Here is a 54,200-nt window from a genome sequence, read left to right on the forward strand (position 1 = left end):
AAAGGGAGCTAAAAAAAACTCCCACAAAAACTTGACTCAATCTTCAGGAAATATCAAATTGACAGTGGAATTTACCTATGCTAGACTGATTTTAAAGGATTGTTACCGCTTTATTGTGGGCTATACCTATTTTTTGTTGTAGATGAAGAAAATAAAAGAATAGGGACTATCTTATGAATGTATTAAAAGTGATTAATAATAATATTGTATTGTCGAGGAATCAGGATAATCAAGAGCTTGTCGTGATGGGTAAAGGGCTAGGCTTTAAGAAAAAGGTTGGCGACGTTATTGATGAATCCAAGATTGAGAATATGTATCTCAGTTCAAAAGAGTGGAGTGTCAATAAATTAACCCAAATGCTTTCGTCCATTCCGATGGAACATATTCAGGTAGCTAATGAAATTATTAGCTTTGCAAAGGTTTCACTAGGAAAAAAACTAAGTGAAAATGTCTTCTTAACATTAACCGATCATATCAGTTATGCGATAGAGCGCTATCAGAATGGAATGGAAATCAAGAATGCCCTTCTTTGGGAGATTAAACGATTTTATAATCATGAGTTCTTGATTGGAAAAGAAGCGTTATCTATTGTTAAAAACAGACTTGGTGTGGATTTGCCAGAGAATGAAGCCGGGTTTATTGCTTTGCATATCGTAAATGCGGAGCTTGATATGGGAGAAGTAAGCCGAGTATCTGAAATAGCAAAAGTTATCCAAAATATCCTTAATATTGTGAAGTACCATTTCAAAATTGACTTAGACGAATATTCCCTAAATTATGAACGGTTTATCACCCACTTGAAGTTTTTCTTTCAACGAATGTTTAGTGGTGTTAAATTGGATGATGCAGGAACATCGAGTTTTATTTTCATGCTGAAGGAAAAGTATACGAATGAATACGCGTGTGCTTTGAAAATTAGGGAGTATATTAAGAAAGAATTTGGAAGAGATTTAGAAGAAGATGAGTTAATCTATCTGACGATTCATATAAAAAGAATAACCAGTGATTAGGATTGTTACTGATAATGCAGGCTATACCTAAATGAAACCTCTACTTGTAGGGAGGGTTCATTTAGGTATTTTTTTATTCTTTTTAATCTACGGCAAATATTTTTAAGGTTTATATAAGAATGGAGGAAAAACGAGATGAACTATCAAGAGTTGGCCAAATTAATCATTGATAAAGTTGGCGGCGAGGGAAATGTGAAAAGTTTGACGCATTGTGCTACACGATTACGTTTTAATTTAAAGGACGATCAAAAAACAAATGAAAAAAGCTTAAAAACAACTCCGGGAGTAATGGGAGTGGTGAATAAAGGTGGACAATATCAAGTCATTATTGGAAGTGATGTTGGGAATGTTTATAAAGAAATTATTAACCAGACCAATATTTCTAATGACGGGGATAAAGGAACAGAAGAAGATAAGCGTTCTGTTTTCGCAAAGGTAATTGATACAATTACAGGAATTTTCACTCCTATTCTTCCTGCCATTACAGCAGCAGGGATGTTAAAAGCTGTTCTATCTCTATTGGTAGTATTTAATCTTTTAACAACGGAAAGTCAAAGTTATCAAATAATAAATTTTATGGCGGATGCTGCCTTCTACTTCTTACCCATTTTGCTAGCGGCTTCTTCAGCGCAAAAATTTAAGGCTAATATGTATTTAGCCATGATGGTTGGAGGAATTTTACTACATCCTAATTTTATTGCGATGGTTACATTAGCAAAGGAGACTGGAGAAGCAATTAAACTGATCGGAATACCGATTTCGGCAGTATCTTATTCTTCTTCTGTTATCCCGATTATTCTTTCTGTATGGTTTATGTCCTACATTGAACCTATTGCCGACAAAGTGTCACCTAAAGCAATTAAGTTCTTTAGTAAACCATTGATTACAATTTTTATAGTAGGAACTGTTAGTTTAGCAGTATTAGGACCGATTGGCTATTTAATTAGTGATGCTATATCAAATGGTATAACTGCATTAGAATCTGTGAGTCCATGGATCGTTCCATTATTAGTAGGAACATTTAGTCCATTGCTTGTAGCTACAGGTACGCATTATGGTCTTGTTCCAATTGGAATAAATAATCGTATGACAACAGGCTATGATACAGTGATATATCCAGGAATGCTTGCTTCCAATGTCAGTCAAGGTGCTGCCGCAATTGGAGTTGGTATCAAATCAAAGGATAGTACGATTAAACAATTGGCGTTTTCTTCTGGATTAACTGGTCTGTTTGGTATTACTGAACCTGCTCTTTACGGAATCAACTTACGATTTAAGACACCTCTATATGCAGCAATGATTGGTGGTGCAACTGGTGGTCTATTTATGGGTATTTTTAGAGTGCGTAACTTCTCTGGTGGTTCGCCAGGTCTTTTAACATTACCTAGTTATATTGGGGATAACACGTTAAGCTTCTTCTATTATGCATGTATTGGAGCAGTTATTAGTATTGTGGTAACATTTATAGCAACATTAATTTTATATAAAGATCCGGTTGCGGAAGAAGCATCTGAATCAAATGAATTGGAAACAACACCAAATGCAACATTAAATATTAGTGGAGCAACAATTGTAGCGCCATTACAAGGAACATTACACAGCTTAAAGCAAGTAGATGATGGAATGTTTTCCGAAGAAATTTTGGGACAAGGTATAGCAATTGAACCATCAGAAGGTACGGTTCTTTCTCCTGTTAATGGGACAGTAAGCGCATTGTTTGATTCAAAACATGCAATTGGTATTACAAGTGAAGATGGTATCGAATTATTAATTCATGTAGGGATTGATACGGTGCAGCTGAATGGTGAAGGCTATGAGTATTTTGTTCAAAAAGGACAAAACATTCAAATAGGTGACAAATTGATTCAGTTTGATTTAGAAGGTATTAAAGCTAAAGGATATAAGACAATTACCCCTGTAGTCATTACAAACTCAGCAGAAGTAGGCGATATTCTAACTGCAAATGATGGCCCAATTAAATTAGGGGAAGAAATCATAAAAGTAATGAAGTAGTAGGAGGAGACAAAATGGGATTTAGAAAAGATTTTTTATGGGGCGGTGCTACAGCTGCCAATCAATGTGAAGGTGGATTTGCTGAAGGTGGAAGAGGGCTAGCGAATGTGGACGTAATTCCGACAGGTCCAGATCGCAGAAGTATAATAACTGGTAAAAAGAAAATGTTTGCTTTTGAGGAAGGCTATTTTTATCCTGCCAAAGAGGCAATTGATATGTATCATCATTATAAGGAAGATATTGCTTTATTTGGTGAAATGGGCTTTAAGACATATCGGTTATCGATTGCTTGGAGCCGTATATTTCCAAAAGGTGATGAATCGGAGCCGAATGAAGAAGGTCTCAGATTTTATGAAGATCTATTTAAAGAATGTCATAAATATGGAATAGAACCGTTAGTGACCATCACTCACTTTGATTGTCCTATGCATCTAATTGAGGAGTATGGCGGCTGGCGAAATCGTAAGTTGATACATTTTTATAAACGTTTATGTAGTGTATTGTTTACTCGTTATAAAGGATTGGTTAAATATTGGCTGACTTTCAATGAAATTAATATGATTCTCCATGCACCATTTCTTGGAGCAGGGCTTTGTTTTGAAGAAGGTGAAAACGAAGAGCAAGTTAAATATCAGGCTGCTCATCATGAACTTGTAGCTAGCGCCGAAGCTACAAAAATTGCACATGAAATAGATCCTGAGAATAAAGTCGGTTGTATGCTAGCAGCAGCTTCTTACTATCCCTATAGTTGCCGACCAGAAGATGTATGGGAAGCAAAGCAAAAGGATAGAGGAAATTACTTTTTCATTGATGTCCAATCCAAAGGTGCTTATCCTGCCTATGCGTTAAAAGAACTAGCTAGGAAGGGAATTGAGGTGGAAATGACTTCTGAGGATTTGGAAGTTTTGAAAAAACACACTGTTGATTTTATTTCTTTCTCTTATTATGCATCACGTGTAGCAGCAGCTGAAGATTCTGATGTGGAAAAGACGGCAGGTAACTTGTTCCCGACGATAAAGAATCCATATCTTCAAGCGAGTCAATGGGGATGGCAAATAGATCCTTTAGGTCTGCGTATTACAATGAATGATCTATATGATCGTTATCAAAAACCACTGTTCATTGTAGAGAATGGGCTTGGCGCAGTTGACGTGCCAGATGAATCAGGATATGTGGAAGATGATTATCGGATTGATTATTTAGCTTCCCATATTCAGGCAATGAAGGATGCTGTGGACGAAGATGGCGTCGATCTTCTTGGATATACAAGCTGGGGATGTATTGACCTAGTTTCTGCTGGAACAGGCGAAATGAAGAAACGCTATGGCTTTATATATGTGGACCGTGACAATGAAGGGAATGGCACCCTAAAAAGATCGAAGAAAAAGTCTTTTCATTGGTATAAGAAAGTAATTGCATCGAATGGGGAAGATTTGTCGAATTAATAATATAAGATAGGTAAGGAAATTTAATTACCATTTGTATCCTATTGGTAAATTATTTTAAGTTTTTGTATAGTAATATCTCTATGTAGAAGGGTGTACCAAACTGGTACACCCTTCTTATCGATTCTACTATTTAACTTTAAATAAGGATTAAAAATAATAGATTAATAATTTATACATATAGGAAATAGGTACAGAAGAAGGATCAATCTAAGAGGAATTTTTATTAGACATTCCTGTTATAGATTCCATATTATGATAAATAAATTAAAAAGCTTATGCCTATTTGTTGCCATTACGGAATTCACCTCAACTAGAATTGTTTTGTATCCTTATTAAAATATCCAAACATCATCAAAAAATACTTAATATTTTTTTCCCACTTGTCAAGAATTCATAACATGTAGAAAAGAAAGCGAATAGGTGATTACTAAATGGGGAGATATTCCGAAAAGATACGAGATTAATTGCTGTTAATTTTATAAATAGTAATAGAGAATAACATTTCAAGCTTCAATATAAATAAATGAATTTGGTTGAGTATTGTAGTTGGAATTTTAAAAAAATTAAAAAAATAACATTTACAAGCAGTAAATAGAGGGTTATTATAACCCATATAAAGTTATGGTTTGTATAAAAAACAACAAGAATTAAAGACCTTCTAAATTAACATCTTGGATAAAACAGATAACAGAATATATTAGGTAATCGTTACGAATTGGTCAGAACCTGTATCTTTCCAGTTAATATGAAAAGGAATGTAACCAATAGTGAGGCTCATCAATAGAGTAATAGTTTTTAGACTATCTGTTTAAAACCATCAAATCAATAGCTAAATTTAAAACCGTATGGAGGAACTTATCATGTCTGTAGCTAACCGTTTAACCAATATTCCTTTTTCAAGTATTAGAGAAATTTTTGATGAAGCAAATGCGATGCAAAAAAGTGGGATAAATATTACACATATGGAAATAGGAAGACCAGATTTTGATACCCCAATACATATTAAAGAAGCTGCAAATGCCGCATTGCAAGAGGGATTTGTTCATTATACAGCAAATAACGGTATTCAAGAATTAAGAGAAGCAATTGCAGTCAAGCTAAAAAGGGAAAATAAGATACATGTTGATCCTAATAAAGAAATAGTTGTTTCAGTTGGGTGTAAAGAAGCCATTGTCAGCATGATTCTTGCATTTATTAATCCTGGTGATGAAGTGTTGATCCCTGATCCTGCCTGGCTTGAATATCAATATATCGTCGAGCTTGCTGGAGGGGTATCCGTGTCGATTCCTTTACGGGAAGAGGAGGACTTTATACTTAATCCAGAGGATGTAAGAGCTAGGATAACAAGTAAAACGAAAATGATTCTTTTAAATTCTCCTCATAATCCAACAGGGGCAGTATTGCCAGAGGCTTATTTAAAAGAATTGGCTGACATTGCGATTAATCATAATCTATTAGTCTTATCCGATGAAATCTATGAAAAATTAATTTATGAAGATGCAGAACATATAAGCATTGCTACATTTCCAGGTATGTTTGAGCGGACAATTACGATAAACGGCTTTTCCAAGGCATATGCGATGGATGGCTGGAGATTAGGCTATGCAGCTGGTCCTGAAAAGCTGATGAAACCAATTATGAAAGTGCATCAATATAATACTTCTAGCGCTACTTCGTTTGCACAATATGGCGCGGTTGCTGCCTATTTGGGGACTCAGGAACCTGTTTTTAAAATGGTTCAAGAGTTTGATAAACGACGTCAATTATTAGTTAAAAGGTTACAGGAATTAGATTATGTTAGTTGTGTTGTTCCTAAAGGAGCCTTTTATGTTTTCCCTTCTTTCAAGGGGATTGGCATGACGTCAAAGGAATTGGCGACCTTTCTTTTAAGAGAAGCACAGATTGCTTGTGTTCCTGGATCTGCGTTTGGAAACTATGGAGAGGGTTATCTCCGCATGGCCTATTCAACGGAGTATAAGCAAATCGATGAGGCAATGGATCGACTAGGAGAAGCGCTGGAAAAATTAACAGTAAAAGGCAGTTATGTAGATCATTAGATTTCGAAATGTGAAATTCAAATCATAAATTCAATCGCAATAACTACTAGGAGATACTATATGTTTATCTGGAGGTCAAAAACTTGAAGCTTTTAATCATGTTAAGAGATGCTTTCTATGAAGCAAATCCTAAATTTATAGAAGATGCAAAGCAATTAGGTGAAGTGAAAATATTATATACCGATCATGGAATTGGGAAAGAGGAATTGAAAAAGGAAGTTAAAGATATAGATATTATTATTGTTGCAGTAGTGAAGATTGATAGCGAAGTAATAGAAGCGGCCCCGAATTTAAAATACATTATAAAATATGGAGCAGGCTATGACAATATTGATGTCGATTATGCCTATGAAAAAGGAATATTAGTAACAAATGCTCCTGGTGTAAATGCCCAATCAGCCGCTGATCTTGCGTTCGGTTTGATGTTATCAGCTGCAAGAAATATTCCTAAAAAAGATCAAGAGATAAAATCAGGACACTGGGAATTGTCAATGGGCAATGAAATTTATCAGAAGAAGCTAGGTATCATAGGCTTTGGGTCCATTGCGAAGGCAATCGCAAAACGTGCAATCGGGTTTGATATGGAAACAATAGTATACACGAATTATCCAGATCAAACGGTAGCTGACCCATTAAATATGACATTTGTAGATAAAGAAGAATTGTTTAAAACGGCTGACTATCTTATTATTGCCACTTCTTTAAACGATAAAAATAGGCATTTGATTAATAGTGAAACATTAAGTTTAATGAAAGCAACTGCTTACATCATCAATATATCTCGTGGTCCATTAGTGAACGAAATAGATTTAGTCAAGGCGCTAGAGGAGAAAAAAATTAAAGGTGCAGCATTAGACGTATTTGAGGTAGAGCCACCTATTAATGATTTACCGGGAAGAAAGGAGATTGTTGCGACCCCGCATATTGGAGGAGCCACCTTTGAATCTATAAAAAGAGTAGGTGACTTATCTATTTCGAATATAAAGAAATTTGTTCGTAAGGAAGAGCTTGAATTTGTTGTGGTTCCGAAGCAAAAAACGTAACTTTCTTTTATATGATTTTAAATCAGCCCCTCCATCTTAAGACGGAGGGCTATTTGTTATTTTTTTATAGAGTTTTATAAGCAAAGACGTAATGCAATTATGTTTGTGGTAGCTGCAAATCTTTCTCTAATGTTGTTAGAGAACAAAGCAATAACTATTATGATATATACATATTCTTCTGTCTATCCCTAGAGGATTTGATATATTCGGCTAATCTTTCTATTGGTAAATTAGTACTTCTATTTTTAGCATAAACAATATGTATATATCTTGGTGGTGAATATTTTCCTAGATTGGTAATTTTGAAAGGAAGCATGTCATAAGAATCTGTTTTGTTGAAATTTCTTAATTGAACAAAATCTAAGATGAAGGATAAAGGGAGAAAACTATAACCTAGACCACTTGAAATCATGCTGATAAGTGCATAGGTATCATTTACTTCTTGAATATTTTCAGGAATTTCACCTAACATATTTAGTAGGATTTCATTTGCATCGTGTCTGAGTGGTAAAGATTTATTAAAAAGAATAAAAGGTTTATTTACTAATTTTTTTTTATCTAATGGATTTGAATCACTTTTGGGACCAATTAAGACAATATCATCCTTATAAATAGGAATAAATTCAAGCTCTTCTTGTGGCTTACAATAACAAACAATTCCAAAATGTAATTCGCCAAATAAGACTAGATCCAATACTAAATCTGTTAATTCTGAAGTGATATTGCATTTTAGGTTTGGGTCAAATTCATTAATACTAGATAATATATCAGGCAAAAGGGAAGTAGCAAGTGGTCTCGTTATACCTATTTTTAGATTTTTATTTAAATTCGTAGAATGAAAAAAATCACCGTCTTGATCGAGTATATTTCCTGAATCAAACTCCCGAACCATCTTGAGAGCTTTCACTAAAAAGGAGGTTCCAGGTATGGTAAGCTCCACTCCTTTTTTACTTCTCTCAACTAGTTGGACCCCTACCTCAGTTTCTAATTTTTTTAATTTTGAAGTTAAAGCAGGCTGGGTGATATGAAGCATATGAGATGCTTTTGTAATGCTTTTTTCTCTAACAATAGTTATAAAAGAATCTAGCGAATTTAAATCCAATCCATTTCACCTCTCATTAATATTAAATTGTATTTTTGTATATTTATGCATACTTATCATATAACTTATCAGAAAATTTAGTATTTTTCAATATTGTTATCCATAGTTTTTTTCTATTACCACTATTACCATAAAATTTATTATAGTAATTACAAGAAACAGAATATTCTAAAAACGGAGGGAATGTAATGAAAGAAAATCTAATGAAAAAAACAATTCAGGAGTTAGCCCCTTTAATTAGGAATAAGGAGGTATCGCCAGTTGAGTTAGTCAATCAATGCATCAAGAGAATTGAGATAACAGAGCCTAATATTAATGCTTTTATTACCGTTTTAGAGGATAGTGCAAAAGAAAAAGCCAAAATTGCAGAAAAGGAAATATTAAAAGGAAATTATAAAGGAGTACTGCATGGTATACCATATTCAGCCAAAGATTTGTATACAACCAAAGGAGTTAAAACAACAGCTGGCTCTAAAATCCTTTCAAATTATGTACCAGATTTTGATGCGACCTCTGTATCAAAATTGAATAACGCAGGAGCTATCTTGGTAGGTAAAAATAATTTACATGAGTTTGCTTACGGAGGAACGAATGAAAATGAACATTTTGGGCCAACTGGTAACCCGTGGAATCCGGCCATGATTCCTGGTGGATCTAGTGGTGGGTCAGGAGCAACTGTAGCAGCATCAAGCTCTATTTTCTCATTAGGTACAGATACAGGTGGTTCCATTAGGATACCAGCAGCGTTATGTGGAGTAGTTGGAATCAAAGCAACGTATGGGAGAGTAAGTAGGAATGGAGTATTACCGTTAAGTTCGTCTCTCGATCATGCAGGTCCTTTGGCAAAAACAACATGGGATACTGCTGCAGTTCTTTCTGTAATGGCTGGTTATGATTCAAAGGATGCTAGTTCATCAAAAAAAGAAGTTCCAAATTACTTTGAAGCATTTACAGAAGATAACCTTTCCTTAGAAGGTGTAACAATTGGAATTTGCGAAGAATATTATTTTGAAAATTTAGATCCAGAAGTAGATAAGAATGTTCGTGAATCCATAGCATTATTTAAAAAAATGGGGGCAACCATTGTAGAAGTAGAACTTCCGTTTTTATCTGAGTCAGTTCAACTTCAAAGTATCCTTACTACAGCTGAAGCATATAGTTATCATTCTAGTTTCTTAAAGGAACGATATGAAGAATATGGTACAAATATACGTACTAGATTAGAAATGGGACAATACACTCCAGCGTGGGCTTACATACAGGCACAAAGATTAAGACAAAAAACGAAAGAGAATTGGAATGAAGTATATAAAACTATTGATTTACTACTCGCACCAACTACTGCTATTCCAGCATTTCCAATTAATTGTGAAACGATTACTTTTGGAAACAAAGAAATAAATCCAAGAGATTTAGGAGTACTTGCTAGAACTTCTCCAAGTAACTTTAATGGTTTCCCATCAATCTCTGTTCCGTGTGGTTTTACAGAATCAGGATTACCAATCGGATTACAATTACAAGGTCGACCATTTGAAGAGTTATTGGTGTTCAGAGCAGCCAATTCATTTGAGAAAGCATATGAAGTTGCTAAATCTGATAGAGGAGTAGTCGTTTAAAAATTGGAAGGAGCGATTTTATAATGGAAAAGGTGTTAGAAATGGAGCAGTTAGTTACTAATTTTGCTACCAAGGAGGGTCTAGTACCTGCCGTTAGAGGAGTCAACCTCTCTGTTGAGAGAGGGAAGACTCTGGTAATACTTGGTGAATCTGGTTCCGGTAAAAGTGTAACATTGCGTTCCATCTTACGCTTAACTCCTCCTGGAGCAGTTATAGAAGGTTCCATTAAATATCAGGGGGAGGATTTGTTAAAAAAGACTAGAAAAGACATTCAATCTATAAGAGGAAATAGAATAGCAATGATCTTTCAAGATTCTCTGTCAGCGTTTGATCCGCTTTACAAAGTAGGAAAGCAAATAGAAGAAACTATTCTATCTCACCAAAAAATAAAGCGAAGTGAAGCGAAAGCACAAGTTATAGAGCTTTTCCGAAAAGTAGGAATTCCTTCTCCAGAACAACGAGTAAAAGCATATCCACATGAAATGAGTGGAGGTATGAGACAACGTGCTGTTATTTCGATGGCTCTATCTTGTCAGCCAGAAATATTACTAGCAGATGAGCCAACTACTGCTTTGGATGTAACGATTCAAGCACAAATCCTTAACCTTTTTAAACAAATACAAGCTGAATATGGGATGTCAATTGTATTAGTAACACATGATATCGGTGTAGCTGCAGAGATGGCTGATGATATAGCAGTTATGTATGCTGGCAAAATCGTAGAGTATGGAAAAGCGAAACAAGTGATTTCTAGACCCAACCATCCGTACACGAAAGGATTAATTGCAGCAACTCCTAGGCAAGGTCAGAAAGGTACACTAACAGCTATTCATGGAAAGCCACCATTAATAACAAATATGCCTAAGGGATGTGCTTTTGCTGATAGATGCCCTAATGTAATGGATTCCTGTAGAACATTAAATCCAAACTTGAAAAAATTGCCGAATGATAGTGAAGTCGCTTGTTTATTATATGAAAATACTGGGTTACCGAAAGAAATCGTACATGTTTAACTGATTCAAACAATAAAGGGGAAATCATATGAGGCCTAATAATACTAAATCATACTTTAGATGTATCTTACTGGTAATGATTGCAGTAGTAATTTTAACAGCATGTAATGGGAATAAATCAACAAGTTCTAATGAAACTCAAAGCTTAGTAATTGCAATGTCTGCTTCTAATATACCAAGCCCTGATACTACACCTACGGAAGGGTATGAAGGTTATCGTTTTGTTGGTCACCAACTATATGATGGTTTAGTAGGTTGGGATTTAACACAAGGTGAACAACCAGCAGACATAACTGCAGGATTAGCAGAGTCATGGGAAACATCTGAAGAGGATCCTACTATTTGGACTTTTCATTTACGTGAGAATGTAACATTCCATGATGGAAGCCCGTTTAATGCTGATTCTGTTGTGTTTGCCTTTGATAGAATAAGTAATCCAGATTCAGAGTTTTATAATGCAAGTGTTGCTGGTGGAGTTTTATCTTATTTAAAGTATGTAGAAAGTTACGAAAAAATTGATGATTATACTTTTCAAATTAAAACAACGGAACCCTACAGTTTTTTACCCTATGATTTAACGTTTATTTTAATTCCTAGCACGGAAGCAGTAAAAGAATATGGGGAAGATTATGTAAGTCACCCATCTGGGACTGGTCCATTTAAATTCGTAAGCATGAGTCAAGGGGAAGAGTTGGTGATGGAAAAAAATGAATCCTATTGGGGTGAGATACCGAAAGTAGATCAAGTTATCTTAAAGCCGATGCCAGATGCTTCTTCTAGATTAGCAGGATTACAATCAGGCCAAGTAAACTGGGCAGAAATACCTCCAACAGAATCTATAGACCAATTAAAGTCATCGGGATTCCAAGTATTATTAAATGACTATCCACACATTTGGCCATATTTGTTAAATCTGAAAGAAGAACCATGGAATGATGTAAGGGTGAGACAAGCAGCAAATTATGCTATTGACCGCGATGCTTTAGCGAACTCTTTATTAAATGGTGTTGCTAAACCTGCTACCCAAGTTTTATACGAGGGGCATCCTTGGTATAACGAAGAAGCTACACAATATACTTATGATCCAGAAAAAGCAAAAGAACTGCTAAAAGAAGCAGGATATCCTAATGGTTTTGATACAACTTTTGTTGTACCAACTAGTGGTTCTGGTAATATGTGGCCATTAGAAATGAATGAATTTGTTCAAAAAAATCTTAAAGAAGTAGGAATTAATGTGGAAATTGAAGCGATTGAGTGGCAGACATTAATTACAGAGTATCGTGCTGGATTTCCAGATGATAGAGAAGTAGGGGCTTATAATATTTCCTTAGCACCAATTGCTCCTTGGGTATTTGACCGCTATTTTGCAACAAGTTCATTTATACCAAATGGATCAAATATTATGGAATATTCGAATGAAGAATTAGATGAAGTTATTCAGAAAGCTCGTGAAACCTTTGATACAGTTGAAAGGGATCAATACTTAAAAGAAGCTGGAAAGATAGTCGCTGATGATGCACCTTGGATATTTGTTGTACATGATCTAAATTTAAGAGTGTTATCAGAAAATGTAAAAGGATTTGTGCAACCACAATCATGGTTTGCAGATTTAAAAACTATTTCTATTGAATAACTGAAGATACATTTATAAAGATAATAAAAAGAAGGTGAATAGATGGCTGGTTTTATTCTGAAAAGATGCTTGCTCATGATTCCTACTTTATTAGGTGTTACTGTTATTGTATTTCTAATGCTACAAATAGTTCCAGGAGATCCTGTAAACTCGTTGCTTTCACCTGATGCAACTGAAGAGGACCGTCAGAGAATTGAACAAGAACTAGGGTTAGATAAGTCTTTGGTCGTTCAGTATTTTAGTTGGATAGGTAATACCCTACAAGGAGATTTCGGGAGGTCTATTATTAAACAGTTAGCGGTTAATGATTTATTATTTGATGCATTGGGAAATACCTTTATATTAGCCTTTGGAGCAGCAGTTTTTGCTTTCAGTTTGAGTTTGATAATTGGAGTTTATAGTGCTTATCATCCTAAATCATGGATAGCTTCTCTCGGTAATATTATTGGTCTTACAGGTGTAAGTATTCCAAACTTTTGGGCAGCACTTATTTTAATAGGAATTTTTTCTGTTATGTTGGGTTGGCTCCCTTCAGCAGGAATGAAAGGTATTGGAGGGGGAGGCATAAGTGATACAATTACTCATTTAATACTACCTGCCATAGCAGTAGGAATGACTACTTTAGGAGTAATGACAAGAATGATTAGAAGTTCAGTAGTAGATCTCTTGCAAAAGGATTTTATCATTACTTTACAAGCAAAAGGAGCAGGTTCTTTTATTATCTTAATGCATGTATTGAAAAATTGTACGCCAACGATTTTAACTGTAGCAGGATTACAAGTAGGGTATTTGATAGGTGGGTCTGTATTGGTTGAAACAGTATTTTCCTGGCCAGGAGTAGGACAGTTAATCTATCAAGGGATAAGTCAAAGGGATTTTCCTATTATTCAGGCAGGAGTACTAGTAATAAGTATTTTATTTGTATTAATCAATCTTATCGTTGATATTTTACATGCTGTTGTTGATCCAAGAATACGCCAAGCATAAGGAGGGAGAAAAATGATAACAGAAAATACTGAACGTATTAATACTGCTACAACAATTTTAACGAGAAAAGAAAAAGAGGATTCTACAACAAAAAAAGTAATAAGGGTTTTTTGTAAGAATCGTATTGCTTTTGTTTCATTTATAGTTTTACTGATTATAATTTTTTCCTGCCTTTTAGCTCCATTAATAGCACAATATGATCCTCTTGAAGGAGAGATTACGGATAGATTGCTAGTGATAGGTTCAGAAGGTCATATTTTAGGAACAGATGAACAAGGAAGAGATATGTTAACGAGAATCCTATATGGAGGAAGGCTTAGTTTGCTAGCTGGTATTGTTCCTGTACTAATTGCTGGTTTCATTGGTAGTTTTCTCGGTATTGTAGCAGGATACTTTGGGGGCGTTTTAAATACCATCATTATGCGAACACTCGATATATTTTATGCTTTTCCGGCTATATTGCTAGCAATTGGTATTTCTGCTGCACTAGGACAAGGAATAAATAATATAATTATTGCTATTTCTATCGTTTTTATTCCCCCAGTAGCTAGAATAGCAGAATCAGCAGTAAAGGGGGTGAGGGAAGAAGAATTTATAGAAGCTGCAAAATCAAGTGGAGCAAGAAATTTCTCCATAATCCGTTATCACATCATTATGAATGTATTCAGTAGATTATTTGTGTATTGTACAACACAGATTAGTATAAGTCTTGTTCTTGCGTCCGGTCTAAGTTTCTTAGGTTTGGGTGTATCTCCACCAAATCCTGAATGGGGAATTATGTTAAATAATTTGAAACAACAAATATTTATAAATCCCCTACTAACTATCATCCCAGGGTTATTTATTTTTATTACGGCCCTAGCAATTAATTTAGTGTCAGATGGATTGAGGGATGCATTAGAAATCAAAGAATAATAGAGGTGAGAATATTGGGAGCAATACTTGAAGCAGTGGAACTTAAGAAAACATTTCCAATTAAGGGGTGGTTAGGTAAGACTAAGGGAGCTATATCAGCAGTACATGATGTATCGTTTTCCTTAAAAGAACAATCAACAATTGGAATAGTAGGAGAATCGGGTTGTGGAAAATCAACATTGGCTAGATTAATAATGCGGCTTATAGAACCAGATCAAGGCAAAGTCCTTTTTAGAGGAAAAGATATCCTGACTTTATCTGGAGCGGAGTTACAAAGTGTTCGAAAAAAAATACAAATGGTGTTTCAAAATCCTTATTCCTCGATAAATCCGAAGTTAACAATAATAGATAATGTTGCATTTAGTTTATGGGAAAATGGAGTCTCTAAGCAGGAAGCGAGAAAAAAAGCAAATTATTATCTAGAGGCAGTTGGATTACCGAGATCATACGCAACGCGATATCCGAGTAGTTTAAGTGGTGGGCAAAGGCAACGTGTAGCTATTGCAAGAGCTCTGGTTTTAGAGCCAGAAATTATTATTGCAGATGAGGCGGTTTCGGCTTTAGATAAGTCTGTACAAGCACAAGTCCTGAATTTATTGCAAGAATTAAAGACTGAATTTTCTTTATCTTTAGTGTTTATTTCACATGATTTAAATGTAGTGGAATATATAAGTGATGAAGTAATGGTCATGTATTTAGGGAAAGTAGTAGAAAAAGGTATTGCTAATCAAATATATGAAACACCAAGTCATCCTTATACAAGAGCATTATTAAATTCTGTTCCATCTATGGAAGTAGGAGTGTCTACATTAAATAATTCACCTATTACAGGAGAGTTACCAAGTCCGATGAATCCACCATCGGGTTGCAGATTTAGAACAAGATGTCCTCATGCGATTAAACAATGTTCAAACATGTACCCACCAGAAATAGAAATAAGAACAGGACAAAAAGTATCATGTATTTTATATGAAAGCAGCTCGAGAGAAAAAGTACTACTTTAAGTAGAAATAAAGATAATAAGGAGGATTAATTATGAAGCAATATCTAAATCCAAATGAAACTGTGCTAATTTTAGTAGATATTCAAAATGATTTTTGTCATGAAGAAGGTGCCTGTTCTAAAATGGGGCGTGATGTAACGGGAGCTCAAGAAATTATTCCACAGGTAGAATTATTAATGGAGAATGCGAGAGAAATAAATATCCCCATTGTTTTTATTCAAATGACACAAGATGAACATACGATATCAGATGCATGGACTAATCGTCCAAGACCAGCAGGATATACGGACCCATTAGATATTTGCAAAAAGGGATCCTGGGGAACAGAATTTTATAAAGTGTCTCCAAGAGAAGAGGATATCATTGTAGAAAAACATCGGTATAGTGGATTCATAGGGACAGATTTAGATATGATTTTACGAAATTTAAATTGCAAATCTATTATCTTAACTGGGGTTGCTACTAATGTTTGTGTAGAATCAACAGCAAGAGACGGATTTATGCTCGATTACCATGTAACAGTAGTTAAGGATGCTAGTGCTGGGTATATTCCGGCATTACATGAAGCTACATTTGCTAATATTCAAAATAATTTTGGAATGGCATTGGAGACAACTGAAATAATTAATTACTGGTCTAAGTTAAAATCAATGGTTTAATAGTCTATTTAAAATAGGGAGCGTGTTATAAATGAATCTAGAATTATTAAAGAATATCAGTGTTGAAATAAATGGTAGAACGTTTGATCCAGCCTTAGAAAAACAATTAGAAGTTTACGCAATAGGATTACAACCTGTACTTGATGGTCTTAGAGAAGTTTCAAAAGAATTTCCATTAGCCTTAGAGCCAGCACCTGTGTATTCTCCAGAGTAAGAAGAAAATGCTTTCCATTAGTATGTAATGGAAAGCATAGTTTTTTAATAGAATCCATTTAGAAAGAGGGAATTAGAAAATGGAAACCGTTCAATTAATGACTATTGCAAGTATTGGTGAGCAGTTAAAAAGTAAAGAATTATCACCTGTAGAATTATTAAAAAATATGCTTAAAAGAATTAATAAATATGAAAGTAAACTAAATACTTTTATTACCTTAATGACAGACATTGCAGAGAAACAAGCAGAAAATGCGGAAAAAGATATTATAAATGGGGACTACAAAGGTCCATTACATGGAATTCCTATTTCCCTAAAAGATATCATTGCTTATGCAAATATACCAATGACAAATGGCTCAAGAGTTAATCCTGAATATATTCCAGCTACTCATGCAACAGTAACAAAAAAATTACTAGAATCAGGTGGTGTTATCATAGGGAAAGCTCATTTACATGAATTTGCCTATAAGGGCCCACATCCGCACTATGGATGGACGAAAAACCCTTGGGATTTAAATAGAGTACCTGGCGGATCAAGTTCTGGCTCTGGATCAGGGGTTCAAGCTGGATTCGGGCTTGCCTCTATAGGGACAGATACAGGTGGGTCTATTCGCATGCCTGCTAGTTTATGTGGTGTTGTTGGTCTAAAACCAACTTATGGTAGAGTTAGCCGACATGGTGTAACTCCCCTATCTTGGACATTAGATCATATTGGTCCCTTAACTAGAACATGTGAAGATGCCGCAATTCTTCTAGAAGCTATTTCAGGATATGATGTAAAAGATGAATCATCCTATAAACATTCAAAATGGAATATCAATGGATTTAATAAAAATGAAAGCTTAAAGGGGAAAAAGCTAGGAGTTCCAGTTTCGTATATCTTTGATTCTCTCCATGAGGATACAGCAACTTTTTTCAAAAAGGCCTTAAAAACTTTTGAATATTATGGTGCTGAAATTATACCTTTAGAAATACCTAACTTGAATAGATTAAGAGAGGCACATAGTACAATTTTAACCTCTGAAGCGTACTCCTTTCATATGCATAATCTTGAGGGGAAAGCAGATGGTTATGGTCCTGATTTAAGACCAGCTTTTGAAATAGGGCAATTCTATACAGCTGAATCGTATATTCAAGCACAAAGGTATAGAAAAAAGATATCGCAAGAATTTAAGGAGATATTTAATAAAGTAGATGTTATTTTGACACCAACGTTTCCTGATGTAGCTCCTGAAATAGAATTATATGAAAAAGAGGTTTCATTCTGGCGTGGAAAATTTACTTTTATTGCGAATATTTTAGGTTTACCTGCTTTGTCATTGCCATGTGGTTTTTCAAAAGAAAATCTGCCAATTGGCCTTCAAATTATAGGTTCTCCTTATTCTGAAGGTGAAGTTTTATCAATAGGTTCAGTATTTGAGCAACAAGAAGAATATTATAAAGTCCTGCCTAATGAAGTACTTTGGGAAGGGTGATTCTAGCAAGCAAATGAAAGGAAGAGCAGTTTGGATGAGGAAACGAATGTAGAAACTAGAAAGACTAAGCATGGCGTTTTGATTGCCATGCTATTAGGTTCATTCAGTGTAATATTAAATAACAGTATATTAAATATTTCTATTCCGTCTTTTATGCATATGTTTGATATTAATGCAACGGAGGCACAAAATGTAATTGTTGGTTTTATGATACCCATGATGGTAACAATGACATTATCCGGGTATATTGCTGATTTATTTACTCGAAAGCTAGTATATATACTTGGTATGTTATTGTTTTTATGTGGATCCTTATTAGGAACTATCGCTTGGGACTTTCCATCATTAGTTATGTTTCGAGTGGTTCAGGGAATTGGTGGCGGTCTTGTAATGCCCTTGAGCATTTCCATATTATTTAGTTATTTTCCGAAAGAGGAAAGAGGATTTGCTACAGGAATATGGGGTGTTGCAGCGATGATGGCACCTGCTATAGGACCAACAATCGGGGGATTAATTTTAGAGTATAGCTCTTGGAAAATGCTATTTGCAATGAATATTCCTACAAGCATTATTTGCATCTTTGCAACTAGTTACTTTATTAAAGAAAAGTGGCAGAAAAAGAAGCTTAAGTTTGATATGATGGGATTTTTATGTATTACCTTAGGTATTGTATGCTTAACGTTAGGGATTAATAGAATTCCTTATGGCTTTACAGAAAATAATTGGTTGACTATATGTCTAATTTTAGTAGGATGTATTGGATTTGTATTATTTATCTATACTGAATTACATACAAAGTTTCCCTTAATCGACTTGAGAATATTTAGAAATTCCATTTTTACTAATAGTACCATCATTGTAGCAGTTTGTACGGCTAGTCTTTTTAGTGGTGTATTATTATTACCTTTACTTTTACAAGAAGTTCTCCATTTTAGCGCTCTGGCAACAGGTTTTATCTTATTTCCACAAGGAATTGTGATGGGCATAGCAATGACGATAGGTGGGAAAATATTAGATCGAAGTGGTGTAAGATTTATTTTGCCACTAGGTATATTACTGTTATCAAGTGTAACCTTCATTTTAGGTCTAACTGCTGGTAATATTAGTGAGATGTTATTAATTACCTTATTAATAATTAGGGGATTTGGTATAGGGTTTATAAACACACCAGCTACTACAGCAGGATTAAATGCATTACCTGAATTCCAAGTATCTCGGGCAATGTCAATGAATAACGTAATAAGACAACTTATTGGAGCGATAACAATTGTGTTGTTTTCTATGTTTTTTGAAACTAGGCGGATTATATATATGGAGCATATGTCGGAACAAGAAGCTGGTATATTATCAATACAACAATCCTTTTTAATTATGAGTATAATAATATTACTGCTCATACCATTCTCTTTAAAAATGAGCTATAAGAACAAAAAAATAAATAATATGTCGCTACGTAAATTAGGATAAGATGGGACAAGGGGTCTGACCCCCTGTCCCAAAAAATATGAAAAAAATAAGTGCATAAGTAGTGAAATATTTCAAGATTCGTAATACAATATGTAAAGCAACAAATGCTTCCTTCTTTGAAAGAAGCATTTTTTTTGGTTCATATTCGAAAGGATATAGAAAATTTATTGTAGGAAGGCGATAGAAAATTGAACACAATATCCAATACTAAAAGGCTACAAATTGCTTTTCTGTTGGGATCATTATCCCTATTAGGTCCATTTACAATCGATACATATTTACCTGCGTTTCCAACGATTGTTGAGGAATTTCACACGAGTGCCTCTCTTGTGCAAGTTAGTTTAACGACTTGCTTATTAGGATTAGGTTTAGGCCAGTTAATTATTGGGCCAATGAGTGATGTACAGGGCCGTCGAAAACCATTGCTTATTTTTCTCGGTTTATATTTATTATCTTCATTAGTCTGTGCGGTAGCGCCAAATATCTATATGTTGATTGTTTCACGATTCATACAAGGATTTGCAGCGGCAGGTGGTCTTGTTATTTCAAGAGCTGTTGTTCGAGATCTTTATAGTGGAAGAGAACTAACAAAGTTTTTTGCTACATTGATGTTGATTGGAAACCTTGGACCAATTGTGGCGCCAATTATCGGCGGGGCTATTCTTTCCTTTGCAAATTGGAAAGTGGTTTTTCTTGTTTTAACATGTGTTGGCGCCATTTTGACGGTAGTCGTTTCCTTTAAACTAGAAGAAACGTTACCAACTGAAAAACGTGTACCAAGTAATATGAAACAAGTAGTCATGAATTTCGGTTCCTTATTAAAAGACCGTGAATTTGCCGGTTATGCATTTACACAAGGCTTTACCACAGCAGGAATCTTTGCCTATGTATCTGGTATTTCTTTTGTTTACCAAAATATTTATGGCGTTTCCCCTCAAGTCTTTAGTTTATTGTTTGGAATAAACGGGGTTGGCTTAATTATTGGAACACAAATTGTTGGTCGATTATCTAGATTTTCGGAGAAAACCTTCTTGAAAAGTGGTTTAGTTCTTTCTATGTCCGCTTCTATTCTGTTAGTAATTGCGATTTTATTACATGCACCATTACTAGCTGTTGCAATCCCAATTTTCCTATTCGTCACTTCTATCAGTATAATTGGTACATCATCCTTCTCTTTAGCAATGGAAACAAAGGGACATATGGCAGGAAGTGCATCTGCATTATTAGGCTTATTACCGTTTTTACTAGGTTCATTAACTGCACCATTAGTAGGAATTGGAGGAGAATATACTGCTCTACCGATGGGAGTTATCATCTTCGCATCAAGCTTATTAGCTTTCTTATCCTACTTTATATTAGTGCGAAAAGCTCCTTTAAAAGTGAATACACCAAAGCATGCTACGCATAATTAATGAAATATATCTTTTCTTTAAAACAGGTACTTTCGAATGAGAAAGTACCTGTTTTTTTGGAGAAAGAAGAACTTTGTTTGATTCTTTTCGATAAATGACAAAATAGTTTGATAAAATGAACAAGAAAAGAAAATAGAGTTAACACTAGCTCCAAATGCAAGGAAAGCTAATTTCTTTATTATTCCACAGGAAAATATAAACCAGCTAATAATGAGGAGGTATGGCGGATGTCAAAACCTAAAGTGCTGCAAATATTACCCATGTATCATGAAGCAGCTGAGAAAATCTTAAACAATAAGGCAGAGGTTATAAGAACAGATGATTATAGTATGGAAAATTTATGTGAATTAGTTAAAGATGTGGATGCAGTAGTTTTAAGAGCGCCTGCACGAATAGAAAAAGAAGTAATTGAAGCTAATCCTCATTTAAAAGTGATTTCTGGAGCAGGAGTTGGGCTTGATAATATTGATGTTGCATATGCCACAAAGGTAGGGATTCCAGTATTGCATGCACCTTCCGTAAATAAAGTTTCCACTGCAGAGCATACCGTAATGTTTATCATGGCATTAAGTAAGTCCCTTCTAAACTTTCATAAAGAAATGGAAAAAGGAAACTTTGATTCGAGGAATCGAATAAGTACCCAAGAATTAAAGGGGAAGAAAGTAGGGCTAATAGGTTTCGGGAGCATTGCACAAGAGGTAGCAAAGCGATTAGTGTATGGGTTAGATATGAAGGTAGAAGCTTGGGTAAGAGAGGTTAGGCCTACTAAACAGAAAAAAGCGAATGATCTAGAAGTGGAAATTACCGACGATATCAAAAAAGTATTTGCTGAGTCTGACTTTATATCTATACATATTCCATTAAATGAAGAAACGAAATATTTCATTGATAATGCGTTATTTTCCTTGATGAAACCAACAGCATATATCATTAACACAGCAAGAGGTGCTGTCATTAATCAAGAGGATTTATACACGGTTTTATCAGCCAATAAAATCGCAGGAGCTGCCCTTGATGTCTATGAAGTGGAGCCAATATCAAAAGACAACAAATTATTAAGCTTATCCAATGTCCTACTCACCCCACATGTAGGTGGAACAACAAGGGAAAGTAATTATATTATGGCGACTACTGTTGCACAAAATGTTATTAATTTCTTAAATGGAGAGGAGCCAGAGTTTATTGCTAATCCAGGTGTTTTGAAGAAGAATGAGGGTCTGATTAGGAAGTAATAGTAATAAGTAAATTAGGATTAATGGTTAAACCAATAATGTAATATCTGAAGAAAGCTCACCGACATAAAGGTGAGCTTTTAATGTCCTAATATTTAATCAATTATTGTATTACTTCTCTTTTTTTGTAATTATATTAATATATTATAAATGCTTATTTAGGTATATTTTTTCACATTAGTTCGAGTTAATTACTATTCTGGAAAAATTTTATATCTATCTCTTTTTTCATATCCAGAGTATAGTTAGTTTCAGAGAGTGATGGACGACGATAATCGACATAAATACAGAGAGTCAAAATCGTTCTCATTCTGCAACAAAGGCAAACCAGTTGAAAAATTGGGACGCAAAGTTACAGACCTAAACGTGAGAATCACCATGGTGGCTGAGCTGCTGAAGGATGGAGAATGATACTCGTGTTATGAGTTGAAATTCAAGATTCTTCCGATTCAAAAAATTTGTGTTGGAGGGATTTTTTTAATGGATAAAAATAACGTGCTTATTTCAAATAAATTAAACAAACAGTCTAAAGGAGGAAATTCAATGATTAAAAAATTATTTGCAACTGTTTCTACTTTAGCAATTATAGGTTCCGCATTGGTTGGTGGACAATCAGCATTTGCTGCTACAACAGCAATCGAAGGTGGTTCATTATCATTTGGTACTCAACCAAGTGTTGATAACTTTGGCTCTGTAACTCTTAATGGACAAGTTCAAAATAGTACTGCTGCTGTTAGTGCATTTACTGTAATTGACGCAACAGGAACCGGAGATGGATGGAACGTTGTGGTGAAAGCTGATCAATTTACGGATTCAGCTAATGGATTAACATTACCAACCAATTCAATTGATATCGATCTTCCAACAGTGACTGCGGATACCGGAGCTAGTGAGTTAGCTACCATTTCTAAAGCAAGTGGTAAAATAGATAGTTCTACTGGTGTGAAAATTCTTTCTGCTGCTGAAGGCGGCGGCATGGGTACGTATAATGTAGATGCAAACAATTTAACGTTAACTCTTCAACCAAAAGATGTTAAAGCAGGAACATACACTTCAACAATTTCAGTAACTGTTACAACTGGACCATGATATAAGCGAATTCCTAATGTGACCATGTCTAATAAGGCATGGTTTTTTTGTGTGCGCCCGGCATGGGCTATAACTTGGTGGTGAAAGTCCACTACAGGCTTGGCAGTAGGAACTGTTAGCTAATGGCAAGGGTGTCCATCGTGAGGTGGAATCTGAAGGAAGCCGGAGGCAAAATCCCGAACTGACGGACAGAAACTATATATAAGGCTGAATTGGGATGGACGAGTTTGCACAACAAAACAAAGTCCAATACTGCACGAGTCCCATACAGTAAATATAGCAGTTACATGGGAGGAAGGTTATAGCTCTTACCCGGGGAGGTCTTACAAGGGTTCCCGACAAGAGAGATGGAATATCTCACAGGAACAAGTTGGTCAGTGATGACAAACTGAATTGTAAGAAGTCAGCAGAAGCCATAGTAGTTCCTTTGGAATGAAGGGCTGAACAATAACAATCTTGAAGAAATGCGGAGGTGAAGACAGTGCAAAGACCACAGAATACATTGGAAAATGGCTATTTGCAAAGAGATAAGTTGGAAACTGAAGAGTATGCAAAAGTGTGCAGTACTGTCCTTAAAGAAGCAAGACGACAAGATGGTATCGACTTAATTGACAGAATAATTGATGATAATAATCTACTTAGAGCATGTGAGAAGGTCAAGGCAAATAAAGGTGCACCCGGTATTGATGGGATGACAGTAAATGAACTTTTTGGTCATGTAAGTAAATACCACAAGCAATTGAAAAGAAAATTGAAGGATGGCACTTATAAACCTTTACCTGTTAAACGTGTTGAAATTCCCAAACCAGATGGGTCTAAACGTAAGTTAGGCATTCCATGTGTAAGGGATCGTATGGTCCAACAAGCAATCTATCAAGTAATCGGTGGGATAATCGACCCTCATTTCTCAGAAATGAGCTATGGATTTAGACCCAACAGAAACCAACATCAAGCCATTGAGCAATCCATCAACTATTACGAACAAGGATATAAAGTGGTTGTAGACTGTGACTTAAAGAGTTACTTCGACACCATAAATCACCAGAAGTTGATGGAATACCTAAAGGTATTTATACAAGACAATATAGTCCTAAAGCTAATTTGGAAATTTCTTAAGAGTGGAATCCTTGAAAATGGACTAACAAAATCAACGGATTCTGGTGCTCCTCAAGGCGGCGTTCTTTCGCCAATATTGAGTAACGTCTACTTAAATCAACTAGATAAGGAATTAGAGAAACGTGGACACAAGTTTGTGCGCTTTGCGGATGACTTCTGCGTTTATGTTAAAAGCAATCGAGCTGGGCAACGGGTACTAGAAAGTATCTCTAACTTTCTAGAGAAAGATTTGAAACTGACGGTTAACAGCACTAAGAGCCAAATTGGAAGTCCAACAAAATTGAAATTTCTAGGTTTTTGCATACACTCTACTTCTAAAGGTGTTAGTTGTAGACCGCACCAGGCAGCCAAAAAGAGATTTAAAGTTAAATTAAAATCCCTAACCAGACGAAATCGCCCAGGTAAGTTTGAGGAAATAGCCAAAGCAATTAACCAAGCGACTGTTGGTTGGATAAATTACTATGGGATTAGCTTGATGAAGAGGTTTATTAAAGATATTGCACAATGGTTGAATCATCGATTAAGACAGATTATATGGAAAAGATGGAAAAAGGTCAAAACACGTTATGCGCAACTAAGGAGATTAGGCATCAAACATGAAGAGGCTTTGAAAGTAGCTAATACCCGAAAGGGTTATTGGAGGATGTCGGGCTGTGAAACGCTTCATACGGCAATTAAAATAAAGACGCTCATTAAATGGGGTCTAAAAGACCTTAACCATTTATATGAACGTCGATACTTAAGTTATTGAACCGCCGTATACGGGACCGTATGTACGGTGGTGTGAGAGGTCGGGAGTTAATCACTCCCTCCTACTCGATTTATTATTAATCCCTTTTTAGCATTAAATATTCAAAGATAAGGAAGACATGTTCAATCGATATTGTTTTTTCTTTTTCTACTCTAATGAAAATTCTCTAACTTGGTTAAAATAAGCCAACGATAGGGAGGTACAAGCATGAAAGTGTTTCGTATTTTATTTTTAATACTCATATTTGGAAAGGCATCTCCATTAGTTAGTATATATGTGAAGGCAGAGGAAGCTAGCGTTCCTTTAACCATTGAGCCAATCTATCCAGAAAATCAAAATCTTCAAACAAAAGGGTACTTTGATTTGTCTGTAAATTCGAGCGAAGTACAAACACTTCAAGTGCGCATTACCAACAATGAGGACAAAGAGGTAACGATAAGTATTAAGCCAGCAAATGCTTATACTAATCCAAATGGTGGAATGCTCTATGAGGATGAGCTATACTCTACCGATACCGTTCTTTTGGAGGATGCTGTTCGATTGGCTGAATTTATTAAAGTAGAAGAGACTGTAAAGGTACCTCCATCAACATCTGTGGAGGTACCCATTGAGTTAACAGTTCCAGAATTAGATGGAAAGCATATTTTAGGGGGTATTCTTTTTACAATGCAAGGAGAGGAAACGGAAACACAACAAGAAGCGGAAGAAGGTACTGCGAATTTTATTTTGAAAACAGAGACCGTCTATGCCATTGCACTTCAACTAAATATACCAAATGAAGTGCCTGATAACTTCCAATTTGGAGAAGCAGGTTTTAGTGGCGAAACTGGTTTTGTGTTTATGGAAATGAGCAACGATGCAAAAAAAATACAAGAAAAAATAGCAGGTACTTATTCGGTTTCAGATAAGGATGGAAACGAGTTGTTTAAAGGGGAATATGGACCTTTTAAAATGGCCCCTAAGACAAAAATAAGATATCCAATCCAATGGAATGATGAAACACTTGAAGATGGCGACTATACATTAAATATAAAAGGGAAAGTTGATGGGAAAGAGGTATCCACAGCTAAACCCTTTACCATTAATAACAAAGATGTAACGGAATATGTAGAGAAAACACAAGCTACTCAAGTGAAAGTAGATAATGGCATTCCAATATGGGTTTGGATAATTGGAGCGGTATTATTTGGTTTAGTAATGTTTTTGATTGGAAAAAGAAGAAAGTAGAAGATTGGATATAGAATTTAATTCACTAGAAAAAAACTCATCCAACACGGTGAGTTTTTTTCTAGCGAAAGTAATATACGATTTACTCTATCGTCTTCTTCATCGCATTATACATATTTTCCACATGCTTATCCGAATCATCACGTGACATTCTCAAGCGATTGACAGAACTACCATATCCGATCTCCATCTTTCCTTCTTTTAATCCTTGGAAAATTCCATCTGCGAATGCATCTAATGGTTCGCCACTAGTATGTAAGCCGGCACCGCCTAAATCTGTATTTACAGCAGGAGGAGCAACTTCGATTACTTCCACAGAAGTGTCGGAAAGCTGGTGTCTTAAACTCATGGTAAAAGAATGCATTGCTGCTTTGGTTGCTGAATAAATCGGAGCAATTGCCATCGGTGTAAAGGCTAAGCCTGATGTTACATTAATAATGGTCGCATTTTCTTTTTCTGAAAAGTAAGGCGCAAACAACATAGATAGATGGATAGAAGCTTCCATATTAATGGTGATTTCTTTGTTGAAATAACTCCAATCATTCTTAGCGTCTGCTTTTAACACATTAAAACGTTGTTGAATTCCTGCGTTGTTCACTAACACATTCACGTCTGGATAGTTCGTTGTAACCCAATCGAATAGTGCAATACGGTCAGTTTCTACTGCTAGATCGCTCACATATGTAATAAGGCTAGGGAATTTCTCTTTCGCCTGTTGAAGTACCTCTTCTCGGCGACCACAAACAATCACTTGATTCCCTGCTTTCATAAATCGGTCTGCAAAAGCTAATCCGATCCCGGCGCTTCCACCTGTAATTAGAATTGTATTGCTTGAGAGTTTCATTTGGATTCCTCTTTTCGAATTATTTTATACTATATATATAGCTACTAAATTTCTTTCTATATACTTTCCTCTATCTTTTTCGTATACCGTGAAATTTTTACATCAATTCCTTTTAGGGATTCCTCCATTAACGATATCTCAGCGACTACATCTTGTTTGTGATTTTCCATCATTGCAAGTCGTAGCTGAATGGTGCTGTCTCCTTCTATAATCCAATCAATATACTGTTTAATCTTTTTTATAGGCATATGCGTATTCTTTAAACAGATAACTGTTCCGAGGAGTTCCATTTGATTTTCGGAAAATAACCGCCTTCCAGCTTCATCACGTTCTATTAATGGAAGCAGTCCTTGCTTTTCATAATATCTTATCGTTGATTCAGGAATATTAAATTTAGCTGATGCATCACTGATATGACAATATTTCATTCGGAGACCTCCATTCATTGTCGACAGAATTAGTATACGACTTAAACTACGGTTTAAGTCAAGTAGTCAAATGAGGGGGCTCGTAAAATCAATAAAAAAAGAGCAAATTATTGCCCTTTCTCTTTTTCCTTCATTAATTAAATATTTGTTTCTGATTTTCTTCCTAATCATGCTAAGAAATGCACATAGGAATGTGGTCTGTGCATAAGTTGTTCGAAAGAGCCGAATTCTACTATATTCCCGTCTATCAAAACAATAATTTCGTCATAAACAGATAAGTTTTCTTTTTCCAAATGATGAGAAACAGATACAACCGTTAATTCTTTATCATATAAGATTATTTGTTCAATTTCTTTTGCTGTTTCCCTATCTAAAGAGGATGTCGCTTCATCCATAAGGAGGATTTCACGATTTCTTAAAAAGGCTCGAGCTATTTCGATACGCTGTCTCTGTCCACCAGATAAATTCTTTCCATCTTCTCCAACATTATAATCTAACCCTTTATCAAAAATTACTTCAGATAGTCCAGCCCGATAACAAGCATTCATAATATCTGCTTCACTGTAATTCTCTCCAAGTAGTATATTATTTCGAAACGTATCATCAAATAAGAACGGCTTTTGATTAATCATGGATACTGTCTTATAAAAAGAAATGGCATCAACATCTAGAAAGTTAACACCATCAAGTTTTATCGTACCTTGATAATTTTGAATTCTCTTTTGCAGAATTTTTAATAAGGTGCTTTTTCCCGAACCTGAAGGACCAGTAATAAGAATTTTTTTCCCTTTTTTTATTTCAAGGTTTAAATCAGAAAGAATCATTTTATCTCCTATTTTGTAGGTAAGACTCTCGCATGTTAATGAATCTTTAAAAGGGATTGCTTGATGATTAGTAGGTTTATCGGGTGTATTTGTTATGAATTTTTGTATTCTATCGCGAATTTTTTTTGTAGTTAATATCTTATTATACTCCTCCAATGAATCAAGTGCTGGAGCAATGACAGTATTAGAAAGCTGAATAATGGCAAGAACTGTTCCAATCGTGATCTCTCCCCTAGTGGCGAGAATTATTCCATATATATTAACAAAGAAAAAGCCACAAATCCCAAAAAAACCAACAATATTATCTGAGAGTATACGCCAATTGTTTAATGTCGCAAAACTTCTTTCCACGGTAGAATTGTAGGTTAAATGATCTTCAATCATTCGCTTTTCCATACCGTAGCCTCGAATAATATCTATACCTGTAAAAGCATCCTTCACTTTCCCAGTATAGATTTCACTTTTATTTGTCCAGTCTTCTGTTTGGTCAACGATTCTTTTTTTTAATAATTGTGGGACTAAACTAGGAATGATAAATACTACTATTAATAGAATAGCCATCGTACTATTAAGAAAAAAAATAGCGCTAATCGAGATTAAAAATATAATTAGGTTTAGGATAATTTTTAATAGGGCGTCATAATAGTTAGTTTGAACCAATTTTAAATCGTTTAATAAAAAGGAAACATAGGATGAGGTATTCTTTTCTTGAAGTAAATCATCTGAATGAATAAACACTTTGAAAATCCTTTGTTTTAAAGCTGTAATATTCATATAAACTATCTGATGGACAGTAAAGTAATATAATGTTTGACTAATCATAATCAAAAAATAACCGCTAATGGAAAAGATGATTAACTTTACAAGAGGAAGTTTATTCGCCGCTTCAAAATAATCGAAAACTTCTTTAAAAACAAAGGCTTTAAAGGTATTTTCAAATGCAGCCAATGGTAGTAGAAGGATAAATATGATTATCCATTTTTTATTTATATTTTTTAACAATTGAGTCACCTTCCTATAAGTTTGCTTCTCTTTAAAATGAATTTTTATGTTAAGGAAAATTAAATTAAATAATATTATGAATTCTATCTAATTTAGAAACGATATCATCTATTCTATCGTGGTGTTTTGCAATTAAATCGAATACCATTTTTGTTTCTTGCCTTTTGCTTTTACAACGAATCTCTTGATATGGATTTTCATCAACTCTTTTACATAAGATACATCTAAAGCGAGCGATACATATCTCACACTCTTTTCGTTCTTTCGTTTTGGAATGAAAGATTTGAGGATAACTCATTATTTTTTTCCAGACATAACTTAAATCTTCGTTAACTATATTGGTGATTTTTTCAGAAGTATTAACAAATAAATGACATGGCCAAATATTTCCATTTGGGTCGATAGATAGTAACTCCAAACCAGCTTCACAAAAGTGGAACCAATCTATTTCTTTCGAAAAGAAATAAGATAATATATCAGCTGTGCTAGTTCTCATAAAATAAGATTGTTCATATAGAAATTCTTCAAAGTCTTCTTCAATTTCTTTTTTACTTATATTATAAACATTATTAGATGTTCCTACTTCCCATACATCATTAACTGCTATATTCGATATACCAAAATCACTATAGATTTTTTGAGCAATTTCTTTTTTTGAATAAAGCTTATTAGTAGAAGGAGTATAAGTTGCTTGAATGGAAAGAATTTTATTAGGATTTTTCATTTGGATTTGTTTTACATTCTTTAGTATTCTTTCATATGTTGGATTGTTTTTAATGTCTCTTCTATGCTTATCATGAATTTCTTTTGGTCCATCTATACTTACAGTAATTTTAAAATTATACTTTAAGATTAAATTCATAATGGTTGGATTTAATAAATTTGTTCCATTAGTCTGCATCATAAAAGTTAGATGAGGATATTTTTCACAGAAATACTTAATCATCTTAGAATTAAGAGTCGGTTCTCCTCCAAAAAAAGTAATAGTTTTAATACTGGTAGCATAGTTGTCTATCAATTCTGTTACTCGTTCTGCAATTACTTCCTTCATAAATAATCTATTATCACCATAATCCCCCTGTCCAGCATAACAATATGAGCATCTCAAATTACAGCCATGCGAAACATTAAGCTTAATATTATCAATGATAGGAGTGAATTTATCAAACGTACTGTTCACAGGAACCCTTTGTTGAATATATTTTTCAATGTCAGGTAAAAGTTTCAAAGAGTCACCTTTATAGAGTTTAATGAAACCACTATAAAATTCTTCGTTTAATTCAAATATATCAAAAGTTAATAGATCGAAAAGTATGTGATTTTCTTCACTAATATAAATGCTATATTCTGGAATAAACATTAAATATTTCCTCCTTTAAAAAATCGAGATAATAAGTAATTTAGATTAAGTGTGAATCATTTATGTAAATCAGATGAAAAGTAAAATTCCCTCACTGTTTCTAAGATATTTGTGAGGGAATTTTAAAAATGATTAAACTTAACCGCAATTAATTCCAATACAATTTTTTGAACGAGTAGGTATATCAAAGTTTTTTTTCTTCATTTCGAATTTCCTCCTTTCTTGTATATTAATGTAAATTTAGTACAATTAGAAAAAAAAGTAAATAATATAATGAGAATATTCATAAGATATACACAAAATAAATTATTTTGAATTTTTATTAGAAGGTGGGAATCTAACAATTACTCATCAAACTTTCAAATCCCTAACCATCCCTACAAAAATATGTTACGATCATCCTGAGGTGGGAAACTTGGAACAATTGATTTATACTTTATTAGCTTACATAAATAATTCTTTAGAAAAAGATATCAATTATTCTATAGCCAATAGTTTTCTTGAAAATATCCATGATATTGAAGGCTATTCTTTAGAGGTGGCTGCGGAAAGATGTAATGTTGCCCCTTCTACCATAAATTGTTTTTGTAAGCGAATAGGGTTTCGCAATTTTTCTAATCTGCGAAACAGTGTTGCTTTTCAAGGTAGAATGTATGAGGAGAGAGAAAAACAGTTGAATGCAGATTTATTTGAATCAAAGCTAAAGGAAAATGTGGAGATCATTGAACGTATCCCGAAGGAACAACTAGAACGGATTATAAAAAAAATTCATGAATCTAAAAGGATTGTTATTTTAGGCTTTGAAAAACATCAAATTCAGGCGATGGAGCTTCAAAAACAATTATTTCTTCTTGGAAAGCTATGTGAATGCAATACAAATTTCTTTAAACAACTGGAGACATTAGAACATTTAACAAAGGAGGACATGATTATTACGATTTCTATCCAAGGGAATATCCTCATAGAAGAGTTGTCTATAAATGATAAAATAAAGGCAGCGAACGGAAAGAAATTATTAATTACATTTTCGGATTCAGAGCGACATAAGCGCGAATTTGATGAGGTCTTACACTGTGGGAATATCGAAAATAGTGAAGTTAGTAGTTACACGCTATTACGGTTATTTGATGTCCTTGTTTATCAATATCAAAAGCAGTATCCTTCTTAGAAACTGGTCTAAAAGAGACCAGTTTTTTTGTCTTTGTAAGCGTATCATTATCTATAGAGATTAGAAAAGGGAGGATATTATAATGAAGAAAAGTGGATTTCCTGAAGGGTTTTTATGGGGTGGAGCTACAGCTGCCAATCAATTAGAAGGTGCTTATAATGAAGGCGGGAAAGGATTATCTATTTTTGATATGGTTACATTCATTCCGAAAGAAGCACGCAGCAATGATATCGAGATGGATGTAAAAAGTAAAGCAGAATTGGAAGCGTTATTAGCTGGTAAAGATGGAGATAACTTCCCAAAACGTCGCGGAATTGATTTTTATCATCGCTATAAAGAAGATATCGCACTTTTTGCAGAGATGGGTTTTAAAACATTCCGTATGTCTATCTCTTGGCCACGTATTTTTCCAAATGGGGACGACTTGGAACCGAATGAAGATGGCTTAGCATTTTATGATAGAGTATTTGACGAGTTAGCTAAATATGGAATCGAGCCATTAGTGACGCTATCCCATTATGAAATACCCCTGAACTTAGTTCAAGAATACAATGGATGGATGGATCGAAGCTTAGTTGATTTCTTTGTTCATTATGCAGAAACAGTCTTGAACCGCTATAAAGACAAGGTGAAATATTGGTTAACTTTTAATGAGATTAATATCTCCACTCTTTCCCCTTATATTGGAAGCGGTATATTAATTGATGAGGTAGAGAATAAGGAACAAGCAATCTATCAAGCATTGCACCATCAATTTGTAGCAAGTGCAAGAGCGGTAAAGGCATGCCATGAGATTATTCCTGATGCGCAGATTGGCTGTATGCTAGCGCGGATGGAAGTGTATCCAGAAACGTGCAATCCTGATGATGTACTAGTCGCTTTAGATGAGGATCAGAAAAATTTATTTTTCACGGATGTTCAAGTGCGCGGATACTACCCTAGCTTTATGCTAAGCTACTTTGAGGAAAATGATATTCAAATAGATATGTTGCCAGGTGACGAGGAGCTGCTATTACAGCATACAGTAGACTTCCTATCATTTAGCTATTATATGTCAATGGTTGCGAGTGGATCACCAGATAAGTTAAAGGAAAAAGGAAACTTCTTCTCGGGAGTTAAAAATCCGTACTTAGAATCATCTGATTGGGGATGGCAAATCGACCCGAAAGGATTACGAATTACGTTAAAGAAAATGTATGATCGCTATCAAGTACCTTTATTTATCGTAGAAAATGGCTTAGGTGCTTACGATAAGGTAGAAGAGGATGGCTCTATTAATGATGACTATCGCATTGCATATATGCGAGCACATCTTGAGCAGATGAAAGAGGCGATCAAAGAGGGTGTAGATTTAATCGGCTATACTAGCTGGGGATGTATTGACCTTATATCTGCAAGTACCTCTGAAATGTCTAAACGATACGGCTTTATTTATGTAGACCAAGATGATTATGGAAATGGTACATTAGAAAGAACAAAGAAAAAATCATTTGACTGGTACAAACAGGTGATTGCTACAAATGGACAAAAGTTATAGTATTTGAGATTACAAACAGTGCTTCTTCCTTTCATGAAGGAGTTCTGTTTTTTATTTTTGGGACAATAATAGTTAGTTTAATAGAGTAATTGATTGATTTTTAAGAATAAAAAAACAAATCATAATATATTGATATAATAAAATAAGTATGCTAAAATGTTCCAGTCAAGCATCTTTGTGAGGGATTCTTCGGTTTATTTTTCAGCAGAGGATGAATAATATTCTAAGTTTTCTAATAATACACAACAATCTAAGAAATGTTATGATTCTATTTTTTTTCAAGTTTCTACATAGGTTTTTCATAAATTGTAGCGTTTTTTGGAATAATAATTATATTATATGCGTATAAGGAGAGGTTTAAAATGAGATATCTTTCTCTATTTATGGTAGCGTTCTTATTCTTGCTTGCAGGATGTGGAAATGCAGCGGAAGAGAACAAAGAAGAAGTAGTAAAAGAAGAGAGTAATGCAAACCAAGAAACAAAAGCTAAAGAATTAACAGATGAAGATAAGAAATTTATTAGCTTATTAGAAAAAGGCGACTATCAATCAATTATTGATGAATCAATTGGCCTTGGCAGTGATGCACAAGTGAATTTTTATTTTCTAGCAAATGCTTTTAAAGCAGTTCCTGATTATTCTTTAAGCAAAACGTACCTAAATAAATCAAAATATATTCCAGCTGAAATCGAAGATGAAGTGGAAAAGCTAAAAGAAGAAATTGATGCTAATCTGGAAAAAGAGGGAGCTTAAGGCGCAACCTTTTCATATGGTTAGATTAGGTGCTTGACCTAAACTTAAAAATCTTGCCTAGTAGTATTTAGGCAAGATTTTTTGTTGGATTTTTAGCTTAATAGAAGAATTCATCCTCCCCCTTAAAAAAACAAATCAACCAAAATAAAGTTGATTTGTTTCTTGTCATCCTTCATATGTTTTGTAAAAATCAATTGCCTTCTGAATATAGGCTTGCTCTTCCGGAGGCACTTCTTCTTCATGATAAATTGCTGAAACAGGACATACTGCTTCACATGCACCACAATCAATACAAATATCTGGATCAATATAGAATTGATCTTCTCCCTTTGCGATACAATCAACAGGACAAACATCTACACAATCACCTGCTTTTTCATGCATACATGGTGAAGTTATAACGAAAGGCATTGGAATCCCCCCTCAAATAATAAATATTATTAAGATCTTATGCTGAGTAGTACTTCATTCATTCGATTTATATTTTCTCGGATCTTTACGGCACTTAAGTAATCAATCTTATCATGATAGCTTTCGGGATGTTCCCTTTGCTCATCGATGGACATATGTTGATATTCATCAATGCCCCCTGTTGATGTTTGATAGTCCTCCATTAAGCTTGCTTCTAATTGTTGGACTATATTGTTTATTCTATCAAGGCTTTGTGTCATGGAGATCGCAGTGTTGATGATCTCTTCGTCTGATTTTGTAAGTCTATCCATTTGGCTATTCTGTTCTTGTAAGTCACTTTTTACTTGCTGAAGCATCGTATCTTTGTCAGCATCTACTTTCATATGATCAAGTATTTGTAACGTGTCGCCCATTAATATTTGTAATCTTCTTGAGGCGTTTTCCATAGAGATCCCACCTTTAAGCATTGTATCTATAAAATGTACATAAAATTAGCATAATATACATGATTATTACGAGAGTTCCCTGTATTTTCTAGGTGAAAAGTTAGTGATTTTTCTAAAATTCCGATGAAAAGATCGCAAATTATTGTACCCGCAGTTCATTGCAATTTCGCCAATCGGCTGTTGACTATTTTTTAACTGATAACAAGCCTGTGAAATTCGATATTGGGTAAGGTATTCGGTAAAAGTCATGTTCGTAATATGAACAAAAAGCTTGGAAAGGTAAGCGTAATCATATTGAAGATGCTTTGCAACAGCTTTTAATGTGCAATCCTGACTATAATGATTATCCACATAAAGGAGTATTTTATGAAATACTTTCATTTTTGTTGAGTACTCAACAGGCGTTAATTTTGTATTCTCTACTAAATTACCACATATATCATAAAGAAAACTTTTTTGACGATAAATAGAATCAATTGCGTCTAAATTTGGTGTTTCCTTTAAGTGAATGACATTATTATCAGGAATAAAGCCTTTGTAATTCATAAAAAAATGTCCTATTAATTCAGGTGAAAAAATAATGACACTGATATGGGAATGATGGATTGTTTTGAATTCATGCATTTGATTCGTGAAAATAAAGGCAACATCATTTTTTTTAAGTAAATACTCTTTTTAATCCACGCGAACGAATAGTTCCCCTTCGTTAACAATGATTAATTCATAGGCTCGATGAAAGTGGAGAGGAAAGTTGAAATTCATTAGGGTGAATTTTTCAAAGGATTCTTTTTCTTCTACGCCGTGATTTTCAAAAAAAACCAATTCTTTTCCTCCTATGCAAAAACACTAATATTGTCTTAAATTATACTACATTTTGAATAGTAACAACTTTTTAAAGTTTCTATAATGAGGACAGAGTCACAATGAAGGAGGAAGAAAAATGGCTGTAGAATATCACGTAGCAAAAAATGGTTCAGATCTAGGAGAGGGAACGATACAAAGTCCATTTTTAACCATAAACAAGGCAGCTTCAGTTGCGGTTGCAGGAGACACCGTTATTGTGCATGAAGGGGAATATCGTGAATGGGTAAAACCGAAAAATGCGGGATTAAGCAATACAAGAAGAATTACCTATCAAGCAGCTGACGGTGAAAAAGTAGTCATCAAAGGCTCAGAGCAGATTCAAAATTGGCAGCAAGTAGAAGGTACTGTTTGGAAAACGGAACTCCCAAATTCATTTTTTGGAGAGTATAATCCCTATAAAGAGGAAATATTTGGCGATTGGATTGTCTATAATCCAGGTAGACATCTAGGGGATGTATACCTAAATGGAAGGTCTTTTTATGAAGCAGAAACATTAGAACAAGTTAAAAATCCTCAAAAGCAAACAGAAGTATTAGATCACTGGACAAAGAAGGTTGTTCCTGTACATAACCCTGAGCAAACAGCTTATGTTTGGTTTACTCAGGTAAATGAAGACTCAACAAGTATTTATGCTAATTTTCACGCGTATAATCCGAATGAAGAGTTAGTGGAGATAAATGTTCGAAAAGCTTGCTTCTATCCTGAAGAAACTGGCATTAATTATATAACCGTAAAAGGATTCGAGATGGCCCAAGCAGCAACACCATGGACACCACCTACCGCTGATCAGCCAGGTTTACTTGGCCCTCATTGGAGTAAAGGATGGATTATTGAAGATAATATCATCCATGATTCCAAATGTAGTGGCATAAGTCTTGGAAAAGAAGGATCAACTGGAAATAACTATCGTACGAAGCGAAAAGATAAACCAGGCTATCAATATCAATTAGAATCTGTCTTCCTTGCGAGACAAGCTGGTTGGAGCAAAGAGAAGATTGGCTCCCACATCGTGCGAAATAATATAATCTATGATTGCGGACAAAATGGTATTGTTGGGCACCTAGGCTGTGTATTTAGTGAAATTTATAATAATCACATTTATAATATTGCCTTAAAGAGAGAGTTTTACGGCCATGAGATTGCTGGTATCAAGCTTCATGCTGCGATTGATGTCCAAATACACCATAATCGCATTCATGATTGTTCATTAGGAACATGGCTAGATTGGCAAACACAAGGAACAAGAGTCAGCAGCAATCTTTATTATCGTAATAATCGTGATTTATTTGTAGAAGTTAGCAGTGGTCCTTATATCGTAGATCATAATATTTTAACAGCAGATTACGCTTTAGATAATCATGCCCAGGGTGGAGCTTACATTAATAATTTAATTCGCGGAAAAATGGTCCACCGCAAAATGCTTGATCGTGCGACGCCATATCATTTTCCACATAGCACAGAGGTAGCAGGTTTTGCTGTAACGTATGGTGGCGATGATCGTTTTTACAATAATATCTTTGTTGGGGATGAGACGCTAGAAGGTGTTGGTACATCTCATTACAATGGCTATACAGCTTCCCTTGAGGAATATATTGAAACCGTTCATCAAGAAGAAGGCGACCATGAATCATTTAATAAAGTAGAGCAGCCGGTTTATATTAAGCGTAATGCTTATTTAAACGGAGCACGCCCTTTTGAAAGAGAAGAGGAAAAGCTAGTAGAAGATACCTTTAATCCAAGCTTAAAGATAGTAGAAGAAGGAACAGAAGTATATCTATCAATTGAACTTCCAGAGAACTATGAGAGTATTCTTGGCGAGGTACAAACAACACAAACACTTGAAAGAGTCCGCATTGTGGATGCTAACTTTGAAAATCCGGATGGAAGTGAAGTAGCTGTTGATACGGATTATTTAGGAGAATTAAGACAAGAGAGAAGTGTGCTAGGACCAATAAGCACATTGAAAAAAGGGAAGAATTATGTGAAGGTTTGGGGATAATGTTTGCATGAATCCTTCCATAATAGGATAAAAAAGCTAGTAAGTCAGCAATCGACTTGCTAGCTTTTTCTGTCTTAAATTAGTCGATGATTTCCAATCCTAATAAAGCGGAAAATTGAATCGCTTGATAAGTAGAAACCTTGCAGCCTCTTAAATCTGATGGGGATACCATTAGTGATTGGAAAGTAGATGTACTAATGTCCACACCATTAAGAGAAGTCCTTTCAAAATTAGCTCCATCCATTATACATTTTTTAAATTCTACCTTTTTAAAGATACAATCGTAAAAATCAGACGACTCTACTGGTGAGTCTAGAAACCGAACTTTTTCTAATTTGGAGCTCCCAAATGCCGCTAAATTTAATAAAGAATCATTAAATTGAACATTACCAAACCGTGAGTCTGTAAAATCTACGCCTAATAATTTGCAATTGCTAAATGTACATTTGTGTATCGAAGAAATGTTCATTTTGGCGTTAGAGAAATCACAGTTCTCAAAGACAACATCTGTCATTTCAATACCAGAAAAATCAGTGTTGATAAATTTACAATTTTTAAGCACCATTTTTGATAATCGCACTTTATTTAATACTTCATCGTTAAAAACGGAATGCTGAATCTGGCACATTTCTAGCTCTAGGTCTTCCTCATATAAAATATCATGAAAATTCCTTGCAGGTAAATTAGTTGGAATTTTTGGTGCTTCTATTTTCATTTAATTACTCCTCTCCAGTTACTTTCCTGTGTCATTAACTATAAGTAAATATGAAGTTAAATGAAAGACTGTATTTTTTAATGCATTTATGTGCAGCACAATTAGGTATTACATAACTTCCCTATTTCAAGGAACAATAGAAAGTGGAGGTGATTATCATGCCAAACAGAAAAGCAGATCCATCAACAATTGGCTTAGGCTCGACACAACCTGAAGGCCAAGGGACAACTACAAAGGAAACGGGGAGAACGAAGGCAGATTCTTCTCGAAAAAAACAAAAGAAGTCTTAATACTTAGCAAAATGAGTTAAACAGGCGGAAGCAATTCCACCTGTTTTTTTGTATTTTAGTTTAGCTGTTAGTTAAAGCCTAGTGTTGGCATATTTTGTACTTTGATATATATATAATTTGATCCAGGATTGAACCATATGTTCTAAAATAGGTGGGTTATGATCTAAAAAACAAATATATGATCCAAAGGGAGGGCGATATGATCCAAAAAACAAATATATGATCCAAAGGAAGAAGGATATGATCTAAAAAACAAATATATGGTCCAAAAGCAAGGGAGATATGATCCAAAAACGAATATATGGTCCAAAGCAAGGGAGATATGATCCAAAAAACAAATATATGGTCCAAAGTAAGGGAGATATGATCCAAAAAACAAATATATGGTCCAAAGGAAGAAGGATATGATCCAAAAAACAAATATATGGTCCAAAGCAAGATAGTATCCGCCGCTTTTACGACTCTTGCATTCTATTTTCGTCTATCCACCAGTAGATAGACGAAAAAGGGTGTGGTGTGAATAAGCAAGTATGAAACCTTTTTGGAATTTGAAGCCGATTTATTGTAAGTTTATCAGAAACCAGTTGACAGGCATAAAGAGTGTATTATATAATTATCTCGAATTCAAGATAATTGAAAGGGAGATTATCATGGATAATAAAGAATTATTAACATATGATGAAGATTTATCTTTAAAGGTATTTGTCGTCTTATCGAGAGCTTTGCAATCGATTAAGAAACGAGTAGAAGAAGATATAAAATGTCTTGGATTAAATCCTACAGAGTTTTCTGTTCTTGAATTAATTTACAGCAAAGGAGATCAGCCTATTCAAAAGATTGGTGAGAAGGTACTGATTGCAAGTAGTAGTATTACTTATGTTGTTGATAAATTAGAGAATAAAAAATTAATAAGAAGAAAGCCATGTCCTAAAGATCGCCGAATAACATATGCAGTTATTACCGAAGAAGGAACGGAACTGATGGACAAAGTCTTTCCAAAGCATAAGGCAGCAATGAGAGAGATATGTGGCGGACTGGAAATAAAAGAAAAAGAATTGCTGATTGAACAGCTAAAAAAATTAGGTCTCCATGCACAAAGCATGTAATTTTTTTAAATTAATATCTCGAATTAATAATACTTTAATTCATATTAATAATTACATTTTATAAAAAACGCACAAATGATTTTTCATCTATTATCTAATATTAAGAATAAAGAAGAATAAATAAAAGAATGGGAGTGAATTGAAATGACGAAAAAAACAAGTGGAATTCACCATATTACAGCAATCGTAGGCCATCCACAAGAAAATGTCGATTTTTATGCAGGAGTACTGGGCTTACGTTTAGTAAAACAAACCGTAAACTTTGATGACCCAGGAACCTATCATTTATATTTTGGAGATGAAGGAGGAAACCCTGGAACGATAATTACTTTCTTCCCATGGGTTGGTGCACGCCAAGGGGTAATTGGAGATGGCCAAGTTGGAGTAACCTCTTATGTTGTTCCAAAAGGCGCACTTCCATTTTGGGAAAATCGATTAGAAAAGTTTGCTATTCCTTTTACCAAAACAGAGCGTTTCGGAGAAGAATATTTAGCGTTTACGGATCCTCATGGATTATTGCTAGAAATTGTGGGAAGAGAAGAAGGGAAAAACAATAGCTGGCAGTTTGGCGAGATAATGCCTGAGTACGCAATTAAAGGGTTTGGCGGTGCTACTCTTTTATCCAAGCAACCAGATAAGACAGCGGAAGTTTTAGAAAAGGTAATGGGATTTGAAAAGGTTGGAGAAGAAGGAGAATATATTAGATTTCGTTCTTTCAGCGATATTGGAAATGTGATTGATCTTAAAACAACAGCAGGTAGAAGTGGCTCGATGGGTGTTGGAACCGTGCACCATATTGCCTTTAGAGCAGTGGATGATGAGGATCAATTAGATTGGCAAAAACATGTTTCGGCAAATGGATATCAAGTTACACCAGTTCAAGACCGAAATTATTTTAATGCAATCTATTTTAGAGAGCATGGGGAAATTCTTTTTGAAATTGCAACAGACCCTCCAGGATTTGCAATTGATGAATCTCAAGAAACAATGGGAGAAAATTTAATGCTGCCAAGTCAATATGAGCAATATAGAGAACAGTTAGAACGAAGATTAATACCAGTTGAAGTAAGAAATCTCGATTAACTTTGTAAAGGATGATTCTTTAATGCGTGCCATAGATCCGAATACGATTTCAGAAAGAGATAATTATAAATTTTTAATCGGAAGCATCATTCCAAGGCCAATTGCCTTTGTTACTAGCTTATCAGAAGAGGGCGTTTTAAATGGAGCTCCTTTTAGCTACTTTAATATTGTGTCTTCTCAACCTCCTATGGTGTCAGTATCTATTCAACGCTCTAATGGAAAACAGAAGGATACTGCGAGAAATATAGTAAACAAAAAGGAATTTGTTATTCATATTGTGGATGACCAAAATGTCGGACAGATCAATCAAACGGCAGCATCCCTTTCACCAACTGAAAGTGAGATAGAATTGGCTAGCCTAACACCAATGGAAAGCAGAAAAATCAATGTGCCTGGCATCAAAGAAGCAAAAATTCGTTTGGAATGCGTGCTAGAGCACGCATTAGAATTGGGAGATAAAAATGCCCAGCCTGGCTGTGATTTTCTTATCGGAAGAGTGGTGCAATACCATATCGAGGAAGAAATTTACGAGGACGGTAGAATTGATCCAAGAGGATTAGGTGCTGTCAGCAGATTAGCAGGAAATGATTATGCAAAAATTGGAGAAATCTTCACAAAAGAAAGACCAAAATAATTTCTTTGAATGGAGAGGATAGGGTTGCTAATATCAGCAGGGATTCATCACATTACAGCTATGGTGAATGATGGACAAAGAAATATTGATTTTTATGCAAGTATTCTTGGATTAAGATTAGTGAAAAAAACAATTAATTTTGATCGACCAGAAGTGTACCATCTATATTTTGGGAATGAAACTGGCAATCCAGGCACTGTCATCACCTTCTTTCCATGGGAAAAACAGTTGAAGGGCAGAATTGGCACAGGGCAAGTTGGTGTTACAAGCTATGTTATACCAGTTGGTTCTAGTGGTTTTTGGGAAAGTCGACTTCAACATTTTGGAGTGAAAGTGGAGAATTACAGTAGATTCGGCGAAAAGTATTTGCAGTTTGCTGATCCAGATGGTCTTCTTATCGAATTAGTTGAACGAAAGGAAGGTCCACTAAATAATTGGAAAATCGGCGATATTCATTCCTCTGTTGCAATTAAGGGATTTGGCGGGGCAACGTTACATTCTGCTCAACCAAATAAAACTGCAGAAGTGCTTGAAAATATATTAGGTTTTACATGTGTTGGAGAAGACGCTGAGTATCTGCGTTTTTCATCTGAATCACATATAGGTAATATGATTGATATCAGATTATCACCAACCGTTCGCGGTCTCATGGGAGCAGGCACGATCCATCATATTGCTTGGCGTGCAAAAGATGAACAAGAGCTTCAGCAATGGAGGGCTCTTCTAGTAGAAAAGGGGTATTATCCAACTGAGCTTAAAGACCGAAACTATTTTAAAGCATTATATTTTCATGAAGAGGGAGGCATACTCTTTGAAATAGCTACAGATGGACCTGGATTTGCTGTAGACGAGCCATTAAGCAATCTAGGGGAGAAGCTTATGCTACCTGATTGGCTAGAGGAAAAAAGAGAAGAGCTTACAGCTTCTTTGCCTAATGTACAAGTTAAAATTCTAGAGGAGGAGAAAGAATGAAACATATTTTCAATAAAGGAAAAGATCCACAAAAGCCAACATTATTGATGTTGCATGGTACAGGGGGAACAGAATTAGATTTATTGCCTCTTGCTGGGATGATTGATGATGGTGCTTCCGTGCTAAGTGTCCGCGGAAATATTTTAGAAAACGGCATGCCACGTTTCTTTAAGCGTTTAGCAGAAGGTATCTTTGATGAAGAGGATTTGATTTTTCGCACAAAAGAATTAAATGAATTTCTGGATGAAGCTGCCGAAAAATATGAATTTGACAGAGCCAATGTTATTGCAATTGGTTATTCTAATGGTGCTAATATTGCAGCAAGCTTATTATTCCATTATCAGGATGCATTAAAAGCAGCCATTCTTCATCATCCAATGGTTCCGAGAAGAGGAATTACTCTTCCTGATTTAACAGGAAAAGGAGTATTTATTGCAGCAGGAACAAATGATCCAATTTGTTCACCAGAAGAATCAACAGAGTTACAATCATTGCTAGCCGCTGCCAACGCTAATGTAGAAATGCATTGGGAAAATAGAGGTCACCAATTAACAGCACAAGAAGTAGAAGCAGCTGCTAAATGGTATGCTACATTTATTAATAGCTAATCTAATCTAGTTAAAAGAAAAAAATAATCATAAATTTCATATAATAGGGAATAAGAAGAACAGCTAACATTGAAATATCCTTTCAATGGAGGTGGTTCTTATAAGTTTCCTTTACTAAATAAAAGCAGGTGTACTTATGGGGATATTAAATAAATTATTCGGAAAATCAAAGGAGATGGAAAGTATGTCAAATGTTAAAGTAGCAGTCGTTTTTTATAGTATGGGTGGAACAAACTATCAACTAGCACAATGGGCAGCAGAAGGAGCAAAAGAAGCAGGAGCAGAAGTGAAGGTAGTAAAAGTACAAGAATTAGCTCCACAATCTGTTATCGACAGCAATGAAGTATGGAAAGCAACAGTAGACGCAACAAAAGACGTACCTGTTGCATCATCAGAAGATATTGAATGGGCAGATGCCATTATTTTCAGCGTTCCTACACGATTTGGCACAATGCCATCTCAAATGAAGCAATTCATTGATTTACAAGGTGGATTATGGGCAACAGGAAAAACGGTTAACAAAGTAGTGAGTGCGATGACTTCTGCGCAAAATCCACATGGTGGTCAAGAAGCAACATTATTGTCTCTATATACTTCTATGATGCATTGGGGTGCGATTATTGCTACTCCAGGTTACACAGATCCAGTTCTTTTCGGAGCAGGTGGAAATCCATATGGAACAAGTGTAACAGTTGGACAAGACGGTAAAATGATTGAAGACGTTCAAGGAGCTGTAAAACACCAAGCAAAACGTACTGTTACAGTTGCAGAATGGGTTAAAAAAGGAAATCAATAATGAAAAAAGAATAATAGGAAAAACCAGGAGTAATGACTTCTGGTTTTTTATATGGATGAAAAGGCTTTATTTTTATAAAAATAAAAAAAGGAGGATTTTTATATTGACACTACCTTAAAATAACTTTATGATAAAAAAAGTAATTCCGACTATATAAATGGGGAAAGGGTGTTTTGGGGTGGCAACTTCAGCAAACGTTCAATCGACTCAAAATGCAAAGAGTCTACCTGAACATCAAAAAGGATTAAAGGCTCCACAGATGCCTTTAATTATCGGTGGACTTATTGTTGCAGCAATTCTATTAGTCTACTTAATAATGACACAAAAGAGTATGCAGCCTATATTATTAATTTTAGGTCTTTTACTTGGTTATACATTGTTTCATGCTCGTTTTGGTTTCACATCAGCATTTCGCAGACTTGCATCAGTTGGTAATGGGCAAGCATTGCGTGCACATATGTTAATGCTAGCAGTGGCAGTATCGTTATTTGCACCAATCTTAGCATACGGCATTTCATTCTTTGGAACTGGAGCAACAGGTTATGTATCACCAGTTGGTGTGAGTCTTGTTGTCGGTGCCTTCATGTTTGGTATTGGTATGCAGCTTGGTGGCGGATGTGCATCCGGTACCTTGTATGCAGTAGGTGGGGGACGTTCTGTTGCGTTCGTAACACTATTATTCTTTATTATTGGTTCAACGATTGGGGCAGCTCATCTGTCTTTTTGGACAGAAGATCTACCATCTTTTGCACCGATTTCATTAGCAACATCAACAGGTCTTGGCTATGGTGGAGCTTGGCTTGTATCTATTATCTTATTTGGATTCATTGCATGGATTACATTGGTTGTGGAAAGAAAAAGAAAAGCACCAAAAATGGCCCCACTGCCAACAACAACAGGCTGGAAACGTATTTTCCGCGGTTCTTGGCCATTATTTGCAGCAGCAATCGTGTTAGCTGTACTTAACGCATTAACATTAATGACTCGTGGCACACCATGGGGAATTACGTCTGCATTTGCTTTATGGGGTTCAAAAGTAGCGCAATTCTTTGGAATGGATGTAGCAAGCTGGGGATTCTGGCAAGGAAATGCACAAGCTCTAGAAGCATCTATTTTTGCAGATTCAACTACAATCCTTAATTTTGGAGTAATCCTTGGTGCCTTTTTAGCATCAGCTGCAGGTGGATTATTTAAATTTTCAAAAGTGACACTTGGAAATGTGCTTGCATCGATTATTGGTGGTTTACTAATGGGATATGGCTCACGTTTAGCATTTGGCTGTAACGTTGGTGCGTATTTTGGCGGTATCGCATCATTCAGCGTACATGGTTATGTTTGGGGTATTCTAGCATTAGCTGGAACGTTCGTAGCCTTATACCTCCGCCCATTATTTGGACTCTCTGTACCAAAATCAAAGGATTCATTCTGTTAATAAAAAAAGTAGGTATCAACTTTGTTGGTGCCTATTTTTTTAGTTAAAGGTAGAATTGTCTGATCATGTCGATGTATTCGCTAGAGAGTTTTAATCCTTGGACAAAACTAAATAAATAATAGAGTGAACCTATCAACTAGTAATCTTTTTTTTACGGAAAAGATTAGTATAAATAGTTTCACTCTTTTTTTGTCCTGTTGATTTAATTTAATGATTTAAAGCAGGGCCTTTTTATTCATTTTCAGAAAAGTCTATTTAATGCATAGATAATGATTTAATAATTTTTTATACTAGTTAATGAAAACTACTATTTATATGTATTAAATTTTCACAGTTGTTGATAGAAGGATTAGGGGGTGTCATTTAAAGGGAAAATATTTTTTGTTTTTTACAAACACTTAATAGTAGATTAATAGAGAGTTTCTACAATAAGGGAGAATAGTTGACAAATAGAATGGTGATTCGATTAGCTCCATTTACGGTCAACAGAACTAATTAGGGGGTAACTGGTTGATGAAAGGGAAGAAGCATTTTACATTTCTTTTAAGCGCTATTACTACACTTGCACTTTTAGTATCCATTGTTTTACCAGCTAGTACATATGCTGAGGAAAATAGTGATAGCTTTAAGCTTACGATTATGCATATGAATGATACACATGCACATGCTGATCTATTACCAAATATGATGACAGCAATTAAAGAGGTACGTACAGAAGATCCTGAAGCGCTACTTTTTAATGCAGGGGATGTTTTTTCTGGTACATTGTATTTCAATGAATATCATGGAAAAGCAGATTTAGCTCTATTAAATATGATGGATTTGGATGCAATGGTTTTTGGAAATCACGAATTTGATTTAGGATCTAGTGAGAATGGTCATAAATCCTTATCAGAGTTTGTTTCTGCAGCCAAATTCCCACTACTTGGAACAAATGTAGATTTTTCCAGTGATGCATTCATGAATAAGCTTGTTAAAAATGAGTTTACTGATTCACCAGAAGATGGGAAAGTTTTTGATGGGATGGTGAAAGAAGTAAATGGAGAAAAGATTGGGATTTTTGGTTTAACGACAGAAGATACAGCAAATATTTCTAGTCCTGTAAATGTAAAATTCTTAAACTATATTAAAGAGGCTGAACGAGCTGTACAAGCATTTGAAGAAATGGGAATTAATAAAATTGTTGCTGTAACTCATCTTGGTTATGATAGCAATCCTGATTTCGGGAACGATTTACAGCTAGCTACATATGTCGATGGAATCGATGTAGTAGTTGGAGGACATTCTCATACACAGTTAAGCGAGCCAGTTGTTGTAAATAAAGATGAGAAGGGCACAGAAAAAGAGCCGACCGTTGTTGTTCAAGCATATCAATATTCGCAATTATTAGGAAAACTACAGGTGGAATTTGATGGAAATGGTGTAGTTATCGGACAAGCTGGACAGCTAATTGATGTTGCTAGTAAAGAAGAAGATTCAGAAGCTGCAGCTATTTTAGCTCCATATAAAGAAAAAATAACCGAGCTTTCTACACAGGAATCTGGGGCAATTGCTAAGAAAACTCTAGCAAATCCACGTCTTACGGACAGTGATGTAAGTGTCCGCGCAAATGAAACAGAATTAGGAAATCTTGTGACAGATGCAATGCTTGCCAAAGCAAAAGAAAGATATCCAGAAACCGTTATTGCATTCCAAAATGGTGGCGGAATCCGTGCGGCAATTGAGGAAGGTCCCATTACAATTGGAGAAATCATTTCTGTGCTTCCTTTTGGAAATGACCCAGTAGTTGTAGAACTATCTGGTGAGGAAATAAAGCAAATTCTTGAACATAGTGTAAGTCAAGCACCAGCAGAAAGCGGTGGTTTCCTCCATGTAGCTGGCATGAAATTTACGTATGATAGTACAAAAGAGTCTGGATCTCGTGTTATATCCATGTATGTAAAAGTAAATGGAGAATATCAAGAGATCCAAGCAAATCAGAAATATCTTGTAACAACAAATAACTTTACTGCTAAAGGCGGAGATGGATTTGACGTATTCGCTAAAGCATATCAAGAGGGTAGAGTGCAAGATATTGGTGAAATTGATTGGGAACAGCTTCGTAAATATATGGTCGAGGATTTAGGTGGAGTGGTCGACCCTGTTCTAGAAGGACGAATTACTGATTTGCTTGGGACAGATCCAGAAACACCTGGGGATGAAGAGGAAGAAGTTACACCAGAGGAACCAGAAGTAGAAAATCCTGAAACTGGTGGGAATGAAGACGATAGTAGCGATACAGATAATCCAACAGATGCAACAGGTTCAGAAACGGATGATGATAATACAGATATTGGAGATAATGCTGGTATTGAAAATGATACGGAATTAGAGCAGGATGTTAATGATAATCAAGGCTCTAAAGAAACAGTGTCCAATTCTTCTGAAGGAAATGCTCTTCCAAATACAGCTACAAGTATGTACACAATGCTTTTGGTTGGTGGTATTTTATTAGTAGCAGGGATTGGGTTCCTTGTATTTAGAATGATGAAGTATTCTAAAGCATAATAATACATTTTCAAATGAAATAGTCCTTTTGTTAAGTGTTAGTTACTTTAACAAAAGGACTATTTTTATAGTTTGAATGACAAAAGAAATTCAGTAAAAGTAGAGAACACCTTCCCTGTACATAATGAAATGGAAAAGCACAGCAAGCCTTTTGGAGAAGGAATTTACGATGGGAATAATTTCTCCATAAATTTTTTTAAAATTTTTTCAGCAAAGTATAGACAAAACAAATAGATGTGTTAAAATTATCTTTAATTAGAGATAACTTATTTCAAAGTAAATTATCAATAGCAATCTCTAATCAGTTTGCCTTGAAATTTTCTAGAAAGATCAAGGGAGACTAATTTTATAATAAATATCTTGAATTCAAAGTAAAAAAACAAAAGGAAAATGGGAGGAATTTTAAAATGGCAAAATGGACAGTTGATCAATCACATTCAAGCGTAGGATTCGAAGTAAAACATATGATGGTTTCAAAAGTAAAGGGGCAATTTGATTCTTACACTGCAGACGTTGAAGCTGCTGATTTAACAGATTTAACAACAGCTAGCGTTGCATTCAAGTTTGATGTAGCAAGCATTAATACACATAGCGAAGATCGCGATAATCATTTAAAATCAGGTGATTTCTTCGATACAGAGAAATATCCAACAATTGATTTTAAATCAACATCAATTACAAAAGATGGCGATGACTATAAAGTAACAGGTGATTTAACGATCAAGGATGTTACTAAGCCGGTTACATTTGATGTAGAATTCGGCGGAAAAGGCACAAATCCATGGGGCGTAGAAGTTTACGGTTTCGAAGCAGAAACAAAAATCAACCGTGAAGAATTCGGTCTTACTTGGAATGCAGTACTTGAATCAGGTGGCGTACTAGTAGGAAAAGATATCAAAATTAAAGTAGAACTAGAAGTAAATCCGGCATAAGGAATCAAAAAAGATGGCTCTAATGTATCTGAAAGGATGCGTAAGAGCCATCTTTTTTGATTTAAAAAGAAAAGGTTTACAATTTTATCTTGAAAAGAAAGAATTTTCTTCTTATAATAAAGATTTGAAAGTACTAATTTATATTTCTGTATAATAAGTAAAAATTTTACAGAAATATGTAATCGTTATCAAAAAGTGTATACAGATGTTTCAGAAAAAATAACCATGAAATAATTAAGCAATTCTTTGATATTTTCCTCTCTTATACTAGTTTAGTATTTTTATTTCCATCTAGATATTACTAAAAATAGTTTCGTCTCATTTCCAATTAGGCAATTCTAGTTTCCTTCAATAAAATTTGTATTATTCATTAAGGTCGCAAATAAAATGAAATAGAAAGGAGCCGCGCATGGATGATTAATGTAGCCATCAATGGCTCAGCTACCATATCTTCTGCCCATATAAAGGGACTTTTTTTAACTGAATAGAATACCAACAGAAGTAACAGCTTTTGCAATTTATGATGTCCATAACAATCTTTTTGGAAAGGATGCTTAATATGTTGACTAACACGATCTATCAAGAAGTACAAAAGCGTACCCTCGAATTCTTAAATCAGGCAGGAATTATCTTAAGTGAATCAGAGCAAGAAGCAGTAGAGGTAGCGGACTTTGGATTAGATCAATTAGATACACAAGGATTACAGCTGATTACGTATATCAATAATGATCATTATTGTGCGAAGGAACTAGTGTTATTTCCAAATCAAACTTGTCCAGAGCATAAACATCCACCAATCAATAATATTGTAGGAAAAACAGAAACCTTTCGATGCAGATTCGGGAAAGTATATTTGTATGTGGAAGGAGAAGAGACAGTGAATAGAAAAGCAACTGTTCCAGAAGCAAGCAAAGAATATTACACCGTCTTTCATGAAATAGAATTGAATCCTGGAGACCAATACACAATCCCTCCTAATACCCTTCATTGGTTCCAGGCAAGTGAAGAGGGAGCTGTCATTTCTGAGTTTTCAACGACTAGTCGGGATGAATACGATATTTTTACCGATCCAACTATTAAGCGTATTCCAGAGATAAAGTAGGCAGAGGAAGGTTTCAATCCTTTCTCTTGAAGCAATAAGTGCAACTAAATCATTTTTTCAAAGGTAATAAAAATATTAGCGATTGATACAACCCCTTTCCTCGCAGGGAAATGTATAGGAAATTAACGATAAAGGAGCAACCTTACATGAATATGAAAACGCTTTTTAATGATAAATGGGAATTTGCAAAAACAAGTTTAGAAGTCGAAGATAGTAGAAACCTAGATTTTGTGCCAATTGATTTGCCACATGACTGGCTTATTTATAATACTCTTGATCTCTATGAATCTAGCATTGGCTGGTATCGCAAAAGCTTTTTCTATTCTAAGCAACAAGGTGAACAAGTACTGCTAAGCTTTGATGGCGTATATATGGATTCAACTGTGTATGTAAATAATCAGTTTGTAGGGGAATGGAAAAATGGTTACTCCTCGTTTGAGCATGATATTACAGCCGCTATGGTTGATGGGAAAAATAACATACTCGTGAAGGTTGTATATGAAAGCCCCAATAGTAGGTGGTATTCAGGAGCTGGAATTTATCGTAACGTTTGGCTTAAAACAAGAGATACTAATCATCTTGTAACAGATGGAATATACATTACGATGAATCAAGAGGATACTCGCTGGCATGTTGAAGTTGAGACAGAATTAGCACTTGATCAAGATGTGCAGCTTAGCCATTCAATTTTTTTCAAAAATCAAAGAATAGCATCTGTCTCTGAAACGATAGATTTTGGTAAGGAAAATTCTGTCTTGAATCAGCAAAAGCTCATTGTCGATAATCCATTGCTGTGGAGCATGGACGAGCCCAATCTCTATCAGCTTCAAACAGAATTACAAATTATCAATCAGGAATTAAAGACAGTAGAAGCTATTACACAAAACATTGGCTTTCGAAATATAATTCTGGATTCAAAGCAAGGTTTTCATTTAAATGGCAAAAGGATGAAGCTGAATGGAGTTTGCGAACATCATGATTTGGGAGCGTTAGGAGCTGCATTTAATAAACAAGCTTTAAAGAGAAGGTTTGAAATATTGAAAGAAATGGGTGTGAATGCCATAAGGACAGCCCATAATATGCCTGCAAAGGAATTAATGGACTTGGCTGATGAGATGGGCTTTCTCGTTATTTCAGAAGCTTTTGATATGTGGGAAAGACCAAAGACAAAGTATGATTATGCACGATTCTTTAAGGAATGGGCACCAATCGATGTGAAAAGCTGGGTGAAGCGCGATCGAAATCATCCAAGTTTATTAATGTGGAGCATTGGAAATGAGATTTATGATACCCATGCAGATGAGCGAGGGCAGGAATTAACTAGAAAGTTAATGGCGGAAGTACATAAATATGATCCGAAGCAAAATGCATGGATGACGATTGGATCCAATTATATGCCATGGGAAAATGCACAAAAATGTGCAGATATTGTAAAAGTAGCAGGCTATAATTATGGTGAAAAATATTATCAAAAACACCATGAAGAGCATCCAGACTGGATTATATATGGTAGTGAAACTGCATCTGTTGTCCAAAGTAGGGGCATTTATCATTTCCCTTATGAACAATCCATTCTTGCAGATGATGATGAACAGTGTTCGGCCCTTGGGAATAGCTCCACTAGCTGGGGGGCTAAGTCAACGGAAGCTTGTATTATAGCAGACAGAGATGCAGTATTTTCCCTAGGAACCTTTATTTGGACAGGTTTTGACTATATCGGGGAACCAACCCCTTATCATACGAAAAATGCATATTTTGGTCAAATTGATACAGCTACTTTTAAGAAGGATTCCTTTTATATTTATCAAGCAGAATGGACAGACTACCGGGAAAAACCAATGGTACATCTTTTTCCTTATTGGGATTTTAGTGAAGGGCAGATGATTGATGTTCGTGTATGCTCAAACGCACCTAAAGTGGAATTACAGCTGAATGGTAATAAGATTGGTACACATGTTATCGATCATGAAAAGGGAACAGAGCTGGTTGGCTGGTGGAAAATTCCTTATGAAAAAGGGCAGTTAACAGCAATTGCCTATGATGAAAAAGGGAATATTATCGCAACGGATACGAAAAGTTCTTTCGATGATGCGAAGAAAATTTGCTTGAATGCAGATAAGCGAATACTTACTGCAAACGGAACGGATATTGCTTTTATCGAAATTGCAACAAAGGACCAGGATGGAAACCTAGTTGAAAATGCTACAAATCGTGTAAATGTAAATGTAACAGGTGCTGGTCGTTTGATTGGTCTAGATAATGGAGATAGTACGGATTATGACCAGTACAAAGGTTTAAGCAGAAGATTATTTAGTGGGAAGCTAATGGCCATAATTGCTGCAACGACTGAACCTGGGAAAATTCAGATAGAGGTAAATTCTAAAGGACTAGAGAGTGCATGCCTAGAAATAGACGCTCAACCGGCTGAAGACAATGAATTAGTTGGGATATCTGCAACGATGAAAAACACTGATACACCAATTGTGATGGGAGAAGAAGGAGAAATTCCTCTTCGTAAAATTGAAATCATTAGTGAATCTGGGCAATTATTCGACCCAACTAAAACAGACATATTCGTTCATGCTAAACTAATCCCTGCAGACACTTCTTATAGAGAAGTAGAGTGGAGTGTTGTAAACGATGCTGGTATTGAATCGAATATTTCGAAAGTGGAAGTAGCAGGTGATAAAGTAAAGGTTAGTGCTTTAGGAGATGGTGAATTTCGTCTTCGTTGTACAAATAAGAATGGTACAGATAAAACAAAACTCATTTCCGAGCTAGAGTTTAAGGCAGCTGGTCTCGGAAAAGCCTATAAGGATCCGTACGGATTTATCTCAGCTGGTTTATATGACTACAGCAAAGGCGAAGTAACTAATGGGAATGAACGAGGTGTCGCCACAAGTAGGGATGGCGAAACACAAGTAGGATTTCGAGAAATAGACTTTGGAAATTATGGATCAGACAAAATTACGATGCCGATTTTTTCCTTATCAGATGAAGAGTATCCAATCCAAATTTGGGAAGGAATGCCGGATGAAGAGGGCAGTGAGCTATTAGCAGATGTCATTTATCAAAAGCCATCTAAGTGGAATGTTTATCAGGAAGAGACATTCCAATTGTCAAAAAGACTTCGTGGAATTAAATCACTGTGCTTTGTCTTACATCAGAAGGTCCATATTAAAGGTTTTTATTTTGAAAAGAAAAATCAAGCGTTTGAACGTAATTATGCGTCTGAGTGTAACCACATCTATGGGGATACCTTTGAAGTAAAAGAAAATTGCGTAGAAGGAATTGGCAATAATGTATCATTAACTTTTGAAGAATTTGATTTTACTGAGACAGGGGCAACAAAGCTCATTATTTCAGGAAAGTCACCAATTGAAAAAAACACCATTCATATACGTTCCGCAAACCAAGAAGGCGAAAGCAATCAGATGGTTGAATTTCTTTACTCTGTTGGCTATGAAGAACGCGTATTTGATTTAGAGAAAATAACTGGAATACAAAAAGTAACTTTTGTCTTTTTACCAGGTAGTAATTTTGATTTTGAGTGGTTCCAATTTAAAAGATAGAGCTTAAAATGAAGCTTACCGTACGAATGAAAAAGTACGGTAAGCTTTTTATTGCGTTTTTGGTGATGATGAAATTTTTGTTGGTTAGCATTTGGAAAATAAGAGGGGTTAGAGAAGGAAGTAGGTATTCATAAGTGGATGAAAACCAAAAATCTGAGAGAGCAGGGAAAAGTGGTGTTCATTAAGCAGATGAAAACCAAAGGAGCAGAAAAAGGTAACAGAGAAGTGTTCTCTGAGCCCGAAAGCAAGAGAAGAAGCAGAAAAAGGTAATAGAGAACCGTTCTCTGAGCCC

The 54,200-nt window shown here is 35.1% G+C and carries 47 protein-coding genes and 1 riboswitch; of the genes, 36 read left to right on the forward strand and 11 right to left on the reverse strand.

Annotated features, from left to right (window positions below; translation table 11 throughout):
* Window positions 1-173: 173 nt before the first annotated feature.
* From licT to ADJ83_RS13855, 5 genes are all read left to right on the forward strand, one after another.
* Window positions 174-1,010 carry a BglG family transcription antiterminator LicT gene (licT, locus tag ADJ83_RS13835; protein ID WP_048718034.1) on the forward strand — a complete coding sequence of 279 codons (837 nt, stop codon included), beginning with the start codon at window positions 174-176 and terminating at the stop codon, window positions 1,008-1,010.
* A 135-nt stretch (window positions 1,011-1,145) separates the two neighbouring features.
* A complete protein-coding gene (locus ADJ83_RS13840; protein WP_048718036.1) occupies window positions 1,146-3,023 on the forward strand; it encodes a beta-glucoside-specific PTS transporter subunit IIABC in 1,878 nt (625 codons plus the stop codon).
* Window positions 3,024-3,037: 14 nt separating this feature from the next.
* Window positions 3,038-4,468: a 6-phospho-beta-glucosidase gene (locus ADJ83_RS13845; RefSeq protein ID WP_048718037.1), complete on the forward strand. Its 1,431-nt coding sequence runs from the start codon at window positions 3,038-3,040 to the stop codon at window positions 4,466-4,468.
* An 863-nt stretch (window positions 4,469-5,331) separates the two neighbouring features.
* On the forward strand, window positions 5,332-6,528 hold the full coding sequence (locus tag ADJ83_RS13850; protein ID WP_031537954.1) for a pyridoxal phosphate-dependent aminotransferase: 1,197 nt from the start codon (window positions 5,332-5,334) through the stop codon (window positions 6,526-6,528).
* Between the two features lie 83 nt (window positions 6,529-6,611).
* Window positions 6,612-7,571 carry a phosphoglycerate dehydrogenase gene (locus tag ADJ83_RS13855; RefSeq protein ID WP_048718039.1) on the forward strand — a complete coding sequence of 320 codons (960 nt, stop codon included), beginning with the start codon at window positions 6,612-6,614 and terminating at the stop codon, window positions 7,569-7,571.
* A gap of 157 nt (window positions 7,572-7,728) precedes the next feature.
* Here the strand turns inward: ADJ83_RS13855 and ADJ83_RS13860 are convergent, their stop codons facing one another.
* Complete coding sequence (locus ADJ83_RS13860; RefSeq protein WP_031537952.1) at window positions 7,729-8,673, reverse strand: LysR family transcriptional regulator; 945 nt, start codon at window positions 8,671-8,673, stop codon at window positions 7,729-7,731.
* Between the two features lie 188 nt (window positions 8,674-8,861).
* On the opposite strand from ADJ83_RS13860, the gene ADJ83_RS13865 reads away from it, so the two are divergent.
* From ADJ83_RS13865 to ADJ83_RS13935, 15 genes are all read left to right on the forward strand, one after another.
* Window positions 8,862-10,289: an amidase gene (locus ADJ83_RS13865; protein WP_031537951.1), complete on the forward strand. Its 1,428-nt coding sequence runs from the start codon at window positions 8,862-8,864 to the stop codon at window positions 10,287-10,289.
* A 23-nt stretch (window positions 10,290-10,312) separates the two neighbouring features.
* The gene (locus tag ADJ83_RS13870; RefSeq protein ID WP_031537950.1) at window positions 10,313-11,302 is read left to right on the forward strand and encodes an ABC transporter ATP-binding protein; all 990 of its coding nucleotides are present in this window, start codon (window positions 10,313-10,315) and stop codon (window positions 11,300-11,302) included.
* Window positions 11,303-11,330: 28 nt separating this feature from the next.
* On the forward strand, window positions 11,331-12,935 hold the full coding sequence (locus ADJ83_RS13875; RefSeq protein WP_051640963.1) for an ABC transporter substrate-binding protein: 1,605 nt from the start codon (window positions 11,331-11,333) through the stop codon (window positions 12,933-12,935).
* Between the two features lie 42 nt (window positions 12,936-12,977).
* On the forward strand, window positions 12,978-13,922 hold the full coding sequence (locus tag ADJ83_RS13880; protein WP_031537948.1) for an ABC transporter permease: 945 nt from the start codon (window positions 12,978-12,980) through the stop codon (window positions 13,920-13,922).
* Between the two features lie 12 nt (window positions 13,923-13,934).
* Complete coding sequence (locus ADJ83_RS13885; protein ID WP_031537947.1) at window positions 13,935-14,837, forward strand: ABC transporter permease; 903 nt, start codon at window positions 13,935-13,937, stop codon at window positions 14,835-14,837.
* Window positions 14,838-14,842: 5 nt separating this feature from the next.
* A complete protein-coding gene (locus ADJ83_RS13890; RefSeq protein WP_231512560.1) occupies window positions 14,843-15,841 on the forward strand; it encodes an ABC transporter ATP-binding protein in 999 nt (332 codons plus the stop codon).
* Window positions 15,842-15,872: 31 nt separating this feature from the next.
* The gene (locus ADJ83_RS13895) at window positions 15,873-16,499 is read left to right on the forward strand and encodes a cysteine hydrolase family protein (protein ID WP_031537945.1); all 627 of its coding nucleotides are present in this window, start codon (window positions 15,873-15,875) and stop codon (window positions 16,497-16,499) included.
* A 31-nt stretch (window positions 16,500-16,530) separates the two neighbouring features.
* Window positions 16,531-16,713 carry a hypothetical protein gene (locus ADJ83_RS13900; RefSeq protein ID WP_031537944.1) on the forward strand — a complete coding sequence of 61 codons (183 nt, stop codon included), beginning with the start codon at window positions 16,531-16,533 and terminating at the stop codon, window positions 16,711-16,713.
* A 79-nt stretch (window positions 16,714-16,792) separates the two neighbouring features.
* A complete protein-coding gene (locus ADJ83_RS13905) occupies window positions 16,793-18,190 on the forward strand; it encodes an amidase (RefSeq protein ID WP_031537943.1) in 1,398 nt (465 codons plus the stop codon).
* A 30-nt stretch (window positions 18,191-18,220) separates the two neighbouring features.
* Entirely contained in the window at window positions 18,221-19,657 is a 1,437-nt protein-coding gene (locus ADJ83_RS13910; protein ID WP_048718040.1) for a DHA2 family efflux MFS transporter permease subunit, read from the forward strand.
* A gap of 188 nt (window positions 19,658-19,845) precedes the next feature.
* Complete coding sequence (locus tag ADJ83_RS13915) at window positions 19,846-21,069, forward strand: Bcr/CflA family multidrug efflux MFS transporter (RefSeq protein WP_031537941.1); 1,224 nt, start codon at window positions 19,846-19,848, stop codon at window positions 21,067-21,069.
* Between the two features lie 227 nt (window positions 21,070-21,296).
* Complete coding sequence (locus ADJ83_RS13920; RefSeq protein ID WP_048718043.1) at window positions 21,297-22,301, forward strand: hydroxyacid dehydrogenase; 1,005 nt, start codon at window positions 21,297-21,299, stop codon at window positions 22,299-22,301.
* Window positions 22,302-22,612: 311 nt separating this feature from the next.
* A riboswitch (cyclic di-GMP riboswitch) is annotated at window positions 22,613-22,699 on the forward strand.
* Window positions 22,700-22,844: 145 nt separating this feature from the next.
* Complete coding sequence (locus tag ADJ83_RS13925; protein WP_031537939.1) at window positions 22,845-23,390, forward strand: WxL domain-containing protein; 546 nt, start codon at window positions 22,845-22,847, stop codon at window positions 23,388-23,390.
* A 481-nt stretch (window positions 23,391-23,871) separates the two neighbouring features.
* On the forward strand, window positions 23,872-25,257 hold the full coding sequence (gene ltrA / locus ADJ83_RS13930; protein WP_031537938.1) for a group II intron reverse transcriptase/maturase: 1,386 nt from the start codon (window positions 23,872-23,874) through the stop codon (window positions 25,255-25,257).
* A gap of 207 nt (window positions 25,258-25,464) precedes the next feature.
* Window positions 25,465-26,484, forward strand: a complete 1,020-nt coding sequence (locus ADJ83_RS13935; RefSeq protein ID WP_031537937.1) for a DUF916 domain-containing protein — start codon at window positions 25,465-25,467, stop codon at window positions 26,482-26,484.
* An 82-nt stretch (window positions 26,485-26,566) separates the two neighbouring features.
* Here the strand turns inward: ADJ83_RS13935 and ADJ83_RS13940 are convergent, their stop codons facing one another.
* The 4 genes from ADJ83_RS13940 to ADJ83_RS25250 all read right to left on the reverse strand — a co-directional run bounded on the left by ADJ83_RS13940 (window position 26,567) and on the right by ADJ83_RS25250 (window position 30,942).
* The gene (locus ADJ83_RS13940) at window positions 26,567-27,328 is read right to left on the reverse strand and encodes an SDR family oxidoreductase (RefSeq protein ID WP_031537936.1); all 762 of its coding nucleotides are present in this window, start codon (window positions 27,326-27,328) and stop codon (window positions 26,567-26,569) included.
* A gap of 56 nt (window positions 27,329-27,384) precedes the next feature.
* A complete protein-coding gene (locus tag ADJ83_RS13945) occupies window positions 27,385-27,756 on the reverse strand; it encodes a MerR family transcriptional regulator (protein WP_031537935.1) in 372 nt (123 codons plus the stop codon).
* A 167-nt stretch (window positions 27,757-27,923) separates the two neighbouring features.
* A complete protein-coding gene (locus tag ADJ83_RS13950) occupies window positions 27,924-29,582 on the reverse strand; it encodes an ABC transporter ATP-binding protein (RefSeq protein ID WP_048718048.1) in 1,659 nt (552 codons plus the stop codon).
* Window positions 29,583-29,646: 64 nt separating this feature from the next.
* Window positions 29,647-30,942, reverse strand: coding sequence for a radical SAM/SPASM domain-containing protein (locus ADJ83_RS25250; RefSeq protein WP_048718049.1), 1,296 nt, complete (start codon window positions 30,940-30,942; stop codon window positions 29,647-29,649).
* Between the two features lie 415 nt (window positions 30,943-31,357).
* Between ADJ83_RS25250 and ADJ83_RS13960 the strand changes: the two genes are divergently transcribed.
* From ADJ83_RS13960 to ADJ83_RS13970, 3 genes are all read left to right on the forward strand, one after another.
* Window positions 31,358-32,110 (forward strand): MurR/RpiR family transcriptional regulator, encoded by a 753-nt coding sequence (locus ADJ83_RS13960; protein ID WP_048718051.1) that lies wholly within the window; start codon window positions 31,358-31,360, stop codon window positions 32,108-32,110.
* A gap of 82 nt (window positions 32,111-32,192) precedes the next feature.
* Window positions 32,193-33,647 carry a glycoside hydrolase family 1 protein gene (locus ADJ83_RS13965; RefSeq protein ID WP_048718053.1) on the forward strand — a complete coding sequence of 485 codons (1,455 nt, stop codon included), beginning with the start codon at window positions 32,193-32,195 and terminating at the stop codon, window positions 33,645-33,647.
* 362 nt (window positions 33,648-34,009) lie between these two features.
* Window positions 34,010-34,399 carry a hypothetical protein gene (locus ADJ83_RS13970; RefSeq protein WP_048718055.1) on the forward strand — a complete coding sequence of 130 codons (390 nt, stop codon included), beginning with the start codon at window positions 34,010-34,012 and terminating at the stop codon, window positions 34,397-34,399.
* A gap of 165 nt (window positions 34,400-34,564) precedes the next feature.
* On the opposite strand, the gene ADJ83_RS13975 is transcribed toward ADJ83_RS13970, so the two are convergent.
* The 4 genes from ADJ83_RS13975 to ADJ83_RS26235 all read right to left on the reverse strand — a co-directional run bounded on the left by ADJ83_RS13975 (window position 34,565) and on the right by ADJ83_RS26235 (window position 36,078).
* Window positions 34,565-34,810: an indolepyruvate ferredoxin oxidoreductase subunit alpha gene (locus ADJ83_RS13975; RefSeq protein WP_048718056.1), complete on the reverse strand. Its 246-nt coding sequence runs from the start codon at window positions 34,808-34,810 to the stop codon at window positions 34,565-34,567.
* A gap of 29 nt (window positions 34,811-34,839) precedes the next feature.
* Entirely contained in the window at window positions 34,840-35,256 is a 417-nt protein-coding gene (locus ADJ83_RS13980) for a hypothetical protein (protein WP_048718058.1), read from the reverse strand.
* A gap of 66 nt (window positions 35,257-35,322) precedes the next feature.
* Window positions 35,323-35,802: a helix-turn-helix transcriptional regulator gene (locus ADJ83_RS26230; protein WP_235252119.1), complete on the reverse strand. Its 480-nt coding sequence runs from the start codon at window positions 35,800-35,802 to the stop codon at window positions 35,323-35,325.
* A gap of 129 nt (window positions 35,803-35,931) precedes the next feature.
* On the reverse strand, window positions 35,932-36,078 hold the full coding sequence (locus tag ADJ83_RS26235) for a hypothetical protein (RefSeq protein WP_235252120.1): 147 nt from the start codon (window positions 36,076-36,078) through the stop codon (window positions 35,932-35,934).
* Window positions 36,079-36,196: 118 nt separating this feature from the next.
* On the opposite strand from ADJ83_RS26235, the gene ADJ83_RS13990 reads away from it, so the two are divergent.
* Window positions 36,197-38,119, forward strand: a complete 1,923-nt coding sequence (locus ADJ83_RS13990) for a right-handed parallel beta-helix repeat-containing protein (protein ID WP_048718060.1) — start codon at window positions 36,197-36,199, stop codon at window positions 38,117-38,119.
* 79 nt (window positions 38,120-38,198) lie between these two features.
* On the opposite strand, the gene ADJ83_RS13995 is transcribed toward ADJ83_RS13990, so the two are convergent.
* Window positions 38,199-38,834 (reverse strand): pentapeptide repeat-containing protein, encoded by a 636-nt coding sequence (locus ADJ83_RS13995; RefSeq protein WP_048718061.1) that lies wholly within the window; start codon window positions 38,832-38,834, stop codon window positions 38,199-38,201.
* Between the two features lie 158 nt (window positions 38,835-38,992).
* Between ADJ83_RS13995 and ADJ83_RS25255 the strand changes: the two genes are divergently transcribed.
* The 12 genes from ADJ83_RS25255 to ADJ83_RS14050 all read left to right on the forward strand — a co-directional run bounded on the left by ADJ83_RS25255 (window position 38,993) and on the right by ADJ83_RS14050 (window position 53,908).
* Window positions 38,993-39,124 carry a YuzL family protein gene (locus ADJ83_RS25255; protein WP_152910826.1) on the forward strand — a complete coding sequence of 44 codons (132 nt, stop codon included), beginning with the start codon at window positions 38,993-38,995 and terminating at the stop codon, window positions 39,122-39,124.
* A gap of 650 nt (window positions 39,125-39,774) precedes the next feature.
* Complete coding sequence (locus tag ADJ83_RS14000) at window positions 39,775-40,230, forward strand: MarR family winged helix-turn-helix transcriptional regulator (RefSeq protein WP_031537928.1); 456 nt, start codon at window positions 39,775-39,777, stop codon at window positions 40,228-40,230.
* A gap of 144 nt (window positions 40,231-40,374) precedes the next feature.
* Entirely contained in the window at window positions 40,375-41,313 is a 939-nt protein-coding gene (locus ADJ83_RS14005; RefSeq protein ID WP_048718063.1) for a ring-cleaving dioxygenase, read from the forward strand.
* A 22-nt stretch (window positions 41,314-41,335) separates the two neighbouring features.
* Window positions 41,336-41,947 carry a flavin reductase family protein gene (locus ADJ83_RS14010; protein ID WP_048718066.1) on the forward strand — a complete coding sequence of 204 codons (612 nt, stop codon included), beginning with the start codon at window positions 41,336-41,338 and terminating at the stop codon, window positions 41,945-41,947.
* 60 nt (window positions 41,948-42,007) lie between these two features.
* The gene (locus tag ADJ83_RS14015) at window positions 42,008-42,919 is read left to right on the forward strand and encodes a ring-cleaving dioxygenase (protein ID WP_414630342.1); all 912 of its coding nucleotides are present in this window, start codon (window positions 42,008-42,010) and stop codon (window positions 42,917-42,919) included.
* A complete protein-coding gene (locus ADJ83_RS14020) occupies window positions 42,916-43,527 on the forward strand; it encodes an alpha/beta hydrolase (RefSeq protein ID WP_031537924.1) in 612 nt (203 codons plus the stop codon). The genes ADJ83_RS14015 and ADJ83_RS14020 overlap by 4 nt, the downstream gene beginning before the upstream one ends.
* 184 nt (window positions 43,528-43,711) lie before the next feature.
* On the forward strand, window positions 43,712-44,323 hold the full coding sequence (gene wrbA / locus ADJ83_RS14025; RefSeq protein WP_031537923.1) for an NAD(P)H:quinone oxidoreductase: 612 nt from the start codon (window positions 43,712-43,714) through the stop codon (window positions 44,321-44,323).
* A 178-nt stretch (window positions 44,324-44,501) separates the two neighbouring features.
* Entirely contained in the window at window positions 44,502-45,755 is a 1,254-nt protein-coding gene (locus ADJ83_RS14030; protein ID WP_031537922.1) for a YeeE/YedE family protein, read from the forward strand.
* 513 nt (window positions 45,756-46,268) lie between these two features.
* On the forward strand, window positions 46,269-48,302 hold the full coding sequence (locus ADJ83_RS14035) for a 5'-nucleotidase C-terminal domain-containing protein (RefSeq protein ID WP_048718069.1): 2,034 nt from the start codon (window positions 46,269-46,271) through the stop codon (window positions 48,300-48,302).
* Window positions 48,303-48,709: 407 nt separating this feature from the next.
* Entirely contained in the window at window positions 48,710-49,234 is a 525-nt protein-coding gene (locus ADJ83_RS14040) for a YceI family protein (RefSeq protein WP_031537920.1), read from the forward strand.
* 559 nt (window positions 49,235-49,793) lie between these two features.
* Entirely contained in the window at window positions 49,794-50,336 is a 543-nt protein-coding gene (locus ADJ83_RS14045) for a D-lyxose/D-mannose family sugar isomerase (protein WP_031537919.1), read from the forward strand.
* Window positions 50,337-50,482: 146 nt separating this feature from the next.
* Window positions 50,483-53,908, forward strand: a complete 3,426-nt coding sequence (locus tag ADJ83_RS14050; RefSeq protein WP_048718071.1) for a glycoside hydrolase family 2 TIM barrel-domain containing protein — start codon at window positions 50,483-50,485, stop codon at window positions 53,906-53,908.
* A 108-nt stretch (window positions 53,909-54,016) separates the two neighbouring features.
* Here the strand turns inward: ADJ83_RS14050 and ADJ83_RS26010 are convergent.
* The coding region (locus ADJ83_RS26010) for a hypothetical protein (protein ID WP_204375768.1) at window positions 54,017-54,200 on the reverse strand (184 nt) is incomplete at its 5' end.

Origin of the sequence: Bacillus sp. 522_BSPC (genome assembly GCF_001076885.1) — a bacterium.
Classification (GTDB): Bacteria; Bacillota; Bacilli; order Bacillales; family Cytobacillaceae; genus Niallia; species Niallia hominis.

Coding starts and splice junctions, on each gene's coding strand:
- licT (WP_048718034.1), top strand. CDS start 174: ATGAATGTATTAAAAGTGATTAATAATAATATTGTATTGTCGAGGAAT.
- ADJ83_RS13840 (WP_048718036.1), top strand. CDS start 1,146: ATGAACTATCAAGAGTTGGCCAAATTAATCATTGATAAAGTTGGCGGC.
- ADJ83_RS13845 (WP_048718037.1), top strand. CDS start 3,038: ATGGGATTTAGAAAAGATTTTTTATGGGGCGGTGCTACAGCTGCCAAT.
- ADJ83_RS13850 (WP_031537954.1), top strand. CDS start 5,332: ATGTCTGTAGCTAACCGTTTAACCAATATTCCTTTTTCAAGTATTAGA.
- ADJ83_RS13865 (WP_031537951.1), top strand. CDS start 8,862: ATGAAAGAAAATCTAATGAAAAAAACAATTCAGGAGTTAGCCCCTTTA.
- ADJ83_RS13870 (WP_031537950.1), top strand. CDS start 10,313: ATGGAAAAGGTGTTAGAAATGGAGCAGTTAGTTACTAATTTTGCTACC.
- ADJ83_RS13875 (WP_051640963.1), top strand. CDS start 11,331: ATGAGGCCTAATAATACTAAATCATACTTTAGATGTATCTTACTGGTA.
- ADJ83_RS13880 (WP_031537948.1), top strand. CDS start 12,978: ATGGCTGGTTTTATTCTGAAAAGATGCTTGCTCATGATTCCTACTTTA.
- ADJ83_RS13885 (WP_031537947.1), top strand. CDS start 13,935: ATGATAACAGAAAATACTGAACGTATTAATACTGCTACAACAATTTTA.
- ADJ83_RS13895 (WP_031537945.1), top strand. CDS start 15,873: ATGAAGCAATATCTAAATCCAAATGAAACTGTGCTAATTTTAGTAGAT.
- ADJ83_RS13900 (WP_031537944.1), top strand. CDS start 16,531: ATGAATCTAGAATTATTAAAGAATATCAGTGTTGAAATAAATGGTAGA.
- ADJ83_RS13905 (WP_031537943.1), top strand. CDS start 16,793: ATGGAAACCGTTCAATTAATGACTATTGCAAGTATTGGTGAGCAGTTA.
- ADJ83_RS13920 (WP_048718043.1), top strand. CDS start 21,297: ATGTCAAAACCTAAAGTGCTGCAAATATTACCCATGTATCATGAAGCA.
- ADJ83_RS13925 (WP_031537939.1), top strand. CDS start 22,845: ATGATTAAAAAATTATTTGCAACTGTTTCTACTTTAGCAATTATAGGT.
- ADJ83_RS13935 (WP_031537937.1), top strand. CDS start 25,465: ATGAAAGTGTTTCGTATTTTATTTTTAATACTCATATTTGGAAAGGCA.
- ADJ83_RS13940 (WP_031537936.1), bottom strand. CDS start 27,328: ATGAAACTCTCAAGCAATACAATTCTAATTACAGGTGGAAGCGCCGGG.
- ADJ83_RS13945 (WP_031537935.1), bottom strand. CDS start 27,756: ATGAAATATTGTCATATCAGTGATGCATCAGCTAAATTTAATATTCCT.
- ADJ83_RS25250 (WP_048718049.1), bottom strand. CDS start 30,942: ATGTTTATTCCAGAATATAGCATTTATATTAGTGAAGAAAATCACATA.
- ADJ83_RS13965 (WP_048718053.1), top strand. CDS start 32,193: ATGAAGAAAAGTGGATTTCCTGAAGGGTTTTTATGGGGTGGAGCTACA.
- ADJ83_RS13970 (WP_048718055.1), top strand. CDS start 34,010: ATGAGATATCTTTCTCTATTTATGGTAGCGTTCTTATTCTTGCTTGCA.
- ADJ83_RS13975 (WP_048718056.1), bottom strand. CDS start 34,810: ATGCCTTTCGTTATAACTTCACCATGTATGCATGAAAAAGCAGGTGAT.
- ADJ83_RS13980 (WP_048718058.1), bottom strand. CDS start 35,256: ATGGAAAACGCCTCAAGAAGATTACAAATATTAATGGGCGACACGTTA.
- ADJ83_RS26230 (WP_235252119.1), bottom strand. CDS start 35,802: ATGAATTACAAAGGCTTTATTCCTGATAATAATGTCATTCACTTAAAG.
- ADJ83_RS13990 (WP_048718060.1), top strand. CDS start 36,197: ATGGCTGTAGAATATCACGTAGCAAAAAATGGTTCAGATCTAGGAGAG.
- ADJ83_RS13995 (WP_048718061.1), bottom strand. CDS start 38,834: ATGAAAATAGAAGCACCAAAAATTCCAACTAATTTACCTGCAAGGAAT.
- ADJ83_RS25255 (WP_152910826.1), top strand. CDS start 38,993: ATGCCAAACAGAAAAGCAGATCCATCAACAATTGGCTTAGGCTCGACA.
- ADJ83_RS14000 (WP_031537928.1), top strand. CDS start 39,775: ATGGATAATAAAGAATTATTAACATATGATGAAGATTTATCTTTAAAG.
- ADJ83_RS14005 (WP_048718063.1), top strand. CDS start 40,375: ATGACGAAAAAAACAAGTGGAATTCACCATATTACAGCAATCGTAGGC.
- ADJ83_RS14010 (WP_048718066.1), top strand. CDS start 41,336: ATGCGTGCCATAGATCCGAATACGATTTCAGAAAGAGATAATTATAAA.
- ADJ83_RS14015 (WP_414630342.1), top strand. CDS start 42,008: ATGGTGAATGATGGACAAAGAAATATTGATTTTTATGCAAGTATTCTT.
- ADJ83_RS14020 (WP_031537924.1), top strand. CDS start 42,916: ATGAAACATATTTTCAATAAAGGAAAAGATCCACAAAAGCCAACATTA.
- wrbA (WP_031537923.1), top strand. CDS start 43,712: ATGTCAAATGTTAAAGTAGCAGTCGTTTTTTATAGTATGGGTGGAACA.
- ADJ83_RS14035 (WP_048718069.1), top strand. CDS start 46,269: ATGAAAGGGAAGAAGCATTTTACATTTCTTTTAAGCGCTATTACTACA.
- ADJ83_RS14040 (WP_031537920.1), top strand. CDS start 48,710: ATGGCAAAATGGACAGTTGATCAATCACATTCAAGCGTAGGATTCGAA.
- ADJ83_RS14045 (WP_031537919.1), top strand. CDS start 49,794: ATGTTGACTAACACGATCTATCAAGAAGTACAAAAGCGTACCCTCGAA.
- ADJ83_RS14050 (WP_048718071.1), top strand. CDS start 50,483: ATGAATATGAAAACGCTTTTTAATGATAAATGGGAATTTGCAAAAACA.